Origin of the sequence: Leifsonia sp. Leaf336 (genome assembly GCF_001423695.1) — a bacterium.
In the GTDB taxonomy this organism is placed as follows: domain Bacteria; phylum Actinomycetota; class Actinomycetes; order Actinomycetales; family Microbacteriaceae; genus Leifsonia.
This window is the reverse complement of record NZ_LMOZ01000001.1, coordinates 1,691,994-1,748,231: the sequence shown is the minus strand read 5'-3', so window position 1 is coordinate 1,748,231 and position 56,238 is coordinate 1,691,994. Positions and strand designations below refer to the sequence as shown.

The window sequence follows — 56,238 nt, the reverse complement described above, 5'->3', positions numbered from 1 at the left end:
GCCGCCTCGCGGCAGCGCGCCCGGCAGCCGCTCCTCGAAACCTTCCGGACCGGGCTGCGGTTCGACCTCGACCCGTTCCAGCGTGAGGCGTGCGCGAGCCTCGAGAACGGGCGCAGCGTGCTGGTCGCGGCGCCGACCGGGGCCGGCAAGACGATCGTGGCCGAGTTCGCGGTGTTCCTCGCCATGCGCGAGGCGAACGCGAAAGTGTTCTACACGACCCCGATGAAGGCGCTGAGCAACCAGAAGTTCCAGGAGTTCGTGCAGCAGTACGGCGCGGAGTCGGTCGGCCTCCTCACCGGCGACACCAACATCAACTCGCACGCGCGCATCGTCGTGATGACGACCGAGGTGCTGCGCAACATGCTGTACGCGGACTCGGACCTGTTGGCCGATCTGGCCTACGTGGTGATGGACGAGGTGCACTACCTGGCCGACCGGTTCCGCGGCGCCGTCTGGGAGGAGGTCATCATTCACCTGCCGCCGGCGGTGCGGATGGTCTCGCTCAGCGCGACCGTGTCCAACGCGGAGGAGTTCGGCGACTGGCTCCAGGCGGTGCGCGGCGACACCGACGTGGTCGTCTCGGAGGAGCGGCCCGTGCCGCTGGAGCAGCACATCCTCATGCGCTCCAAACTCATCGATCTCTTCGACTCGTCGGGCCTCGCCGCGACCAACCGGGTGAACCCGGAGCTGGTGCAGATGGCGCGCTACGGCGGCCGCGTGCTGAGCAGCCGCCAGATGAAGGACGTGGGCCGCTACCACTCGCGCGGTGGCCGACCGGACACCTTCCGGATGAACCGCGCCGATCTCGTGCGCCTGCTCGGCGAGCACAACCTGCTGCCGGCGATCTTCTTCATCTTCAGCCGCAACGGCTGCGACGCGGCCGTCCGTCAGACCCTCCGCGAGGGAATCCGGCTGACCGAGGCGCGCGAACGCGAGGAGATCCGGGCGATCGTCGAGGAACGCTGTCGTACCCTCCTCGACGAGGACCTGGCGGTCCTCGGCTACTGGGAGTGGCTGGAGGGCCTCGAGCGCGGGGTCGCGGCCCATCATGCCGGACTGCTGCCGGCGTTCAAGGAGGTCGTGGAGGAGCTCTTCCGCCGCAAGCTCGTCAAGGTCGTGTTCGCGACCGAGACGCTTGCGCTCGGCATCAACATGCCCGCACGCACGGTCGTCCTCGAGAAGCTGGAGAAGTTCAACGGGGAGTCGCGCGTGCCGATCACGCCGGGGGAGTACACCCAGCTCACGGGGCGTGCGGGGCGCCGAGGGATCGACGTCGAGGGCCACTCCGTCATCCAATGGGAGGACGGCCTCGACCCGCAATCGGTCGCCTCGCTGGCCTCCCGCCGCAGCTACCCGCTGAACTCGAGCTTCCGGCCCACCTACAACATGGCGGTCAACCTCATCGATCAGTTCGGTCGTCCGCGCACGCGCGAGATCCTCGAGTCGTCGTTCGCGCAGTTCCAGGCCGACCGGGCCGTCGTCGACCTGGCTCGTAAGGTCAAGCAGCAGGAGGAGTCCCTCGCGGGCTACGAGAAGGCGATGCAGTGCCATCTCGGCGACTTCCGCGAGTACTCGCGCATTCGGCGCGAGCTCAGCGATCTGGAGAAGAAGGGTCAGCGTGTCGAGAACGCCTCCCGCTCGGATCGCGACAAGCGCCAGCGCCAGCTGGCCGCGCTTCGCAAGCGGCTGCGCGAGCACCCCTGCCATCGCTGCCCCGATCGCGAGCAGCACGCTCGCTGGTCCGAGCGCTGGTGGAAGCTGAAGCGCGAGACCGACCGTCTGAGCGCCCAGATCCAATCACGGACGGGAGCGGTCGCTAAGGTCTTCGACCGCGTCTCCGAGGTCCTGCTGGAGCTCGGCTACCTCGTGGAGGAGGACGGCGAGACCAGCCTGACCGTCCACGGACGGACCCTCAAGCGGATCTACGGAGAGCGGGACCTCCTGGTGGCCGAGTGCCTGCGCCGCGGGGTGTGGAAGGAGCTCGATGCGGCGAGCCTCGCCGCGATGGCCTGCGCCCTGGTGTTCGAGCCTCGGCGCGACGACGGACTCGCGCACGATCGGAACCTGCCGCGCGGCGCTTTCCGTCCCGCATTGGACCGCACGACGGATCTCTGGGCGCGACTCGACGACCTCGAACGCGAGAACCGGTTGCCCGGGAGCGACCCGATCTCCACCGCGCTCGCACTGGCGATGTACCAGTGGGCTCGCGGGGCGGCGCTCGACGTGGTGTTGCGGGAGGCCGACATGGCCGCCGGCGACTTCGTGCGCTGGTCCAAGCAGACGATCGACCTCCTCGATCAGCTCTCGCTCGTCGCCCAGGGCAACGTCGGGCGCACCGCGCGCCAGGCCCTGGAGTCCATCCGGCGGGGGATCGTGGCCTACTCGGCTGTGGCGTGACCGGCGCCCACGGTCAGCCTGTGCGGAGCACCGAGCGGAATGCCTTAGGCTCTCCCTTCGTGACCCGATCGCTGCGCGCCCGTCTGCCGCGCGCACCACTCCCGCTGTGGCTCGCAGTGCTGGTCGCTCTGGCAGCGGGGCCGGTGCTCGACGCGGGGTTCCCCGACCGCGACTGGTGGCCGCTCACGTTCGTCGGCATCGGGATGGTGCTGCTCGCTCAGCGCGGACGGCGCGCCGGTTCGGCGTTCCTGGTCGGCTGGCTGGCCGGCGAATCGTTCTACCTCGTCCACGTGTCGTGGACCGCGCTCTATCTCGGGCCGCTTCCGTGGGTCGCGCTGTCGACTCTCGAAGCACTGTTCTGGGGCGTCGGAGGCATCCTGATCACGCTGGCCTACCGCTGGGTGCCTCGCGCGTGGCCCAGCGTCGCGGGACGCCTGGGACTCGTCCCGGTGATCGTGGCAGGGCTCTGGGTGCTGCGGGAGTACGTGACAGGAAACTGGCCGTACGGCGGCTTCTCGTGGGGCCGAGTCGCCGAGTCGCAGTCGCAGAGCCCGTTCGCGCCGCTGACCGCTTGGCTGGGTATTTCCGGGGTGAGTTTCGTGATGGTGTGGCTGGTCGCGTTGATCGTCGAGGCGGTGTTCGCCATCGACGTGCGGCCATCCCTGCGGGCGGTCGTCGCCGCGGGGGCGATCGCGCTCGTACTCGCAGTACCCTCCTGGCCGGCCACGACGCACGGCACAACGCGCATCGCCGCCGTGCAGGGCAATGGGCCGGCAGGCTTCTTCGATCCGGACAACGTTCCGTACGCCGTCCTGAACGCGCAGCTCGAGGCGACCCGCGCCATCCCGATGCGTCAGGTGACCGGCGACCGCAAGGTCGACATGGTGGTGTGGCCGGAAGGCTCGGTCCTGCCCGACCCGACACGCGACCCGGCGAGCGCCACCGCGCTCGACGCGCTCGCGCGAAGGTTCGGCGCCCCGTTCATCGTCGGCACGATCACCTACCGCGATGGCAAGTACTTCAACACGTCGATGCAGTGGGAGGCCGGCTCGGGCGCAGTCGACTTCTACGACAAGAAGCACCCGGTGCCCTTCGGCGAGTACGTGCCCGACCGGTCGTTCTGGCGGCCGTTCGCGCCCTCACTGATCGATCTCATCTCCCGCGACTACACGCCGGGCACGCGCGACAACGTGTTCGACGTCGGCGGCGTGCGCACCGGGATCTCGATCTGCTTCGACATCGTCGACGATCAGCTGCTCACCGACATGATGCAGGGCGGCGCCCAGGTCATTCTCGCCCAGACGAACAACGCCGACTTCGGCAAGACCGACGAGAACCAGCAGCAGCTCGCCATCGCGCGGCTCCGGGCCATCGAGTCGGGCCGGTCACTGGTGAACATTTCCACGGTCGGTAGCAGCCAGATCATCGCGCCGGACGGCCGAACGATCAGCGAGATCCCGCCGTTCGAACCGGGTCACATGGTCGCGGACGTCCCGCTGGGCACGACGACAACGCCGGCGACGCTCCTCAGCCGGGGGATCGAGTACCTGGTCGCCGGCCTCGGCCTGTTCGGGCTGGTCGTCGCCGCGTTCGCCCGCCGCCGGCCGGACCCGCACAGCACGAAGCCCCTCCCACTGCGAGGGTGAGAGGGGCTCAGACGGGGTGCCGGGTCAGGCGGAGTACTTGTGCTCGCTCGTCCCGCGGCGCGCTCGCAGGTACTGCAGGCGCTCCTCGAGGAGTTCCTCGAGCTCGGCGCGAGTGCGACGTTCCAGGAGCATGTCCCAGTGGCTGCGGGGCGTCTTGACGTCCGAGTGGTCGATCTCGACAGGCTTGTCGTCGATCAGCAAGCGGGCCTCGTGGCCGCAGTGCTTGCACTCCCAGGCATCGGGAGCCTCTGCCTCGGCGGAGAAGACCATTTCGGTCTCCTTGCCGCAGTCGGGGCACAGGTAGGTGTAACGGGAACGCGGAGAGTAGACGACGCCTTCTTCGCTTTGTAAGCTCTGGGCGCCAAGTCTCATTCCGCGCAAACTGCGATCTGCCATCGTGTGGTCTCCTCTTCGCGCGAATCCTCACTTTTATAAACCAACAAGCTGGGGATTATCTTTCCGCGCGACCCCTCACTCTCAGTGGGCTCACAGCGTCGCGGCCGGGTGCAGCGTCAATTCCGTGCGCTGACCAGGTCTTTCAAGAGATCGCATCGGTTTGTGACGATACCGTCGACGCCGAGATCGAGCAGCCGGCTCATGGCCGCCAGGTCATCGACCGTCCAGACGTGCACTTCGGCTCCCGCGCGGTGCACCGCGCGGACCGTGCGCGCCGTCACGAGCCGGAGCGGCCCGCGCCGCTCCGGGATCTGTACGGCTGCGAACGGCCGTAGGGCACGTGACGTCAGCCGCCGGATTCCGAGCTTGGCACCGACGAGCGCGGGGACGAACTCCGAGACCGACGGCGAGACCGCGACGCCCGGAAGGGTGCTCGCGGCCGCCGCCCGCCTCGCGGCCGAGAAGCTCGTGAGGAGCACTCTGTCGGTGGCGCGCGCCGCGATGATCGCCTTTGCCGCGGGAGCCGCCGCACGCTCATCCTTGATGTCGATGTTGAAGCGGGCCTCCGGGAACGCGTCGAGGGCCTCCGCCAGCGACGGCAGGCTCTGGCCGTGCCCGAGCGGGATGCGCCGCAGTTCGGCCATGGTGAGGTGCTCGACACGCAGGTCGCGACCGGCGATCCGGGTGAGGTCCGGATCGTGGCTGATCACGGCGACTCCGTCGACGGAGCAGTGCACATCGGTCTCCAGATGCGTCGCGCCGGCGCTCAGCGCCTTCAGGAAGGCGAGGAGGGTGTTCTCCGGCGCGTCGAGCGCGAGGCCGCGGTGCGCGATGATGCGCGGCCGCGGCCCGTCGAGGAACGTCACGCCGGGGGAGCGGCCTGAGTCGAAGCCGGCACTATCGCCGGCCCGTCAGGAGAAGCGCCCGGCGCGCCCTTCGGCGCGAACGCCTGACCGATGCCCTTGAGTGCTTCCGTGAGTTCGCTCGGGATGACCCAGAGTTTGTTCGCAGAGCCCTCGGCGAGTTTCGGCAGGGTCTGCAGGTACTGGTAGGCCAGCAGCAGATTGTCGGGGTTGCCCTCGTGGATGGCGCTGAAGACCGTGGTGATCGCCTTCGCCTCGCCCTCCGCGCGAAGTACCGACGCCTTCGCGTCGCCCTCCGCCTTGAGGATCGCCGCCTGACGCATGCCCTCCGCGTTGAGGATCTCGGACTGTTTCGTTCCCTCGGCCGTCAGGATGAGCGCACGTCGGTCGCGCTCCGCGCGCATCTGCTTCTCCATCGAGTCCTGGATGGACACGGGCGGGTCGATCGCCTTCAGCTCGACGCGCGATACTCGGATGCCCCACTTGCCGGTGGCTTCGTCGAGGACCAGGCGCAGCTGGCCGTTGATGTTGTCGCGGCTGGTGAGCGCTGCCTCGAGGTTCAAGCCGCCGACGACGTTACGGAGCGTCGTGGTGGTGAGCTGTTCGACGGCGCCGAGGTAGTTGGCGATCTCATACGTCGCGGCGCGGGCGTCGGTGACCTGGAAGTAGACCACCGTGTCGATCGAGACGACGAGGTTGTCCTCGGTGATCACCGGCTGGGGAGGGAAAGAGACGACCTGCTCGCGCAGGTCGATGAGCGGGCGCACCTTGTCGATGAACGGGACGACCACGTTCAGACCAGGGGTGAGCGTCTTGTGATAGCGGCCGAGCCGCTCCACCACCCCTGCTCGCGCCTGCGGAATGATCCGGACGGCGCGGAACAACGTGACCAGCACGAAGATCGCGATCACCAGGATGATGATCGAGACCACGATGGTCACGACGAGCTGGGTGACTTCGGTCACGGGATGCTCCTCTCGGTGCGGCCGTCGGCTCCCGCCGACACAGGTGATGGGGCGACGACGGCGGTCGCGCCCTCGATGCTCAGGACGATGACGTGCTCGCCCGGAACGAGTTCGGCAGGGCCGCCCGACGCGGTCGCGAGGCGGGCGGTCCACGTCTCGCCGACGGCGAGCTTGACCAGCCCGGCGGTGCGCGAGACCGTCGAGACGACGACCGCGGACATCCCGATCAGCGCGTCCACATTGCTCTTGGTCGGGTCGCCTCCGCGCTTGAGCCGGTGCAGGAGGGGCGGCCGGATCCCGAAGAGCAGCACGACGGACAGGGCGGCGGCGATGATGAGCTGGAGCCACCACGGCGCGCCGAAGAGACCGGAGATCAGACCTCCGAGACTGCCGATCGCGATCATCAGGAAGACGAAGTCGAGCGTCAGCATCTCGATGATCACGAAGACCAGGATGAGGACCAGCCATGCGATCCAGGCGAACGATGTGATGTCCATCAGCGGCCCCCTCCCAGCATTCGCTTATGTCACTAACTTAATACGAAGCTAGCATCACAGCGCTCGGCCGCAGGGAACCCACTTGGTAGTCTCAGAAAGCCGTGTCGTCCAACGCTCTAGGAGTATCCGTGTCCAACCCGTCCGCGTCCGCCAGCCCGCTCGAGCCGGGCAGCCTCACCGGCAAGCGCGCCCTCGTCACCGGTTCGTCTCGAGGCATCGGCGCCGACACCGTGCAGTACCTCGCCGACGCCGGCGCGTCCGTCGCGATCAACTACCGCAACAAGGAGGCGCGCGCCGTCAAGCTGGCCGACGCCATCCGCGAGAAGGGCGGAACGGCGATCACCGTCGGCGCCGACCTGACCGACCCCGATTCGGTCGCGGCCCTGTTCCAGTCGGTGGCCGACGCGTGGGGCGGGCTCGACATCCTGGTGCTCAACGCCTCGGGCGGCATGGAGTCCGGGATGGCCGAGGACTATGCCATGCAGCTCAACCGCGACGCCCAGGTGAACGCTCTGAACGCCGCCGTGCCCCTGATGGGCCCCGGCTCCCGTGTGGTGTTCGTCACCAGCCACCAGGCGCACTTCATCCGCACGACGCCGACGATGCCTGAATACGAGGCGGTGGCCCTCAGCAAGCGGGCGGGCGAGGACGCCCTGCGCGCCCTCGTGCCCGGTCTCGCCGAGAAGGGCATCGAGTTCGTGGTGGTCTCGGGCGACATGATCGAGGGGACGATCACGGCGACGCTGCTCAACCGACTCAACCCGGGCGCCATCGACGCCCGCAAAGAGGCAGCCGGTCGGCTCTACAACGTCGGCGAGTTCGCCGCCGAAGTGGCCGCCGCCGCCGTCGAACCGGTCCCGGCCGACCGCACCCGCCTGGTGGGAGACGTGTCGAGCTTCGAGCCGGTCGCCGAATGAAGGCGGCCGATCTCGACCTCCTGACCGGCGTCTCGCGACCCACCGTGCACCCGGGCGGAGCCCGGGCGGTGGTCTCCGTGACGCACCCGTCGGTCACCGCCGACGCCGCCGTCGGGCAGCTCTGGAACATCCCGCTCTCCGGTCACGCGGCGCCGCGGCGACTCACGCGCGGCTTCCGCGACACCGCACCGCGGTTCTCGCCCGACGGACGCCTGATCGCCTTCCTGCGCTCGGCGCCGAAGGCACCGCCTCAGCTGTACGTCGTCGATGCCGCCGGAGGCGAGCCCGTCGTCGTCACGGACCGCACGCTCGGCGTGACGGAGTTCGCGTGGGCGCCGGACGGCCGCTCCCTGGCCTTCGTGAGCCGCGAGCCCGAGCAGGGCCGTTACGGAACGGTCGACGGCATCGCGCCCGACGCCGAGCGCCCTCGCCGCATCGACACAGTGAAATATCAGCAGAACGGGCTCGGCTACATCACCGACCGCCGCGCGCACGTCTACGTCGTGCCGGTGCCCGATGTCTGGGCCGCGCCCGCGATCTCACCCGTCGCGGAGCCGGACGGCTCGGTCGCGCCCGCCCCGACCCTCGCCGCGCCGCGTGCGCTCACCTCGGGGGACTGGGACGACACGACCATCGCCTTCTCGCCGGACGGCAGGACGCTGGCCTTCGTCTCGGCTCGTCACGAGAGCCGCGATCACGACCTCCGTTCGAGCGTCTTCCTGGTTCCGCTCGACGGCAGTGGCGACCCCGTCGATGCGACGGGCGAGCACGGCAGCTTCTCGATCGTCGCGGTGGCGTACGGGCTCAACGGCGTGCTCTACTTCAGCGCGCAGGACGTGGGGGAGAACGGCCGCGACTTCGTCGCCAGGAACACCGCGCTGTACGCGATCGATCGCCCGGGTTCGGCACCACGGCTGCTGACCGACCCGGAGGCGGTGGACCTGACCGAGTCGGAGATCGTCGCGTACCGCGACGACAGCGCGCTCGTGACCGATCGGAGCCGTGGGGCGTTGGTGCTCACGGAGATCAATGCGGACGGTTCCATGCGACGCCTCACCGACGCAGCGACCGTGGTCAACGGGGTCGGCACCGCGGGCGGAACGATAGTGGCCAGCATCGCGAACGCCGCGACCGCCGGGGATGTCGCGGTCGTCGACGACGACGGTGTGCGCACGCTCACGGACTTCTCGCGCGAACTGCGCGCGGCGGGCATCATCGCCCCGCGCGAGCTCACGGTGGAGGGCCGCGACGGTTACCCGATCCACGGCTGGGTCGTCGCCCCGCAGGACGCCGGCCCGCACCCGGTGCTGCTCAACATCCACGGCGGACCGTTCGCGGCCTACACCGGGGCGCTGTTCGACGAGGCCCAGGTGTACGCAGCCGCCGGCTACGCGGTCGTGATGTGCAACCCGCGCGGATCGGCCGGGTACGGCCAGAAGCACGGCCGCAGCATCCGGCAACGGATGGGGACGGTCGACCTCGACGACGTGCTCGACTTCCTCGACGGCGCCTGCGCCGACGTGGCCGGCCTCGACGCCGAGCGCGTCGGCATCATGGGAGGCTCCTACGGCGGCTACCTGACGGCGTGGACCATCGCGCACGACCACCGCTTCGCCGCCGCGATCGTGGAGCGCGGCTTCCTCGATCCGGCTGCGTTCATGGGCACGAGCGACATCGGCAGCTTCTTCAGCGACGAGTACACGGGCACCGACCCGGCCCTGATCGCCGCACAGAGCCCGCAGGCCGTCGTCGACCGGGTCGAGACGCCGACGCTTGTCATGCACTCGGCCAACGACCTTCGATGCCCGCTCGGCCAGGCGGAGCGCTATTACGCCGCTCTGCAGCGCAACGGAGTGGAGGCCGAACTCGTGATCTTCCCGGGCGAAGACCACGAGCTCAGCCGGAGCGGACGGCCCCGGCACCGTCGGGAGCGCTTCGAGATCATCCTCGATTGGTGGCAGCGCCACCTCCCGGTGCGGGCCGGCGGTCGCTAGCCGGCCGCCGGAGCGGCAGTGGTCGCCTTCAGCACGTCGCGGCCGAAGGTGAACGCGCGGACGATCCCGATGATCCCGAGCACGATCAGCGCGATCGCCGCGAAGAGGACGAGGAAGACCGCGGACGACGCGGGCAGGAAGAGCACGACGAGACCGGCGATGATGCTGAGGATCCCGTAGGCGATCGCCCACCCGGACGATGCAGCGCGCCCGGACTCGACCAGCGCCATGATGCCTTCGATGATCCAGCCGACGCCGATGAACGCCAGCGCGAAGATGACGAGCACGGTGGCGGCGGTCGACACGTTCTTGAGTGCCACGATGCCGGCGAACACGAGCAGGACGCCCAGGATGATGTTGAGCGTGCGGATGCCGCCTCCGATGCCGCGGGCGAAGATCCCGACACCGAGGCGCATGATCCCGGCGATCACGAAGTAGATACCGAGGAAGACGGCGAGCACGGCGATGGTCTTCGCCGGCCAGAAGAGCAGGACGACGCCGAGGATGACGGCGACGGCCCCGCTGATCCCGAGTACGGCGCGGATGCTGTTGATGGCCGAACGCGTCATCTGGGAGGCGTCGAGGGAGAGCTCGTGGACGGCGGACTGCAGTGGATCGGTGGAGGACATCGCGCACACCCTTTCAGAGTCTGCGGCCACGGCGTTCCCGGGCCGTGACCCAGACAATACTGAATATCGGCTGTGAGCGTCAGACCCCGTTCGGCGATTCGGCGGGCGCGGGGGAGAGGACGCGGTCGGAGGCACCTGCTTAGATCGAGGTGGAGACCGAGCGGACGGAGCACAGCGAATGACAACGGCCACCACAGCGACCACTTCGGCGATCGCCGCCTCGAGCGGCGAAGCGGCGGACGCCCACGACGTCATCCGAGTGCGCGGCGCGCGGGAGAACAACCTGAAGGACGTCAGCGTCGACCTCCCCAAGCGTCGTCTGACGGTGTTCACCGGCGTCTCCGGCTCGGGCAAGAGCTCGCTCGTCTTCGGCACGATCGCCGCCGAGTCGCAGCGGCTGATCAACGAGACCTACAGCGCGTTCGTGCAGGGGTTCATGCCGTCGCTCGCGCGTCCCGACGTCGATGTCCTCGAGGGCCTCACCACGGCGATCCTCGTCGATCAGGAGCGCATGGGCGCCAACGCGCGGTCGACCGTCGGCACCGTCACCGACGCGAATGCGATGTTGCGCATCCTGTTCAGCCGACTCGGGCAGCCGCACATCGGCTCGCCGCAGGCTTTCTCGTTCAACATCCCGACTGTGCGGGGGAGCGGCGCCATCACGATCGAGGGCAAGGAGGGGTCCACGGTCCGTCGGACGTTCGAGCAGACCGGAGGGATGTGCCCGCGCTGCGAGGGGATGGGCACGGCCTCCGAGATCGACCTCACCCAGCTCTACGACGAGACGAAATCGCTGAGCGGAGGCGCGATCACCGTGCCCGGCTATACGGCCGATGGCTGGTCCGTCCGCATGTTCAGCGAGTCGGGCTTCTTCGACGCCGACAAGCCGATCCGTGACTACTCGGAGACCGAGCTCCACGATTTCCTCTACAAGGAGCCGCTCAAGGTCAAGATCAACGGCATCAACCTCACCTACGAGGGACTCGTGCCGCGGGTGCAGAAGTCGATGCTGTCCAAGGACGTCGACGCGATGCAACCGCACATCCGGGCGTTCGTGGAGCGCGCGGTGACGTTCGCTCCGTGTCCCGAGTGTCACGGGACCCGGCTCAACGAAGGAGCGCGGTCGTCGCTGATCGGCGGCGTGAGCATCGCGGACGTCTGCGCGATGCAGCTCAGCGACCTCGCCGAGTGGGTCAGGCGGCTCGACGAGCCGACGGTCGCCCCGCTGCTCGCGAACCTCCAGAGCACGCTCGACTCCTTCGTCGACATCGGCCTCGGGTACCTCTCGCTCGACCGGCCCTCGGGCACTCTGTCGGGCGGGGAGGCCCAGCGGACCAAGATGATCCGTCACCTGGGGTCGTCGCTGACCGACATCACCTACGTCTTCGACGAGCCGTCGGTCGGGCTGCACCCGCACGACATGCAGCGGATGAACGGGCTGCTCGTGCAGCTGCGCGACAAGGGCAACACGGTGCTCGTGGTCGAGCACAAGCCCGAGATGATCGCGATCGCCGACCATGTCGTCGATCTGGGACCACGCGCGGGGACGGCCGGGGGAGAGATCGTCTACGAGGGGACGATCGAAGGATTGCGGGGGAGCAACACGCTCACTGGGCGTCACCTCGACGACCGCGCCTCGGTCAAGGACGCCGTCCGTGCGCGCACAGGCGTGCTGGAGGTACGCGAAGCTCGAGAGCACAACCTCCAGAACGTCGATGTGGACATCCCGCTCGGTGTCCTGGTGGTCATCACCGGTGTGGCGGGATCGGGAAAGAGCTCGCTCATCCACGGATCGGTCGGCACGCGTGACGACGTCGTCTCCATCGACCAGGCGGCGATCCGCGGCTCGCGGCGCAGCAACCCGGCGACCTACACGGGGCTGCTGGAACCGATCCGCAAGGCCTTCGCGAAGGCGAACGGCGTGAAACCCGCCCTGTTCAGCGCCAACTCGGAGGGCGCCTGCCCGAACTGCAACGGCGCCGGCGTCATCTACACCGATCTGGGCGTGATGGCCGGAGTCTCGACGATCTGCGAGGTGTGCGCGGGCAAGCGCTTCGACGCCTCGGTCCTGGAGTACCGGTTCGGTGGACTCGACATCAGCGAGGTCCTTGCGCTGTCGGTCGACGACGCGGAGTCGTTCTTCGCCGTCGGCGACGCCAAGCTCCCGGCGGCCCACGCCATCCTGCAGCGCCTTGCCGACGTCGGCCTCGGCTATCTGACCATCGGCCAGCCGCTCACGACTCTGTCCGGCGGCGAGCGCCAGCGCCTCAAGCTCGCGACGCACATGGCGGAGAAGGGTGGCGTGTACGTGCTCGACGAGCCGACGACGGGCCTGCACCTGGCCGACGTGGAGCAGCTGCTCGGCCTCCTGGATCGGCTCGTGGACTCCGGCAAGTCCGTCATCGTGATCGAGCACCACCAGGCCGTGATGGCGCACGCGGACTGGATCGTCGACCTCGGCCCCGGGGCCGGGCACGACGGCGGCCGGATCGTGTTCGAGGGCACCCCGGCCGAGCTCATCGCTACGCGCTCGACGCTGACGGGTCAGCACCTGGCGGAGTACGTCGGCGCCTGACGGGCGTCAGTGGGAGGCGACCGCACTCCCGGTCAATTCGTGACGCGAATACGTGTAGACGAAGCAGTAGTAGGAACGGTCTCCTGACGCCCACGAAGCTGCGGTGTCGGCGTAGCGCAGGTCGACCTGTACGTCCTCGTTCCAGACAGCGACCCAGTCCCAGTCGAGGTGTTGTTCGCAGAGGTCGCCGACCTGCGCGTCGAGCGCGTTCTTACCCGGGAAGGCCGCATCCGGTGACTGAGGGAGCTCGCCCTTCGACAGCAGTTGGGCGATGTGCGGCGACGCGCAGTCGATCACCGGGTACGCGACGGCGGTCTTCGAGGTGTAGGTCTGCACGCAGTCACCCGCCGTGAGGGTGCCGACCAACCGGAACGGCACTGTCGCGGCCGGCGGTGTCGAGGTCGGACGGGGCGGAAGGCCCAGGGGAGTGGGCGCAAGGTTCAGGTGCGCTGCGGCGTTCTGGGACGGCGACGGTGACGACTCGGTTGCGGGCGCGTGGCCGGACGTGGGCGCGAGAGCGAACGCGGCTACACCAGCGAAGACGACCGCCACGGCTGCGGTGACAGCCACGAGGACGATCCAGCCACGCCGCGACAGGCCGTCGGAGCTGCCGGCGGTTGCCGGCTCGTCGCGCGATGGGCTGCCTCTCACGGTTTCATCCTACGATCCGTGCACCGCCCGAGCTCGAGCTCGCCGAGCAGCGCCCAGCGTGCTGAAGGGCGGATACCCTTGATCCGTGCAACAACCCCTCGGATACGTGGAGACCGTACGTATTCAGGTCGGCGGGCTCACCCGCGCTCAGCTGCGGGCGTCACTGCTCTCGCGGGACGTTCATCTCAACGGGCATGCCGAGGCACTGCTCGAGCATCCCGTCTTCGACCTGCGAGACCGCGAAGAGATCGGTATCGTCGAATGCGAGGTCGGCGACTTCGACCTGCGGAAGGGCGGGACGTTGCCCGAGGTCTTCGCGGCGGCTCGCGACCGCGGGCTCGCACTGTGTCCGCCTGACACAGGTCCGTACCTCCGACTCGCGCTGACCTCGCAGGCGAACGCACCCGACTCGGTGCTGTCCGCGGGCAGATCGCCCGCAGGCGCGCTCAAAGTCGCCGCGGCACCCCTGAGCGACGACGTGGAGTTCCCGAAGGGTTTCTACCTCCGCGTGGTCGACGACCGGCAGTGGCTGCGCGGTTTCCGCTGCGACGACGAGTATCGGTTCGCACTCGAGGATCGATTCGCGTTCCGGCTGCCGGACCAGCGCATGAGCCAACCGGAGGTCGGCGACTCGCCGACGTCGATCACTCGTCGACGACCGTGAGCGACGCCACGATCCGCTTGAGGCCCCATCGCCAGGCGTGATCGACGTCGCCGCCGAGGCCGAACATCCCTCCGAGTTCCATCGTGATGAACCCGTTCGCCCACGCCGTGACGAGACGCGCGCCCGCCAATGCATGGTCGGGTCCGGTGAGTGCCGTCACGGCGTCGAGCAGAGGCGCGGCGCTGCGTGCCACTGCCACCGGCTCCGGCCTCGGTGTGCTGTGGCTGGCGAACACAAGGCCGAAGCCCACTGGATGGTCGTGAGCGAACCGGCGAAGAGCATCGGCCTGCGCCATGAGCCGTCGGGTGGGATCGGGTTGGTCGGACGTCGCCGCGAGACGATCGGTCAGGTCTTCGATCGTGGCAGCCACGACGAGCGCCAGCAGTTCGCGCCGATCGCGGACCCGTTTGTACAGCGACGGGGCGCGCACCCCGACGCGTTGCGCGACGGCCTGCATCGTCAGACCGTCCAGCCCGCCGTGCTCGATGAGCTCACGGCCCGCGGCCACGATCGCCGTGCGCGAGGTCTTCTCGGGAGTCGGCATGCTTGCATCTCCTCTCCATAGCTAACTAGCATAGCCATCATGGAACTCGCACCCGGTCTTCGTCGTATCGGCAGCGACATCGTCGCCGTCCATCTCGTCGTCACCGACGACGGAATGACCCTCATCGACACAGGGCTCCCAGGCCACTACAACGATCTGAAGAAGGAGCTCGCCGCCTTGGGCCGTCCGCTGGCGGACATCAAGGGCATCGTGCTGACGCATGGCGACAGCGATCACACCGGCTTCGCCGAGCGGCTGCGCGCAGAGCTCGGCATCCCCGTCTACGTGGGCGCCGCCGATGCAGCACGGGCGATGGGGGAGAAGCCACCGTCGCCGCCGAAGGATCGCCGCAAGCTCGGCCCAGTGCTCGGCTTCTTCGCGTACGCGATCCGCAAGGGTGGCGTGCGCATGCCGGCTGTCAAAGAGGTCGTGCCCGTCTCCGACGGCGATGTGCTCGAGCTGCCCGGCGCGCCCGTCATCATCGGAATGCCAGGCCATTCGCCCGGGAGCGTCGCGATCCATGTTCCCGCAGTGCGGGCCGTGTTCGTCGGCGACGAGCTCACCACGCGGAGCGTGCTGACCGGCGAGGCTGGACCGCAGCCCGCGCCGTTCACCGATGACCAAGCGGAATCGTCCGTCTCGCTGGAGAAGCTCGCACGCCTCGACGTCGACTTCGTGATCCCAGGCCACGGACCGGTGTGGACCCAGGGCGCACCTGCTCTGATCGCGGCTTACCGCGAAGCGGAGACGCGAGGCTAGGCGGCCTGGTCGGCTTCGCGGTCTGCCTGACTCCTGCGCAGTACGCTCACCTCATCGGTGGGAGGGACCCGCCGGGAGACTGGAGCAGAGCGATGTCACAGCCGTCTTCCTCTCACGGAACATCCGGATCCCCGAATCCGCGGGGAACCGCAGCCACCGTCAGCGCACGTGCTCCCGAGAGCCGGCGCCCGTTCCTCAGGCCCAGCCGCCTGCTCGCCAACGCCCCCCACGAGAAGCTGCACCCCGCCGTGCTCGCCGAAGCTCAACGCCGCGCTTCAAGCGTTCAGCTACGAATCGCCGACGCGATCACGGCGTTCGCCGGGTCGATGATGTTCGTCTATCTGCACATCGTGCTTTTCGCGGTGTGGATGCTCGTGATCGAGAAGAGCCCGTGGCCGACGCTGACACTCATCGTCTCGCTCGAGGCGATCTTCCTGTCGACGTTCGTCATGATCGGGCAGAACCGACAGGCCGCCTTCCAGCAGTCGAAAGCTGACCACGACTACATCGCCCAGCAGAAACTGCTCGAGGAGAACACCGAGCTCACTCGCACGATTCACACGCTGACCCAGGAAATGCATGCACGGATGCTCGGGAACGGGACTCCATCGGCCGGCACGTCTGACACACCTCGCTAGCGCGCCTCCGGCGTGGCTCTCGTCATGAGCCAACCGGCAGGAGGGGGAGTTGCCGAGGCGGGGCTGTCGACCTAACGGATGTGCGCCAGCCTTCGGGCAACGATCGCGCCTTGCGGGCGAGCGCCCGCCTCCACCCGCTCATAGGTCTCTGCAACCTCGAATCCGGCAGCCTCCACCTCCGAGGCGAGTCGGGCCACAGGCCAGCGGTATGCGTCGATCACGGCATGCGGGAAGCGCTCGAGAGTGGGCCAGGAGAAGAAGCCGATCAGGAGGCCCCCGCGGGGGCGCAGGACACGGCCGAACTCCTGCAGCGGTTTCTGGATGTCGTCCGGTTCACGGTGGATCAGCGAGTACCAGGAAAGCACCCCGGCCACCGAGGAGGATCAGGCGTCCAAGTCGTCGAGACGCCCGACATCGAAGCGGATCCCGGGATACTCTTTCCGCGCTCGCACGATGAACGCGGGAACCAGGTCCACACCGCGTGCATCATGTCCTCGTGAGACGAGGTGGTTCGTCCACTGTCCGGGCCCACAGCCGGCGTCGATCACGGGACCGGAGAGCCCGTCGGCCCACGTCGAGACCAGATGGAGGTCTGCGTGGTGCACCGGGGCCATCGAGCCGAACAACGTGATGTATTCCGCCGACCGGCGCGTGTAGGCATCCGCCACTCCACTAGACACAGGTTCAGCGTATGGACGGGCGGAAGCAGATCGATGGAGGCTCGCTCGCATGCGCTGATAATGCACATTATGTCAGCTTGTATCGGACGAATTGGCGAATCTGCAGACAGACCTCCCCAATGCCCCAGCCGGGATGTCCCCTATTTCGCTCAGAACGGTTGCATTCGCGTCGGAAGAACCAGTTTGAATCTCAAACAAGATGCAGGACTGCATACAAGAACGCGAGGGCCGAAGCGATCATCATCAGGATGCCTGTAACAAGAATTGCAATCGACGAGGGTGCAGACCAATTGCCACCTCGCATCCACCTAGGGAGATCCTCTTTGACGAGCTCCTCGGAACCTCTCCTCGCGTTCCTTGCCAATCTTCGCCGGAAGATGACACATATCAGCCCGATGACGAAGCCAAAGGGACCTGCTATCAGCGCGCGGTGGCGAAGACAGCGTCTCTGCAACGGCGAGAGACTGAGCGCTGGATACCGGAAGGTCCCATAACACGCTCTGCGTGCGCCATGCGACGAAGCTCAGTTGTCTCGCGTTGACCACGAGAGCGAATGCAGGCGGCAGGCGGGGTCCGCCTAAGGACCGTACTGCACGCGCCGTGGTTGGAAACCGAACTGCAAGTACCGCGGAGGCCGCCGGGAAACGAGCCATCAAATCGGTCACTCTCGGATCCTAGGGCCTCTCACCGGGCCGAATACGCCGCGGCTGAATACGCACCCTCACCACCCGAGGACGGCCCACTCCGAGGGACGTATCGTTTCGCGGCGAATGGCCATCATTAGTCGAGCTCCCATCCGCGAAGTTCCGCTTCGCGTCGAAGTTCATCTCGGGTTCGGCTCAGATCGATTTCCAGCTGTGCAAGTGCTTTGTGATTCACCCGCTCCCATCTCGGCCAAAGGTCCCAGAGTCTTCGGCCGAGAGGCGCGTCGTCGTCTAAAAGTTTGTGGCCGCCGAAGCGATATATCTCCTTGATGAGCGAGTCGGAGGGTTCGCCGAACGCCGTCCTCCCCCAGATCAAGACGTCGGTGCGCCAATGATCGTCGGGGCCGCCTGCTGCCATGGACTAACGATCTCACGGTGACTCTCCTCCGCGGGTCACGTGTCTACTACCTGACACGCCGCTCACGAATATGCACCCACACCACTCGTGGGCGGTGCGGTCTCGTTTCGATTCGGTCGCCTGACAGCAGACCGAGGGGCATAGTCTGCACTCATGGCCCTCGGCGTCCGCCGCGCTCCAACACCAGTGACCACTGAGGAGTGACCATGCCGATTGCAACGTTCGTCCCCCTTCCCGAGACGAGTCCCTTCGCTCCCGCGCTCGTCGCCGTCCCACCCGCGACCAGCATTCCCGCCTTCGTGCTGGCATGGACGGGGTCGGATGGACAGCACAAACTGAACATCAGCCGCTCCGACACGGGCGGGACGACCTGGGACAAGCAACTCCTGAGACCCAATGGTCCCTGGGAGGGCAGCAGCGCCGGTCCCGCCCTCGCGGTCCATCACGGTGTCGTGTTCGTGTGCTGGGCTGCGGCCGCCGATCAGCGACTGTGGTTCGCATCCTCCCCCGATTCGGGACGCACCTGGTCGACTAAGCAACCGGTAGCAGACGAGAGCAGCGACGGGGCGCCGGCCCTCGTGTCATACCTCGGCATGCTGGTCGTGGCGTGGAGGGGCACGGACGGAGCTGGCACACTCAATCTCGCGACCTCACCCGACGACGGCCGAACCTGGTCGAAAGTCGTCCTGCCGGAGTGGAGCATCGCCGGGCCGTCGCTCGCCCAGTATGCGAGCGGCGCTGGATTCTCCTACCTCTTCCTCGCGTTCACCGGCACCGACCATCAGATCCGCACGCGCTCATGCCAGCAAACCGATTTCGCCAGCTTCGGCCGACCAGTCGCGTCGGGCGAAGGCCAGACCCTTCACGAGACCAGTGATTCGGGCCCGGCGATCGCAGTCCTGGATGCGCACGAGGGCAAGGACGTCGTCGTCGCGGTCTCGTGGCGCGGGACTGGCGATGACCACATCCACGCCACGTACTCTTTGCAGGGTTTCTCACCCTACGGAAACAACACGAACGCCGCTGACACCCTCACCGAGACGAATCCTGCGATGATCACCTTCTCCCAATTCCCGGCGGAGGATGACCGGCTCGTCATGTCGTGGAGCGACCCCCGACAACGTCTGAACTTCGCCGCAGCGGATCGCATCATGTGACGGAGGCCAGCGATTGAGCCCAGCAGTCAGGTCGCACAGGATCAATCCCGCGACTCCAGCGCCTCGACGTAGCGGGCGACCTCTTGCCGCTCACCCGAAGCCGTCGCGGTTCACGGTCCTCGCGCCTGCTTGAGCGCGTCCCCGAGTGTGCGGGCCATTGACGCATGACCTCCACAATCAGTCGAGCGCCGACGAAATTCGACCTCCCGACGGGGCGATGGCATCAAGGACAGCTGACGCGTACCTGTCCGGCGCTTCCTCCCAGATGAAGTGGCCGCCGTCGATGAGCACGACGCGGCTGTTCGGGAGTCGCTCGTCCAAGTACTCCGCATTGGCCACAGGCACGACGCGGTCGCGGCTTCCGTTGATGATGGTCACCGGCACCGAGATACCCGGGAGCAGGTCGGCGAGCAGCGGCAGTTCCTCCGGGTAGCGGCGAACGTACCGCATGGACTCGACGAAGCGATCGCCGTCGTAACAAGCGAGGTAGTCGGCTCGGATGTTCTCCGGTATACCGCCGGCGACCGTGTCGGCGGCCGCATTGACGATCAGGTGAGGATCGATCGCGCGATATTTGTCGAGGTCGGGATCGAGTACCCACGACGCAAGCGGCTCGCCGAGCTGGATGGGAACGGCCGCACCGCCCGTACCGACGACTACCCCCGAGATCGACGACGGCTCCGATGCGGCCGCGAAGAGCGCGGCGGATGTGCCCACGTCCGGAGCGACGATGTACGGAGACTCCAGCTCAGCCTCATGGATGACGCGGAGGAGGAACTCCCCCATCGCGCGAGGCGACAGCAGGTCGTCTCGACGCTCAGACGCTCCGAACCCGGGTAGATCGATCGCGACCAGCCGCGCGCGCTCCGCCAACCGCTGCCAGACCCCGGTGAAAGCGAGAATGCTTTCCGGCCAGGGTGAGGTCAACAGGAGCGTCGGGCCCGTCGACCCCCGGGCTTCCGCAGTTCGTATGCGAAGCCCGTCCAGGGTGCGGAATCGCGTTTCCAGGCTGGCCGTGGTGGTCATCGCCATCCCCCTCTGGCTTCGGCTCAGTCGTCTTCCTCGTGCTTGACGGCCAGCAAATCGACCGTGTTCAGCTCAGGGTCCTTCGCCAGCAGACTCGGACCCACCTCGCCGAGAGCCGCCGGGATGGCGCCGTTCAGGTGCGCGTGCCGCGCATCCTCGTCGCCGAACGTGTCGAAGATGCCGAAATGCGTGTCGTCGATCTGAAAGGCGTACCACGTGCGGGTTCCCGGCTCCTGGTCGACCAGGGCTTTGCCCCCGATCAGGAATTCCTTCAGCTCCCCCGCTTTGTCGGGCTTCGCTTCGAGTAGCGCGAGTACGCCGACCTTGAGTTCCATGTGCTTCTCCCTGCCGGATCGGGACGTCCCGTCATCCGAAGGCGTCAGCCCGGACGATACCCCTCGGCCGGCGCACCTGCCATTCCTTGCTCGCGCATGGCTGCGCATAGGCTCCCTCGCGTGGCCCCCGTTTACGGCTCGCGAAATCGGGATCGGCTAGACTCCTCGTTCTAGTAGGTCGAACACACGCGGCCGCCTCCCGCGTCCAGCTCCGGCGTGACCTACCCTGAACCGGTAACCCCCAGATGATCGGATGCTCACTATGAGAATTGGCGCCCTTCTCGCCGGTGCGCTCGCGATCGCGCTCGTCAGTGCGGTTCCCGCGCAGGCGGCCACGGCCGACCCCTCGTCCACTCCCCTCTCCGCGACCGCTTCGCCCTCGCCGACATCGACTTCCCCGCAGTCGCCGAGCACCGAACCGGCACCGGCGCCGCTGGCCACGCCGACGCCGACGCCGACCGCGACGCCTGCTCCGACCGCCGGCACGACGACCTCCCCCGACGCCACGTCCGAACCCGACCCGAGTCTCGCCGAAATGAATGCGGCGAAGAACCACACGATGGGTTCGACGGTTGCCGCCGCGGAGGGCGGCGCGTCGCCTCAGACCCGGTCCTTCGCGGCGTCGCCGTCCGCGATAAGCGTCAGCGGTGTTTATGGGCAGGATGTCAGCGGCTGGCAGACGAACATCAATTGGGCTGCCCAGTGGGCAGCGGGTTCGCGTTTCGCTTATGTGAAGGCTTCAGAAGGCACCTACTACACGAGCAGCCAGTTCACCTCGCAATACAACGGCGCCTACAGCGCCGGAATGATCCGTGGCGCGTATCACTTCGCGACCCCGAACACCACCGACGGCGCCACCCAGGCGCGGTTCTTCTACCAGAACGGTGGCGGCTGGTCGCCCGACGGCCGCACGCTCCCGCCCCTGCTCGACATCGAATACGGCACCGACGGGACCGGCACGTGCTGGGGGATGTCTCAGGGGGCGATGGTCCAGTGGATCTCCGCCTTCGTGTCGACGTTGCGCTCGCTCACCGGAGTGAACCCGGTGATCTATTCGACGGCGAACTGGTGGAACACGTGCACCGGTTCCAACAGCACGTTCGGAGCCTATCCCCTGTTCGTTGCGCGCTACGGCACGACGACGCCCGGTGCTCTCGCCGCCGGCTGGTCGAACTGGACGATCTGGCAGTTCGCGGACGCCGGGGCGTTCGCCGGCGACCAGGACATCTTCAACGGAACGCAAGCGCAGCTCACGCAGCTGGCACTCGGCTCCCCGGGCCCGACCGCGATCGCTCAGAAGTACGCGGCGGTGGGCGGGGCTTCCGGAGCGCTCGGCCCAGCGATCAGCTCCGTGCTGTGGATCAACCAGAACGGGGGCGGTTTCGGGCAGGCGTTCGCGAATGGGTCCATCTACTGGAGCGCAGCCAGCGGCGCGCACGTCGTGCTCGCCGGGGCGCTCCGCGACTTCTACTTCGGCCAGAGCGGCGCAGCCGGCGTCTATGGATGGCCCCTCAGCGACACGGCTCCGCTCGCCTCCAATGGAGGCGGTTACCAGCAGGCCTTCAGCGTCGGGGCGATCTACTCCTCGCCTGCGGGAACCTATTTCGTGGGAGGGGCCACACGCGAGGGGTTCTTCTCGCGCGGCGGAGCAGCCGGAGACCTCGGATGGCCGACGGCCCCCCTGACGTGCCCGTTCGCCAACGGCGGCTGTTCGCAACCCTTCCAGTACGGCCTGATCTACAACACGGCGGGCGGAGTCTGGTACATCGTGCAGGGATCCCTCTACACGGCATGGACCGCGGCCGGTTCGTTCTCAGGGTGGGGCTACCCCACGAGCAATCTCGTCACGATGTCGACCGTGAGCGGCGCCGGCACCGGCCAAGCCTTCAGCATCGCCTCCGTCTATGCCAAGTCGGGCTCGAGCCTGTACGCCGTCTCCGGAGCCGTCCGCGACTTCTACTTCGCGAAGGGTGGCGCGAACGGAGACCTCGGCTGGCCGGCCGGCGCGCAGACCTGCAGCAGCGACAGCTCGTCGTGCTCCCAGCTGTTCACCGGCGGGACGGTTTCGTGGGCTGCGGCGCGCGGGGCGGCCGTGACCTCGCCGCAGATCGATGCCGCGTACGCGGCGGCGGGCGGTGCTACCGGCTCGCTCGGACCGGCGACCAGCGCGCTGATCTGGATTCCGCAGAACGGAGGAGGACTCGGCAAGGCGTATACGAACGGATCGATCTACTGGACGGTGAACACCGGCGCGTTCCCCGTCTCCGGCGGTATCCGCACCGCCTACTTCGGCGCTTCCGGCTCAGCCGGCCCGCTGGGGTGGCCGACTGCCGCTCCGGTCTGCACCTACCGAGGAAGCGGCTGTTCTCAAGCCTTCCAGAACTCCTCCTTGATCGCCGGCCGGGCGTCCTCGGGGTACTACACGGTGACGGGCGCATATGTGCCCGCACTGACTGCGGCGGGAGGGCTTTCGGGAGCTCTGGGACTGCCCACTACCTCCGTGCTGACCATCAGCGCCAACGGCGGTGGCACGGGCCAGGTCTTCGACGGCGGCTCGATCTACTCCAGCGCGAAAGGCGCCTTCGCGGTGAGTGGCGGGATCCGTGACTTCTACTTCACGAAGGGCGGCTCTGCAGGCGTGCTCAGTTGGCCGACTTCGGTCGGATCGTGCAGCGGCGGTACCTGCACTCAGAAGTTCGCAGGTGGGACGGTCTCCTGGACGGCAGCAGGCGGGGGTGTGATCCTCCCCTGACCCGAGCTCCCGGGCGAGCTGGCCCTGACCTCAATCGTCGTCGGAGGCCAGGAACGCCTCGTGGTGATAGCCGTCGTCGTTCAGGATCGCGACCGTGGACTCCTCGACCTCGACGAACGCACCCGGGATGTCGTTGAGCGGCTCCGACACCACGACTTTGGCCTTATCGCCGAACACCTCCAACCGTGCGGCATCGGGGTACATCTCGCGGAGCTCCGGGATGGCGACCGAGTGGTACAGACTCCGGCTGCGGTGCGCGGTCGAATAGCGGAACGCCCACAGCGTCGCACCATCGGACAGTGCCAGCGTTCCCTGCATCGGGAAGCGGATGCCCTTCGCCTTGCCGACCTCCTCGACACGGCGGACGGCCTTGCCCACCGCCCCGATCGGGTCGTCCTGGAGGCCCAAGGTCAGTGCCAGGTAGAAGAACACCTCCGAATCGGTGGTGCCGTGGATCAGCGGGAACAATGACTCGTCCACAGAGAACGCCAGGTCGCGCTTCATCTGGGTGAAGCCGTCGAGGAAGCCGTTGTGCATGAACATCCAGTTCTCGTACCGGAAGGGATGGCAGTTCGTCTGCTGGATCGGCGGGCCGCCTGCCGCCCGCACGTGACCGAAGAACAACGGGCTGGCGATCGAGTTCGTCAGCTCCCGCAGGTTCTCGTCGTGCCAGGCCGGCTCGATCGAATGGAACAGCGCGGGAACACTCCCCGCCTTCGAACCCTCGGGATACCAGCCGAACCCGAAGCCGTCGCCGTTCACGGTCTCCGCGCCCAGCGGCGAGTTCAGGGACTGGGCGACGAGTGAATGCTGAGCGTCCAGGATCAGGACGGCAGGCTTGAGCGCCTCCCCCGAGTATGCGAGCCATCGACACATGACGTCCACCTCTCCGGACCGATCGGCTCGATCCGCGAGCACCATAACCCCCGGACCACTCCCCTGGGAATGGCCGGCGCCGACGCTCGCCCAGGATTCACTCAAGGTGATATGTCACACTTGGAGTGCGGAATACCCGTTCCGCATCCCACCCCTCTCAAAACGAAACGAGGCCGGCCCGTGCTCCGATTCACACCCTTCGCTCACACGTTCACCGCGACCGGACTGGTCCTCGGGCTCGCGGCCACCTCAACGCTGATGGTCTCGGTGACGCCGGCCACGGGCCTGGAGCGCTCCGCTTCGATGACCACCGTGCCCATGGCCGCAGCGCAGGAGCTCACCGTGGGTGCGATCGCGGATGTGTCCATCTTCGGTGTCGCGCGCGACGAGTGGGGCGTCGTCGTCCCGCCCGTCGTCGTCTGGCCGGTGGCAGGCGCCGCCATCTCGGACGACTTCGGGCACCGGGAGGCCCCGACCGAGGGGGCGTCGACGGAGCATCCGGGCGTCGACTTCGCGGCCCACGAAGGCACTACGGTGCGCACCGCGGCGACCGGAGTCGTCAGCGCCGTTGTGGCGCAGGACCACGGAGGCTGCGGCGTGAACATCGCCATCGACCACGTCGTACGCGGCCAGCACGTCACCACGCACTACTGCCACCTGGCGGGAGGCTCGGTCCGGGTCAGCCCCGGCCAGGCCGTCGTCGTCGGCGAGGCGATCGCCGCAGTCGGCAGCACCGGGATCTCGACGGGCGCGCACCTCCACTTCGAGGTCCGACCCGGCGGCGGCGCGCCGATCGACCCGTTGACCTGGCTCGGCGCCCTCGTGGCCTGAGACCGGCATCGGCCACTGCATCACCGTGGCGGCGCGAGTCGATCCCCCGTGACGTCGTGCGTGGGGACGACGACCACCGGGCGCGCCTGGTCGTGGGTGAGATGCGCGGCGACAGACCCGCCGAGCCACTCCTCGAGCGCCCGCTCGACGCCCCTCCCCCGCGTTCCGACCACGAGGAGGCGGGCGTCGAGCTCGGCCGCCAACCTGTTGAGGGCCTTTCCCGGGTCGCCGGCGAGGATGCGAAGGATCCACGGAGACGGTGTTCCGTCGACGCCCGCCGACCCGAGCGCCGCTCCGATGGAGGCCGCCAGCTCGAGCGCGATGTTCTCCTCCTCGGACGCCACATCGACGGGATGCAGGGACGCGGCCTCGCGCACGTCGGCGCGATCCCATTCCGTGAGGTAGCTGTCCTCGGTCACATACGCGCAGACCAGGGGGCGCTCGAGCGCTGCGGCAAGCCGCGCCGCCTCCCGCACCACCGCCGCGGACTGATCGGGATGCACGCCGACGATCACGGCGCCGCGTGTCGCCTCATCGCTCATGACGGTCGGACCGCGCTCGGTCTCGGCGCCGGTCTCAGGCCGACGGTCCGGAACCGGCGATGTTCACCAGCCACTGCACACCGAAGCGGTCGACGAGCATGCCGAAGCTGTCGCCCCACGGGGCTTTGGCGAGCGGTTCGAGGACCGTTCCTCCATCGATGAGCTTCTCGTAGTAGCCCGAGAGCTGCGCCTCGTCGTCCCCGCTCAGCGAGATCGAGATCTGCGTTCCCTCCTTCAGCTCCATGTGGGCGGGAACGTCCGCCGCCATCAGCGTGAAGCCGGCGTCCGTCGTCAGCTGGGAGTGCATGATGAGGTCGGCGTCCGACGGGTCCTGGCTCATGCCGAACTCCGCGAACGTGCTCTGCTGCAGGGTGCCGCCGAAGACCGACTGGTAGAAGTCCATCGCCTCGCGGGCCTGAGAGCGGAAATTGATGTACGGGTTGAGGATCGATGCCATCGTGGGATCTCCTTCGTGCGGACGCGGAGCGCGTCGCTCACCCACAGGCTACCCAGCGGGCCGCTGGAGCGGGAGTGTCAGCCCGCCGATTCCGCCTCCAGCGCCGGCGTCTCGAGGAGGCCGCGGTCGGGTCCCCGGTGATGGCCGGGGTCGGGGATGACGAGCAACGGACGCAACTGATCGTGTGCGAGCCTGGTCGAAACCGAACCACTCGTGAAGTGTTCGAGCATGCGGTCGAACCCCCGCCTCCTGCCGCCGACGACGATGAGACGCGCCTCGGTCGCGTGCGCGAGCTCGGCGAGCTCGTCGGCGACGTCGCCGGACAGTACGCGGACCCTCCACTGCGGGCGCGGCTGGATGGCGTCCAGCGCCGCGCGGATCGCGTCGATCAGATCGGAGGCGAGATCCTTCTCGGACGAGCCGTCGTCGAAGTCCGCTGTCACTTCGAAGTGCTCCGGACGATCCCAGCCCGTCGCGACCACGTCGGCCGCGACGTACGCGCAGACGAGTTCCCGACCCAGCTCGACGGCGACCCGCGCGCTGTGCAGGAGGACGTCGATCGGCTGACCGAGGTGGACCCCGACGATCACGGGCCCGGAATCAGGGAGCGGCGGGTGCGTCGTATGCGTCGCGTCTGTCGAGGAATCGCGGTCACCGGTCGGCTCAGCGGGACGGGGATGGGACACAGGCCCTCCTGGGGATCGTGGAGCCGTCAGCGACGACGCCCGGGGTTCGATGCCGAAACAGTAGACCGCGGCGCCCCGGGTTGCGGCTCGCTGTCGCGCCGCGGCGGTCAGCGGCGGTAGGCGTCCACGATCAAATCACCCCTGATCTCCCCCAGCGCCGAAAGGAGGCGGTCGACGACCGCATCGGTGACGCTCGACGCCTCGACGTCGTAGGGACCGAGCAACAGCAGGGGGCGGCAGCGCACGCGCACGACCTCCCAGCCCACGGCGCGTAGCAGGCGGTCTTTGCGGCGATCGGAGGCCTCCCTCGGGCCGACGTGCTCGAGACCATGCCGGCCGATGGTGTCGTATTCGATCGCGACTCGCAGTTCGGGGATCACGATGTCGGGCCAGACCTCCAGCTGGTCGTGGAACGGCCGCGCCACCCGCACAGCGTTGCACTCGAGGTCGACCACGAGTCTCTCGGCGATCCGCCGGCGGAGCTCCGGCTCCGCGGCCGACGCCGGCCGTGGAGCCCGCTCGCTCCGGAACGCCTCGCCGACCGCGACCCGGGCTGCTCCCCCGCGGGCGTTGCGGCACACGGGACACCGCCGGCCCCCGAGGATGCTTTCGACCGTGGCCGTGTAGACGCGGTGGCCCTCCGGGCACTGCCACGAATAGCGGGTGGCGGTGCCGTTCTCGTGCGAGAGCGGTGCACGCGACGCCGGTGTCGCGAGGGCGATCAGTTGCTCCCGGTTCATCGACGTGCGGTCGAGCCGCCGGCACAAGTAGCAGCGGTCGTCGTCCGGGTCGTTCTCGATGCGCCGCGGATCGCGGGCGTGGCCGCACGGGTGGAGGCCCGCATCGGGCTCCGGGGAACGGACGCGCGACGGGACGGCGAGCTCGGCGCACCACGGACACCAGGCGGAGCGCCGCCGCGTGCCGCCCGGGCGCGACCGCTGCTCCTGCGGCGTGGCGATGAAGCGGTGTCCCGCGTCGCACTCCCACTGCACGTAGACGTCGGCCGCGGGCGGGATCTGGCTGAGGACGACACCGGCGTTCAACTCCGGATGGAACTGGCGCACGAGCGCGGGATAGCGCTGCCAGTCGGCCCGATAGGTGCCGACAGGGTATGGCACGGTCAGCGCCTTGGACCACTGGCGCCGCGCCCACCACTGTGCGACGTTCTCGGTCACCTCGCCCCGTCCTTCACCTCACCACCGTACGAGCGGCCGCCGACACCGCGCACCTCACAGGACGAACGGGATGAGCGCGCGGCGTTCGACCGGGTAGTCGGCGAACGTCTCGTGGTACCAGCGGTGGTTCGCCATCGCCCGCGGCGCCAGGTTCGCGGTCGTGTAGAGGGCGAACGCCAGTCCGGCGAGCGACCACGTGGCGATCGCCCAGCCGAACCACTCGACGATCTCGCCGAGGTAGTTGGGGCTCGAGACGAAACGGAAGCCGCCACCCCCGGGAACCCGGTACCCGGAGCCGCTGCGCCGGAGTCCGCGCAGGATGCGATCGGAGCCCAGATTGAGCGCGTATCCGGCCACGAACACGGCGACGCCGAGCCAGAACCGTGGATCGGCGAGCCAGCTCGTGTGGTAGTCGCCGTACTCCGAGACCCAGCGGGCGTTGACCCACGCGTTGAGCAGGTTGAACAGGATCGCGAGCAGCATCACCAGCACCGGCATCCGCGAGCCCGAGCGCATGAGGAAGGGATACACGAAGGCCCGCTGCACGTAGTGCGCCTGCCAGAGCAGCAGGAACAGCACGGGGACGAGCTCGGCGCGGTGCGAGCCGAGCAGATAGAAGGCCAGGAAGGCCAGGCTCGCCGGAGCCTCCATGACGATCCAGCCGACCCGTGCCGGAACAGTCGGCCCCCAGCCGGCGCGGCCGTGCCGGCCGCCGTACGGAGCCACGATGAACTGCAGTGCGACGAACGTGACGGCGGCCAGGGCGAACTCGGCGCCGACGAACCACCAGTACGCACCCTCCGACATGTGCGGGAGTCTAGTGCGGCGCCGGCGTCTCAGTATGAAGTGGGCCCTACCTCCGGCGCTCTATCGAACGAACGAAGCGGTATAGAAGTGGGCCCTACCGGGATCGAACCGATGACATCCACGGTGTAAACGTGGCGCTCTACCAGCTGAGCTAAAGGCCCGTGCGACTCCACCCTAGCGGGTGGGCAGGGCGACCGGCGCCCGGTCAGACGTGTGCGGGAAGCAGTTCCAGCGCGGCGCGGTACGCCTCGATCGAGCGGGCCTCCCCCGGCGCGGTGATGAACGACGCGCGGATGATGCCGGTCTCGTCGATCAGGAACGTCGCGCGGTTCGCGAGGCCCTTCTCCGGGAGGAAGACGCCGTACTCCTTGGCGGTCTCGCCGTGCGGCCAGAAGTCGGCCAGGAGGCTGAAGTCGTAGCCCTCCTGCTCGGCCCAGGCCCGCAGCGTGTACTTGGAGTCCACGGAGATCGCCAGCACCTCGACGCGGTGGTCCTGGAACATCGCCAGGTTGTCGCGCAGCGCGCACAGCTCGCCCGTGCACGTGCCCGAGAAGGCGAGCGGGAAGAAGACGAGCGCGACGGCCTTGGAGCCGCGGAAGTCGCTGAGCCGGACCGAGCGGCCGTGCTGGTCGAGCAGTTCGAAGTCGGGAGCCTGGGTGTCGTTCTCCAGAGCCATGACGGTGTCCTTTCACGCGCTCCGGGGACGATTCCACCCGGCCGGCGCACGAGCACACAGCATAGACCCGGTTACCGAAAGCGCCAACCCGCGGGCGGTCACCGGTGCTCCCGAGTTGCGGCTAGGCTGAACGATGGTGCCCGCGGATTTGTCGTGACCCGACAAGCGGATGCGCGCCTTCCACGATCCGTCCGACACAAGAAAGAGGTCGAGGGTGACTGTAAACGACCAGGACCCGTATTCGGTGAATAACATCGACTCGGACCCCGAGGAGACCGCCGAATGGCGCGAATCCCTCGATGCACTGGTTGCGGCACACGGCCATGAGCGCGCTCGCGAGATCATGCTGAGCCTGCTGAAGCGCTCGAAGGAGCTGCACCTCGGCGTGCCGATGGTGCCGACCACCGACTACATCAACACCATCTCCCCCGAGAACGAGCCGGAGTTCCCGGGCGACGAGGAGATCGAGCGCCGCTACCGGGCGTGGATCCGCTGGAACGCGGCCGTCCTCGTGCACCGCGCTCAGCGACCCGGCATCGCCGTCGGCGGCCACATCTCGACCTACGCGTCGAGCGCCGCCCTCTACGAGGTCGGCTTCAACCACTTCTTCCGCGGCCAGGACCACCCGGGCGGCGGCGACCAGATCTTCATCCAGGGCCACGCCTCCCCCGGCACCTACGCCCGCGCCTTCCTCGAGGGCCGGCTCAGCGCCGACCAGCTCGACGGCTTCCGTCAGGAGAAGTCGCACGCGGGCGGCGGCCTGTCGTCGTACCCGCACCCGCGGCTCATGCCCGAGTTCTGGCAGTTCCCGACGGTGTCGATGGGCCTCGGCCCGATCAACGCCATCTACCAGGCGCAGCTCAACAAGTACCTCACCAACCGCGGCATCAAGGACGCCTCCGACCAGCACGTCTGGGCCTTCCTCGGCGACGGCGAGATGGACGAGGTCGAGTCGCGCGGTCAGCTGCAGGTCGCGGCCAACGAGAAGCTCGACAACCTCACCTTCGTCATCAACGCGAACCTCCAGCGCCTCGACGGCCCGGTGCGCGGCAACGGCAAGATCATCCAGGAGCTGGAGAGCTACTTCCGGGGTGCCGGCTGGAACGTCATCAAGGTCATCTGGGGCCGCGAGTGGGACGACCTCCTCGCCCGCGATGCCGACGGCGCCCTGGTCAACCTGATGAACCAGACGCCCGACGGCGACTACCAGACCTACAAGACCGAGAACGGCGCCTACGTGCGCGAGAACTTCTTCGGTCGCGACCCGCGCACGCTCGAGCTGGTCAAGGACTACACCGACGACGAGGTCTGGAACCTCAAGCGCGGCGGCCACGACTACCGCAAGGTCTACGCGGCCTTCAAGGCGGCCGTGGAGCACAAGGGCCAGCCCACCGTCATCATCGCGAAGACCATCAAGGGCTACGGCCTCGGTCCGTCGTTCGAGGGCCGCAACGCGACCCACCAGATGAAGAAGATGACGCTGGACAACCTCAAGACGTTCCGCGACGCGATGCGCATCCCGATCACGGACGCGCAGCTCGAAGAGAACCCGTACCTGCCGCCCTACTACAACCCGGGGCCGCAGGACGAGGCGATCGAGTACCTCCACGAGCGCCGTGCGGCGCTGGGCGGTTACGTGCCGGAGCGCCGCGTCAAGTACACGCAGCTGAACCTGCCGGACGACTCGGCCTACGCCATCGCCAAGAAGGGCTCCGGCACGCAGGAGATCGCCACCACGATGGCGTTCGTCCGCCTGTTGAAGGACCTCCTGCGCGCGAAGGACTTCGGTCACCGCATCGTCCCGATCATCCCGGACGAGGCCCGAACCTTCGGTATGGATGCGTTCTTCCCGAACGCGAAGATCTACAACCCGAACGGCCAGCACTACACGTCGGTCGACCGCGAGCTCCTCCTGGCCTACAAGGAGAGCCCTCAGGGCCAGATCATCCACGTCGGCATCAACGAGGCGGGCGCCCTCGCGGCGTTCACCAACGTCGGAACGTCGTACTCGACGCAGGGCGAGCCGCTCATCCCGGTCTACGTCTTCTACTCGATGTTCGGCTTCCAGCGCACGGGCGACGCCATGTGGGCCGCCGGCGACCAGATGGCGCGCGGATTCATGATCGGCGCGACCGCCGGCCGCACCACGCTGACCGGTGAGGGCCTGCAGCACGCCGACGGCCACTCGCTCGTGCTCTCGAACACGAACCCGGCCGTCGTCTCGTACGACCCGGCCTACGGCTACGAGATCGGGCACATCGTGCGCTCCGGCCTCGAGCGGATGTACGGCGACAGCCACCCCGACCCCAACGTCATGTACTACCTGACCGTCTACAACGAGCCGATCGTGCAGCCCGCCGAGCCGGAGGGCGTGGACGTGGACGGCATCGTCCGCGGCATCTACAAGCTCCGCGACGGTCAGGCCGAGGGGCCCAAGGCCCAGCTGCTCGCCTCGGGCGTCTCGGTGCCGTGGGCGCTCGAAGCGCAGCACCTGCTCGCGCAGGACTGGGGCGTGTCCGCCGACGTCTGGAGCGTCACCTCGTGGGGCGAGCTGCGCCGCGACGGCCTCAAGGCGGAGGAGCACAACTTCCTCTACCCGCAGCAGGAGAAGCAGGTGCCGTACGTCACCCGCAAGCTGCAGGGCGCCGAGGGCCCGTTCGTCGCCGTGACCGACTACATGCACGCCGTTCCCGACCAGATCCGCCAGTTCGTCCCGGGCGAGTACGCCACGCTCGGCGCCGACGACTTCGGTTTCTCGGACACCCGCGCGGCTGCACGCCGGTTCTTCAAGATCGACGGCCCGTCGATGGTCGTCCGCACTCTGGAGCTGCTCGCGGCCCAGGGCAAGGTCGACCCGAACGCGCCGGCCTGGGCGATCGAGAAGTACCTGCTGCACGACGTGAACGCCGGCACCACCGGCACCGCGGGCGGCGAGTCGTAGACCGCGGGCCCGTGCCGACGACACCGGAGAGGACGAAGTCCGAGACGCTTGCGTGGCTGCGCAAGATCTCGGGCGAACTCGCCACGACCACGCTGAAGCGGCTGGAGGACACGCTCCCCTGGTACCGGGACATGCCCCCCGGCCGCCGCAGCGCGGTCGGTCTGGTCGCCCAGGCGGGCATCTCGTCGTTCATCTCCTGGTTCGACGACCCGCGCTCGACGCCCTGGATCGCTGCCGACGTCTTCGGGGCGGCTCCTCGTGAGCTGCTCCGGAGCGTCAGCCTGCAGCAGACCCTCCAGCTCATCAAGATCACCGTGGAGGTGGTCGAGGAGCGGGTGAAGAGCGGCGGCAACGAGGCGCTCAAGGAGGCCATCCTCCTCTACTCGCGCGAGATCGCCTTCGCCGCGGCCGACGTGTACGCGCGCGCCGCCGAGGCGCGCGGCCTGTGGGACGCACGTCTGGAGGCGCTGGTCGTCGACAGCATCCTCACCGGCGAGTACGACGACGAGCTGCCGAGCCGGATCGCCGCGCTCGGCTGGCACGGCCACGGCGAGGTCAGCGTCCTGGTCGGCACCGCGCCCAAGATGCTCGACGTCGACCAACTGCGCCGTACCGCGCGGCACATGTCGGCCGACGTGCTGATCGGCGTGCAGGGCAGCAGGCTCGTGCTCGTGATCGGTCGCGCCATCCCGAGCGACAGCGCCCCGGAGGACGCGATCGGCACGGCGCCGATGATCAGCTTCCTCGAGATCGCACAGCAGCTCGAGCCGGGTTTCGGCCCCGGCCACCTGGTGCTCGGCCACGAGGTCGCGAGCCTGGTGGACGCCTCCAAGAGCGCCAAGGCCGCTCTGGCCGGGTTCGCGGTGGCCAAGGCGTGGCGCAACTGCCCGCGTCCCGTGCACGCCGACGACCTGCTGCCCGAGCGGGCGCTCGCGGGCGACGGCCTCGCGCGGGCCACGCTGATCAGCCGCATCTACCGGCCGCTGCAGGGCTACTCCACCGAGCTGCTCACGACACTGTGGTGCTACCTCGACAACGGTCGGTCGCTGGAGGCCACGGCACGCGAGCTGTTCGTGCACCCCAACACCGTGCGGTACCGCCTCAAGCGCGTGTCCGAGGTGATCGGCTGGGACGCGACCGGCGCCCGGGAGGCTCTCATCCTCCAGGCGGCCCTGATCGTCGGCTCGATCAACGAGCCGGACGCCCCGCGCCGGCACTGACGTGCACCGCGCTGTAGACATTCACAAAGCATCCGAGAATAGTTCGTACCTATCCGACACATCCGCTCGGCGGAAGATTGGCAGACTTGAACCCGTGATCGTCATCGTGTGCCCGGGACAGGGCTCCCAGACCCCCGGCTTCCTCGACCCGTGGCTCACCGAACCGTCGTTCCGCGAGCAGTTGACCGGCATCTCCGACGCCGTCGGCATGGACCTCGTCGCCCACGGCACCGTGAGCGACGCCGACACCATCCGCGACACCGCGGTGGCCCAGCCGCTCATCGTCTCGGCGGGTCTGCTGACGCTGTCCGCCCTCCTCGCCGACGGCCGTCGCGAGAAGATCGGCGGCATCGCCGGACACTCGGTCGGCGAGCTGACGGCCGCGGCCGGCGCCGGTGTGCTCTCCGAGACCGACGCCGTCGCCTTCGTGCGCGAGCGCGGGGCGGCGATGGCCCGTGCAGCCGCGGAGGCCCGCACCGGCATGAGCGCCGTCATCGGCGCCGACGAGGCCGAGCTCCTCGCGACGCTGGACTCGCTGGGGCTCTCCCCCGCCAACTACAACGGCGGCGGCCAGATCGTCGTCGCGGGCGACCTCGACGCCCTCGCAGCACTGGCGGAGCAGCCCCCCGCACGCGCCAGGGTCATCCCGCTCCAGGTGGCCGGGGCCTTCCACACGCGCTACATGGCGTCGGCTGTTCCCCCGCTCGAGGCCTTCGCCGCCACGCTGAGCACGAACGACCCGACACTCCGGCTCTGGACGAACAAGGACGGCTCGGAGGTCACCGACGGCGCCGAGTTCCTCCGCCTCCTCGTCGGCCAGGTCTCGTCGCCGGTCCGCTGGGACCTCGACATGCAAGCCTTCCAGGACGCCGGCGTGACCGGCATCATCGAGGTCGCCCCGGCCGGCGCGCTGGTGGGCCTCGCCAAGCGCGGCCTGAAGGGTGTTCCCGCCGTCGCGGTCAAGACGCCCGACGACCTGCCCGCCGCATTCGACCTCATCGACCAGGCCGCCTAGGAGAGAATCCGATGACCCACCCCACTCTGCAGCAGTCCCACGGTCCGCAGTACACCCGCATCCTCTCGATCGGCGCCGCGCGCGGCGACCTGATCGTGCCGAACGACGACCTCGTCGGCCCGATCGACTCGTCCGACGAGTGGATCCGTCAGCGCACCGGCATCATCACCCGCACGCGTGCCAGCCACGACATCGGCGCCGTCGACCTCGCTACCGAGGCGTCGAAGGAGGCCATCGCGAAGTCGGGCGTCGACCCGAAGCTGATCGACGCGGTCATCGTCGCGACGATCTCGAACCCGCGGCAGACCCCGTCGCTGGCCGCCGTGCTCGCCGACAACGTCGGCGCCAACCCGGCCGCGGCCTACGACATGAACGCGGCCTGCGCCGGATACGCCTACGCAGTGGCCCAGGCGGACGCGCTCATCCGCACCGGCCAGGCGCACTACGCCCTGGTCGTCGGCGCAGAGAAGCTCTCGGACGTCGTCGACCCGACCGACCGCACCATCTCCTTCCTGCTCGGCGACGGCGCGGGCGCCGTGGTGATCGGCCCGAGCGAGTACCCCGGCATCGCCAAGACCGTCTGGGGCTCCGACGGCTCCAAGGCCGGCGCGGTCGGGATGGGCAGCACGCTCACCGAGTTCCGCGACGGCGAGGCCCCGTGGCCCACGCTGCGCCAAGACGGCCAGACGGTCTTCCGCTGGGCGGTCTGGGAGATGGCCAAGGTCGCCAAGCAGGCGCTGGACGCCGCCGGCGTCACGCCTGACCAGCTCGCGGCCTTCATCCCGCACCAGGCGAACATGCGCATCGTCGACGAGTTCGCCAAGCAGCTGAAGCTGCCGGAGACCGTCGCGATCGCCCGCGACATCGAGACGACGGGCAACACGTCCGCGGCCTCCATCCCGCTGGCGACGCACCGGCTCCTCCAGGAGCACCCCGAACTGTCCGGCGGCCTCGCGCTCCAGATCGGCTTCGGCGCCGGTCTGGTCTTCGGCGCGCAGGTCGTCGTGCTCCCCTAGGGCCTGCCCTAGACTGATCAACGGTCAAAACGACACCCCTCAAGGAGAAAACACCATGGCATTGTCCACCGAAGAAGTTCTTGCCGGCCTGGCCGAGCTCATCAACGACGAGACCGGCATCGCGACCGACACGGTTGAGCTGGACAAGTCGTTCACCGACGACCTCGACATCGACTCGATCTCGATGATGACCATCGTGGTCAACGCCGAGGACAAGTTCGACGTCAAGATCCCGGACGAAGAGGTCAAGAACCTCAAGACCGTCGGCGACGCCGTCGAGTTCATCGTCAAGGCGCAGGACGCCTAAGCACCGCAAGAAACTTCCTCCGCGCGGGCGGTCCTCCCCCGGGGTTCCGCCCGCGTCGGCGGCAGCGTCGTGCGCGCTTAGCCGTCATCCCTACTACCCGGAGTTGCCGTTATGACCAAGAAGATCGTCGTCACCGGCGTGGGCGCATCCTCCCCGCTCGGTGGCACCGCCCCGGAGAGCTGGGCCGGCCTGCTGGCCGGAACGTCCGGCGCTCGCAGCCTCACTCACGACTGGGTGGCAGAGCTCGAGCTGCCCGTCACGTTCGCCGCGGAGGCGCTCGTGCGCCCCGACACCGTCCTCGAGCGACCGGTCGCGAAGCGTCTCGACCCGTCCAGCCAGTTCGCGCTGGTCTCCGCGATGGAGGCCTGGGCCGACGCCGGCTCGCCGGAGGTCGCCCCCGAGCGCCTCGGCGTCGACTATGCGACCGGCATCGGCGGTGTCTGGACCCTCCTCGACGCGTGGGACACCCTGCGCGAGCGCGGCCCGCGTCGCGTCCTGCCGATGACGGTCCCGATGCTCATGCCCAACGCGGCCTCCGCCGCCGTGTCGATGCACTTCGAGGCCCGCGCGTTCGCGCGCACCGTGGCCTCCGCGTGCGCGTCGAGCACCGAGTCGCTCGTCAACGCCTACGAGCATCTCCAGGCCGGTCTGGCCGACGTCGTGATCGCCGGAGGCACCGAGTCGGCGATCCACCCGATCACCATCGCGTCGTTCGCGTCGATGCAGGCGCTGTCGCGCCGCAACGACGACCCGGCAACGGCCTCCCGCCCCTACAGCGTCGACCGCGACGGTTTCGTGATGGGCGAAGGCGCCGCCAGCCTCGTCCTCGAGACCGAGGAGCACGCGCTCGCGCGCGGCGCCCACATCTACGCCGAGATCGTGGGCGGAGGCGTGACGGCCGACTCGTACCACATCACCGCCAACGACCCGGAGGGCCGCGGCGCCAGCCGTGCCGTCCGGCTCGCCCTCGAGCAGGCCGGCGCCTCGCCCGACGAGGTCACGCACATCAACGCGCACGCCACCAGCACGCCCGTCGGCGACCCCTCGGAGTACGTCGCTCTGCGCGAGGTCTTCGGCGAAAGGGTGCACGACATCCCCGTGTCGGCGACGAAGGCGTCGACCGGCCACCTGCTCGGTGGCACGGGCGCCCTGGAGGCTGTGTTCACCATCTTCGCGCTGCGCGACCGCATCGCGCCGCCGACGATCAACATCACCGAGATGGATCCGGCGATCCCGCTCAAGGTGTCCGGCGAGCCGCAGCCGCTCGGCGACGCGCCCCAGCTCGCGATCAGCAACTCGTTCGGGTTCGGCGGGCACAACGCCGTCGTTGCGATCCGCTCCGTCTGAGGCGCACCCGCACAGCGAGAAGGAGGGCCCCGGTCGATCGACCGGGGCCCTCCTTCGTTCACCGCGTGCGGGCGGCAGAGCCAGGCCCGCCGCGGGAGTCGTCGTCAGCCGACCTTGTGCAGCCAGATGACGGAGGTGTCGTCGTGGGCGCGCCGGAACGGCTCCAGCTCGTCGTCCCACGCCTGCCCGAGCGCCAGCCGCAGTTCGCGGTGGAGTTCGAGCGGGTTCGGGCCCGCGACCTCCATCGCGTAGCGGATGCGGTCCTCGGGCACGACAGTGTTGCCGGCCGTGTCGGTCTGCACGAAGAAGATGCCGAGATCGGGCGTGTGCATCCAGCGGCCGCCGTCGGTGCCGAGACCGGCGTCCTCGGTGACCTCATAGCGCAGGTGCTCCCACCCGCGGAGCGCCGTCGCGAGACGTGCGCCTGTGCCCTGGGGCCCGTCCCAGAAGAACTCGGTGCGCTGAGCGCCCCTGAGCACCGGCTGCGTCTCCCACGTGAAGTTGACGGCGCGACCGAGAGCGCGTCCTGCCGCCCACTCGATGTGAGGGCAGAGCGCGCTAGGAGAGGAGTGCACGTAAAGCACTCCTCGGGCTGCGTGAGCCGTCATGGTTTCCTCCGTTCATCGGTACGTCTTCCCCTACGACCGCGAACGTGATCCATGACATCTATGAAGTTGGCTACGGCGATTATGCCCGACAACGCGCCCGAGTTACAAGATTGTGATTCGGCGATTCCTCCGCGCCAACGGGCGATGAGCGGAATAGCATACCGAGTATGTCGGTCCAGTATGGTTTCCTCGCGGTGCTGACCCAGGGCCCCGCCTACGGCTCGCAGCTCCAGAACGAGTTCCTCCTGCGTGCGGCGAACCGCCGCCAGCTCAATGCCGGGCAGGTGTATTCCACCCTCGATCGGATGAGCGAGCAGGGCCTGATCGAGTCGGCGGGCGAGACCGACGACGGCCTCCCGCTCTACCGTCTCACCGAGTCAGGGGCGCGGGAGGCGAGGACCTGGCTCACGGCCGGCCCCGCCGACGCGCGACCGGATTGGGACGAGATGCAGGACCAGGTGCTCGTCGCCGCGTCGATCGACGGCGCCGATGCTCCGGCGGTGGTGGCCGACTATCGTGCCGCGTTCGCCGAGCGGATCCGCGAACTCACCCATGATGCGGATTCGCGTGCCGTGCTCGCCGCGAACCGCGCCGCCGAACTCGGAGCGCGGGCCGCCATCGAATGGCTCGATGAGGTCGCGGCCGCGCTCTCCGCGCATCCCGGAGCCCTTGCGCAGCCACGCTGCCCCGAGCGCCCGCGCCGCGGGCGCAAGCCCGCCGCGGTCGACTGAATCGACCGCAGGGAGGTCAGTGGAGGAGCGTGCCGTCCGCGGCCAGCACGTTCTTCTCCCCGGCCTCGATCGGCACCGTGAAGCGGTTCTGGGCCGGCGGCAGCGGGCAGTTGAAGTTGTAGCTGAACGCGCACGGCGGCAGCACGGCGAGGTTGAAGTCGAGCGTGACCGTGCCGTCCTCGTTCGGGACGACGAACAGGAAGCGGCCGACGGAGTAGGTGCTCTCGCCGTTGGTGGAGTCGGCGAAGACCAGCTGCAGCGCGCGCCCGGCCTTGAATGCGGCGAGGTTGTAGTCGACGCCGTCCTTCGTGAACGTGATCTCGCCCGGGATGACCATGTCGCGGGTGGCGCCGTCGTCTTTGAGGTGCTCGAAGCCGACCGTCTTGCCGCCCTCGATCGCCGTGAACTTCGCGGTGATGATCCACTCGGGGTTGAACGGGAACGCGTCGATCGAACCGAAGCGCTGGATGTCGTCCGACTGCGCGTCCCACACGCGGAGGGCGTAGTCGCCCTGTTCGCTGGCGATCACGAAACCGGTGACGGTGTCGCTGAAGCGCACCGCCGACGGGTTCGGGTCGTCTTTGCCGCGGACGATCGCGGAGCCGTCGACCAGCACTTCGTCGACGAAGATGTTGTCGGTGGCGGCGGCCGTCACCCGGAGGCCGGACTCGCCGGCGGGAAGCGGAGACCAGAGACCGGGGATTCCCCAGACGGGCTGCTCGGAGGCCGGGTCGCCCGTGATCCATTGCGTGTTGACCAGCGCCAGGTTGCCCTGCGGGGCGGTGACGGCCTGCTCGCGGCGTGCGTGGTAGCGGGCGAGGACCGCGTCGGGATCGGCGGGGGCTGCGGTGTCGGTCATGGTCTCCATCCTCTGTCAGATCGGTAGCGACAACCAAGCGCGACACTCCCCCATTCCCGGCCGACCTCCGTCGTCGTCACTTCGCCTCGCCGTAGCTGTCGACGATCGCTGCCGTCACCGGGAAATCGACAGGGAAGCCTCCGAAGAGCAGCCGGCCGGCCAGGGCCGCCGACTCGGTGACGGCCGCCGCGACGGCGTCGGCCGATTCGGCGGGTGCGTGCACGATGACCTCGTCGTGCAGGAAGTAGACGAGGTGCGGCCCCGCCGTCAGCGACTCGCCCGCAGGGGTCAGTTCGGCGAGCCGATTCCTCAGCTCGGCCATCCAGCACAGCGCCCATTCCGCGGCGCTCGCCTGCACCACGAAGTTGCGCGTGAACCGGCCCCAGTCGCGCGCCTGGGACCGCGCGCGGCGCTCGTCCGCGGGTGTCGACTCCGCCCCGGAGGCCGCCGACTGCGAGTTCCTCCAGCCGGCCCCGGGAGGCGGCGAGCTGCGGCCGAGCCGCGAGGTGACGACGCCGCCGTTCTCCCCGGTGCGCGCGGCGTCCTCCACCAGGCGCACGGCGCGCGGGAAGGCGCGAGCGAGCCGGGGCATCAGCCGGCCGCTGTCGCCCGTCGTCGCGCCGTACATCGCTCCCAGCATGGCGACCTTGGCCTGAGCGCGCTCGGCGACGGCGCCGGTGGCGACGATGCCCGCGTAGAGATCGCGGCCCCGCCCGGCCGCCGCCATGGCGGTGTCGCCGGCCAAGCCGGTCAGGATGCGCGGCTCGAGCTGAGCGGCGTCCGCCACGACGAGTTTCCAGCCCGGGTCTGCCACCACCGCGCCGCGCACCTCCTTGGGAAGCTGCAGGGCACCGCCGCCGCGTGTGGCCCAGCGGCCGGTGACGACTCCGCCCGGGAGGTAGTCGGGGCGGAACCGCCCGTCGGCCACCCAGGTGTCGAGCCAGACCCAGCCGTTCGCCGAGTACAAGCGCGACAGCTTCTTGTAGCGCAGCAGCGGAGGGATGGCGGGGTGATCGAGCTCGCGCAGCTCCCACGACCGCGTGGAGGTCGCCATCAGCCCGGCGCGCTGGAGGGCTTTGAGCACCTCCGGCGGGCTGTCCGGATTCAGGCCGGGCGTCTCGAGCAGGTCGCGTAGCCGCGTCACCAGCTCCTCCATGATCGCGGGCCGGCCGTACCGCGGGCGCGGGCCGAGCAGCTGCGTGAGCAGCGCGTCGTGCCGCTCGACGCTGTACGGGAGGCCGGCGTGCCGCATCTCGGCGGCGATCAGCGCACCGGCCGACTCCGCAGCCAGCAGCAGGCGGAGGCGCCCGGGCTCGGTGCTCGTGGCCGCGGCGTCCTGCTGGGCGGCGAACTCCGCGGCCGCCGACGGCAGGGCCGCCGTCTGCGCGCGGGTCGTCGTCGAATCGGCGGCGTCGAGGTCGAACAGCGTCGCCGACGTCGGCACCGGCGCCTCCTCGAGGTGGGCGGCGTCATCCCACGACCCTGGAGGCGCGAGCGCCAGGCCCGAGCGCGCACTCAGCGTCGACGCGCGCAGGATCGCGTGGCTGAGCCGGAGGTCGACGCAGCGTTCGACGCGCACGCCGGCGCGCAGCAGCGGCGGGTACCAGGTGCGGGTGTCGCTCCAGACCCACCGCGGACGCGCTGCGACCTCCTCGGCGCGGACGAGCTCGGGAAGCTCGGCCTCCTCGATCTCGACAGCGTCGCGGTCGTGCCGGATCACGGCGACCCGGCCGGGCGCGGCTCGCTCGAGGAGGATGTGCACCCTCCGATTCTCGCCGCAGCCGGCGACACTCTCCGAATCGGCGGAGGAGCGCTATAGTGAGCAACACTCATTTCGTGACGATGCCGACCCGAAAGGCGATTCGCGATGACCGAATACCTGCACGACTCCCAGGGCGTCTGGATCGCTTTCCGGACCGGACCGCGGGCGCGCTACCTGTTCAATCCGGACGGCGATTGGATCGGCTGGTTCCCCTGGGGCGACGATGACGCCGTGACACCCGGCGGAGCCTATCTCGGCACCGTGCACGGCGACCGTCTGTTCACCGACGCCGGCCACCCGTACCGCGGCGACCCGGGCTACCCAGGAGCGCCCGGCTATCCGGGAGCCGCACCGTACCCGGGCGCGGGGACGTACTCCGGCCTGCCCTCGGCGTGCGACGACGTGCCGAGCAACCTCCTCTGGCCGCGCATCGCGTCCTGAGGGCCTCGGCCGGCCGGTAGCGTCACCCGGTTACCATCACCCGGCCAGCGCCGTCAGCCGCGAGCGCAGCTCCGGCCACGCAGCGCCGAACCCCGGGTGCAGCGGGAGGCCGGTGACATCGGGCACGGCCACCCAGCGCAGTTCGATGCTCTCGACATCGGCCATGTGCGGCTCGAAGGTCCGCACCGCCTGGGCGACCACGGTCGTGTACGACCAGAATCCGAGGTCGAGCACGCTCGTGAAGAGCACCTCCACGGCGTCCGCCGGCACTGCGGCCTCCTCGGCCGCCTCGCGCAGAGCGCCCTCGACGGCGGTCTCGCCCTCGTGGCGGGCGCCGCCCGGGAGGCCCCAGGTGCCCCCGAAGTGGCTCCAGTCGGCACGGTGCTGAAGCAGCACGCCGCGACGCAGATCGTGCACGAGCAGCCCCGCGGCGCCGAAGCGGCCCCAGAACCGTTCGCCGTTCGGACCTTCCACCCATGCGTCGCCGGAGTTCACGTCTCCACGTTAGCCGCCCGTCCGGGGTGCTGACGCCGTGTGTCGGTCCTAATGTGTTGCAATGACACTCGAACGTTGGCGCCACCTCACCGAGTGGCCGCTCACCGCCGCTGCAGCGGTGTTCCTCGTCGCCTACGCCTGGGAGGTCATCGCCAACCTCCACGGCACCCAGCTCATCGTCGCCGAGACCATCATCTGGGTGACCTGGTGCGTGTTCCTGCTCGACTACGCCGTCTGCCTCGCGCTGGCCCCGCACCGGTGGCGCTGGTTCTACACCCATCTGTTCGACCTCGCGATCGTCGTGCTGCCCATGCTGCGGCCGCTTCGTCTGCTGCGCCTGGTGACGATCCTGGCGATCCTCCAGCGCAGCGCGGGCACGGCGTTCCGCGGCCGGGTGCTCGTGTACGTCGCCGGCGCGGGCAGCCTCCTGGTCTTCACGGCGGCGCTCGCTGCGCTCGACGCGGAGCGCGGCGTCCCGCACTCGCACATCGAGACGTTCCCCCAAGCGGTCTGGTGGGCCTTCGAAACGATCTCGACGGTCGGCTACGGCGACTACACGCCGGTCACCGACGTCGGTCGGCTGGTGGCGGTCGGCCTCATGATCGGAGGGATCGCGACGCTCGGCATTGTGACCGCGACCCTCGCCTCCTGGATCGTCGACCGGGTCGCCCAGACCGAGATCGACACCCGGTCGGCGACCCGCGGTCAGATCCGCGAGCTGTCGGCCCAGGTCGCCGAGCTCAAGGCGCTGCTCGAGAAGAAGTCGGCCTGATGCCGCAGCGCAGCGCGGCGGTGCTCCTGCACCGCGACACCGGGAACGGCCGCGAGGTGTGGATCGCGCACATGGGAGGCCCGTTCTGGGCGCGCAAGGAGGAAGGCGCGTGGACGCTGCCCAAGGGACTCGTGGAGGCGGACGACACCGACGAGCTCGCGGCGGCCCGGCGCGAGTTCGCCGAGGAGATGGGCACGCCCTCCCCCATGGCCGACTACATCGGGCTGGGCGAGTTCCGCGCCTCGTCGAAGACGTTCGTCGTGTTCGCCGCAGAAACGGACTTCGGGCCGATCGAACTGGCCAGCAACACGTTCGAGCTGGAGTGGCCGCCGCGCTCGGGGACGATGAAGGAGTTCCCCGAGGTGGACGCCGCCGGCTGGTACCCGATCGAGGACGCGCGCACGAAGCTGGCGAAAGGACAGCGGCCCATTCTGGACGCACTGCTCCGCCACCTCCACCCGATCGAAGATCGGTAGCGCGCAGCGGGCACCTCCGGACGTATCGTTGGCTGCACGTGCGGGACGAAGGAGGAGCAGGTGGCGAAGAAGAAGGCAGAGAAGGACGCCGAGAAGGCGCTGATCGCCGCGCGGGCCGCGGTCGACGAGGCCCAGCGCCTGGTCAAGAAGCTCGACAAGAAGACCCGCAAAGAGGCGGACGAACTGGCTGCGGCGCTGGAGCAGGCCGCGAAGGACGCCAAGAAGGCCGCTCAGCGCGCTCGCAAGACGGCCGAGCATGCGGCGAAGGACGCCAAGGAGAAGGCGCAGACCGCCCGGGAGAGGGCGCGCACCGCCGCCTCCGTGCCCGCTGCGAGCACCGGTATCCCGACGTTCCGCGACCTGCGCGACCGGGCCAAGTCGCAAGGCATCCAGGGCTACTCGCGGATGAACAAGGCGCAGCTCCTCCATGCGCTCGGCGAAGGGTAGGACGTGACGCCCGACGACGCGCTGTTCACCGGCCGGTAACCAGCCGCTCCTACGGTTGCGGCCGTGACAGACACCTCCGCGCGGCCGGCGATCCTCTCCGCCCTGGCCGCCGCGCCTGCGCCGCGAACCCTGATCGACATCCTCCGTGAGCAGGCCGCACGGAACCCGCAGGGCTCGGCGATCGAGGACGCCAGGGGCGCGCTCAGCTACCGGGAGCTCCTGGCCCGCGTCGTCGTGACCGCGGCGCGGCTGCACGAGGCCGGAGTGCGCAGGGGCGACCGGATCGGCGTGCGGATGGCGTCGGGAAGCCGCGAGCTCTACCTCGCGATCCTCGGGGTGCTCGCCGCCGGCGCCGCCTATGTGCCCGTCGACGCCGACGACCCGCAGGAGCGCGCAGACCTGGTCTTCGGCGAGGCCGACGTGCGCGGGGTGATCACCGACGACGGCTATGTGCCCACCGCCTCCGCCGATGCGATCACGGTCGACGCTGTGCGCGTCGGCGCCGTGCAGGCCGGCGAGCCACACCCGAGCACCTCCGGCCTCCCGCTCATCGAGCCGCCGACACCGGAGGACGACGCCTGGATCATCTTCACCTCCGGTTCGACGGGGACCCCCAAGGGCGTCGCGGTGCGCCACCGCTCGGCGGCCGCGTTCGTCGACGCCGAGGCGCGACTGTTCCTGCAGAGCGAACCCATCGGGCCCGGCGACCGGGTGCTGGCCGGGCTGTCCGTCGCGTTCGACGCCTCCTGCGAGGAGATGTGGCTCGCCTGGGGCCACGGCGCGTGCCTGGTGCCCGCTCCGCGGTCGCTCGTGCGAACCGGCATGGACCTCGGCCCCTGGCTCGCGGCCCGCCGCATCACCGTCGTGTCGACCGTCCCGACGCTCGCCGCGCTCTGGCCGACGGACGCGCTCGACACCGTCCGGCTGCTCATCTTCGGCGGGGAGGCCTGCCCGCCCGAGCTCGTGAACCGGTTGGCGGTGGAGGGCAGGGAGGTCTGGAACACCTACGGCCCCACCGAAGCGACCGTCGTCGCCTGCGCGAGCCTCCTGACCGCGGGCGAGCCCGTGCGCATCGGGCTGCCGCTCGACGGCTGGGACCTGGCGGTGGTGGGACCTGACGGCTCCCCCGTGGCCGACGGCGAGAGCGGCGAGCTGATCATCGGAGGCGTCGGGCTCGCCCGCTACCTCGACCCGGCGAAGGACGCCGAGAAGTACGCGCCGCTCCCCTCGCTCGGCTGGGAGCGCGCGTACCGCAGCGGCGACCTGGTGCGCTTCGACCCGGCCGGCCTGTTCTACCTGGGCCGCGCCGACGACCAGGTGAAGGTGGGCGGCCGCCGCATCGAGCTCGGCGAGGTGGAGGCCGCCCTGCAGCAGCTGCCCGGCGTCTCCGGCGCTGCCGCGGCAGTGCGGCGCAGCGCCGCGGGAAACGACGTGCTGGTCGGCTACCTCGCCGTTCCTGACCGCGCAATCTTCGACCGCCGTATCGCCCTCGAGGAGCTGCGCGCCGAGCTGCCCGCCGCTTTGGTGCCGTTGCTGGCCGTGGTGGACGACCTCCCCGTCCGGACCTCCGGGAAGGTCGACAGGGCGGCATTGCCGTGGCCGCTCGAGGAGGCCGACGACGACGCCCCCGACCTCGACCCGGTCTCCGAGGCGCTCGCCGGCGACTGGCGGAGCGTGCTGGGCCTGCCGGTGAGCGGCCTCGACGACAACTTCTTCGACCTCGGCGGAGGCTCGCTGGCCGCCGCGCAGCTCGTCTCGTTGGTGCGCAGACGACACCCGGACATCACGGTCGCCGACATCTACGCCCATCCCCGCTTCGGCTCGCTCGCAGCGGCGCTCGCCGAGAGCTCGCCGTCGGCGTCGGCCGCCTCCACCCACGTCGTGCCGCCGACTCCCCTGCGCATGCAGGTGCTGCAGACCCTGCTCGGCGTCCCGCTGTTCATCCTCAACGGCATCCGCTGGCTGCTCTACCTGCTGACGGCGGCCGCCGTCCTCCGGCCGTTCGGCGGCTTCGGGCTCCTGCCGGAGGTGAACCTGGTCTGGCTCGTCGTCGGGCTCGTCGTCTTCGTCACGCCGTGGGGACGGATGGCGATCGCGGTGGTCGCCGCGCGCCTGCTGCTGCTCGGCGTCACGGCGGGCGACTATCCGCGCGGCGGCGGCGTGCACCTGCGGCTGTGGCTCGCCGAGCAGGTCGCGCACCAGATCGGCGCGGCCAGCCTCGCCGGGGCGCCGTGGATCAGCTACTACGCTCGCGCGCTCGGCGCGACCGTCGACCGCGGGGTCGACCTGCACGCTCTGCCTCCGGTGACGGGGATGCTGCGGATCGGAGCAGGCGCCTCCGTCGAGCCGGAGGTCGACCTGGCCGGCTATTGGATCGACGGCGACCTCGTGCGCATCGGCGAGATCCGGATCGGCGCCGGCAGCTCGGTCGGCACGCGCAGCTCGCTGATGCCGGGCGCCAAGATCGGCCGCGATGCGACGGTCGCTCCGGGGTCCGCGGTGTTCGGCCGGGTGCCTGCCGGGCAGAACTGGGCCGGCTCCCCCGCCGTCCGGGTGGGCAAGGCGCGCGAGTGGTGGCCGGCCGAGCGACCGCAGCGGCGCACCAGGTGGGTCGCGGCGTACGCCGTCGCCTCCCTCGTGGTCTCGCTCGTCCCGGTGATCTCGCTCGCGGTGGGCGGTCTCGTGGTGGCGGCATTCACCCGCGGGGCTGCCAGCCTGGCCGACGCCGTCCCCGGCGCGCTCGCGGCGGTCGTGCCGGCCACGCTCGCCTCCGGCGTGGTCCTCGCCGGTCTGGTCGTGGTCCTGGTCCGGCTGCTCGGTCTCGGGCTCGACGAAGGCGTGTACCCGGTGCGCAGCAGGATCGGCTGGCAGGTCTGGTCGACCGAGCGCCTGCTCGATACGGCGCGCACGCTGCTCTTCCCGCTGTATTCGAGCCTGTTCACCCCGGTCTGGTTGCGGATGCTGGGCGCGCGCGTCGGCCGTGATGTGGAGGCCTCCACGGTGCTGCTGCTGCCGGCGATGACGAAGATCCGCGACGGCGCGTTCCTGGCCGACGACACTCTCGTGGCCTCCTACGAGCTCGGTGGAGGCTATGTGCGGGTGGCGGAGGCCGAGATCGGCACGCGCGCCTTCCTCGGCAACTCCGGCATGGCCGGCGGCGGCAACCGGGTTCCGCGGGACGGCCTGGTCGCCGTGCTCTCCGTCGCGCCGCGCAAGGCGAAGGCCGGGTCGTCGTGGCTCGGCTCGCCGCCGGTCAAGCTGCGCCGGCGGGCCCAGGACGCCGATCTCTCGCGGACGTTCGAGCCGCCGACGGCCCTCCGCGTCGCGCGCACGGCGTGGGAGCTGCTGCGCATCGTCCCGGTGTTCGTCACCTGCGCGATCGGCCTCGCGGTGCTGCTCACGCTGGGTGCGCTCACGGAGAGCCTCGGCATCGTCTGGGGGATCGTCCTCAGCGGTCCTGTGCTCCTGGTCGCCGGGGCGGTCGCCGCGGTCGTGAGCACTGCCGCCAAATGGGTGCTGCTCGGGAGGCTGAAGCCCGGCGAGCATCCCCTCTGGTCGTCGTTCATCTGGCGCAGCGAGGTCTCCGACACGTTCACCGAGATGGTCGCGGCGCCGTGGTTCGCCTGGTCGGCGGCCGGGACCCCCGCGCTGGTCTGGTGGCTGCGGAGCCTGGGCGCCCGCATCGGCAGCGGTGTGTGGATCGACAGCTACTGGCTCCCGGAGGCCGATCTGGTCGAACTGGGCGATGCCTCCACCGTCAACCGGGGCTGCGTCGTGCAGACCCACCTGTTCCATGATCGAATCATGAGTATGGACGAGGTGATCATCGAGCGCGGAGGCACGCTGGGGCCGCACAGCGTCATCCTGCCGGCGGCGGCGATCGGTTCCAACGCGACCGTCGGACCCGCCTCCCTCGTGATGCGCGGCGAGACCGTTCCCGAGCGCAGCCGGTGGAGCGGCAACCCGATCGGGCCGTGGCGTGACGTGACCGTGCGAGAGTACCGTGCAGTGCGATGACCACGGCTCCCACCAGCGCTGACGCCGCTCCCACCGCGTCCCACTCGTACCTCCCGCGCTCCGGCACCGACGACTTCTCCGTGCTCTCGTACGACCTCGATCTGAGCTACAAGGTCACGACCAACCGGCTCGACGCCACCGCCGTGATCCGGGGACGCGCCAACGTCCCGCTCGCGGCCATCTCCCTCGACCTGGTGCACCTGCGCGCCAAGCGCGTCCGGCTCGACGGGGACAAGCGCACCCGATTCACGCAGTCCCCCACGCACGTGCGGGTGAAGGCCGCCAGACCGATCGCGGCGGGGGACGAATTCACGGTCGAGATCGCCTACGACGGCTCCCCCATCCCCCGCCGTACGCGGTGGGGAACCCTGGGATGGGAGGAGCTGAGCGACGGCGTCATCGTCGCGTCGCAGCCGTCGGGCGCGCCGACCTGGTTCCCCTGCAACGACCGGCCGTCCGACAAGGCGGCGTACCGCATCACGATCACGACCGAGCAGCCGTACACGGTGCTGGCCACCGGCGAGCTCGCGCAGCACACCGTGAGTGGAGGTCGCGGGACCTGGACGTTCGAGCGCACCGAGCCGACGGCCAGCTACCTCGCCGCCGTGCACATCGGCCGCTATGTGCTCGAGCCCCGCCGCACCGACGGTGTCGAGTGGGTGATCGCCTACCCGCCGGCTCTCGCCCGTCGGGTGCTGGCAGACTTCGCCCCCGTCGGCCGCATGATCGAGTGCTTCCAGGAGCGCTTCGGCCCGTACCCGTTCCCGTCGTACACCGTCGTCGTCACCGAGGACCCGCTGGAGATCCCCCTGGAGTCGCAGGGCATGGCGACGTTCGGCTCCTCGCACGTCGACGGCCGAGGAGGCTCCGAGCGGCTGATCGCCCACGAGCTCGCCCACCAGTGGTTCGGCAACAGCGTCGGCGTGGCCTCCTGGAGCGACATCTGGCTCAACGAGGGCTTCGCCTGCTACGCCGAATGGATCTGGTCCGAGTGCTCCGGAGGCCCGTCGGCGAACACGCTGGCGCGCACCCACCACGCGGGGCTGCGTCTCAAGCCCAAAGACCTCGTGCTGGGCGACCCCGGTGTCGACAGCATGTTCGACGACCGGGTCTACAAGCGCGGCGCGTGCCTCCTGCACGCCCTGCGCCGCCGCCTGGGCGACGAGACGTTCTTCGACCTGTTGCGCGGCTGGTCCGCCGCACGCCGTTTCGGAACGGCGTCGTCGCGCGACTTCGAAGCGTTCGCGGCCGGGTTCTCGGACGAGCCGCTCGACGCGTTCTTCGACGCCTGGCTCCGGGAGACGCGGCTGCCGTCGTTGAGCGAGTGAGGGCTGAGCGACCCGGCGGGTGAGCGCCGGGCGACGCTGGTCGCCCGGCGCTGTCCGTTAGACCTGGCGATCCTCCGGCCGGCGCTCCTCGCCTGTGATCCCGTCGATGCGCGGCGCGGTATGCGTGGGCGCGTCGGCACGGCGGGGCGGGAGGTCCTCCTCGCGGGCGGCGCGGTCGGTCGGCGCCGCCTCCGCGGCGGCTCCGCCGGTCTCCACACGGTTGCCGTGCCGGTCCGTCTGCACGTCCGGGTCGACGCTGTCGGCGTGCTGGAGCTTCTTCTCCTGCTCGGCGCGGGCCTCTGCCGCTGCCCGCTCCCGCTCGTCGGCCTCCCGCCGCAGTCGCTCGGCGTCGACTTCGGCCTGCTTGGCGTCGGCAGCGGCGCGGGCGGAGTTCGCCTCCCGCTCGCGTGCGGCCAGCTCGTCGCGTGCGGCTGCCTCCCTGAGTTCTCCGGCGCGGCGCCGGTCGGCCTCCTGCTTGCGGCGACGCCCCACGGTGGAGGCGATGATGATGATCGCGACGACGACCACCACGATGACGACGATCAGAACGATCCATCCGGTTGTGTTCATGCCGGGCCACGGTACGCCGCCGCGCGCGAGAAGACAGGCCTTGCGCTCGCGGCGAGACGGTGCCGTGGCCTTCCGATCGCTCCCGGTGTAGAGAGAAGACATGCAGTATCGCACTCTCGGCCGCACCGGCATCCAGGTGACTCCCTACGCGCTCGGCGCGATGATGCTCGGCTCGCTGGGCAACCCCGACCGGCAGGAGGGCATCCGCATCATCCACCGCGCGCTCGACGCCGGTATCAACTTCGTCGACACCGCCGACCGCTACGGCGATTCGGAGGAGGTCGTCGGCGAGGCGCTCGCGGGTCGCCGTGACGACGTCGTGCTCGCGACCAAGTTCTGGGGTCCGGTCGACGATGACGTGAATCACCGCGGGGCCTCCCGCCGCTGGATCATGCAGGCGGTCGAGCGGTCGCTCCGGAGGCTGCGGACCGACCACATCGACCTCTACCAGCTGCACCGCCCCGACCCGGCGACCGACATCGACGAGACCCTCTCGGCACTGACCGACCTGGTGCGCCAGGGCAAGGTCCGTGCGATCGGGTCGTCGTCCATGCGCGGGTCCGAGATCGTCGAAGCCCAGTGGATGTCCGAGCGGCGCGGCTTCGAACGGTTCCGCACCGAACAGCCCAACTACTCTCTGCTCGACCGCGAGATCGAGCGCGAGATCCTCCCCGTCACCCAGCGCTACGGGATGGGGACGCTGGTCTACAGCCCGCTCGCCGGCGGCACGCTCACCGGCGCTACCGGGCCGGAGGCGCCAACGACAACTTCCGCTCGACCCGGACCGGCATGCGCCACTTCCGCGACGAGCGGCGTCTCGCCGCGGTGGAGGAACTGCTCGCGCTCTCCGAGGAGGTCGGCATTCCGCTCACCCACCTCGCCATGGCGTTCGTGATCGCGCACCCGGGTGTGACCTCCGCCATCGCGGGGCCGCGCACGATGGAGCAGTTGGAGGACACCCTCGCCGGCGTCGAGGTCGCACTCTCCGACGAGGTGCTCGACCGCATCGACACGATCGTCGCCCCTGGCGAGAGCATCGGGGCGATGGACATGGTCTACCGCGGGCCGGAGGTCGCCGATCCGGGGCTGCGGAGGCGTCCGATCGCGGAGCGGGCAGCCTCCTGACCCGCGCGGAGGTCGTGGTAGGGCGAGCGGGACTTGAACCCGCGACCAACGGATTATGAGTCCGCAGCTCTAACCGGCTGAGCTATCGCCCCGTGCGCTCTCCCCGGATCACTCCGGGGTCGGCACGCCGGGGGCCGCCGCCGTCTCCGGGTCGGCCACCGGCTCTCCACGATACAGGCTCTCGAAGGTGCTGATCGTGGTCTGGATGTCGTGCGTCGCGACGATGTGCAGTGACGCGTTCTTGAGCACGTCGAGCTCGTCCTGAGGGAGGGTCAGGACGCTCTCGAGCTTGTTGGCCAGGTCCTGCGCGTCGCCGGGGCGGAACAGGTAGCCGTTCTCGCCGTCGTGCACCAGGTGCGGCAGAGCCATGGCATCGGCCGCGACCACGGGCAGGGCGGAGGCCATGGCCTCCATCGTCGCGATCGACTGCAGCTCGGCGATCGACGGCATCGCGAAGACGGTCGCGCGGGTGTAGGCCTCGCGCAGCTCCTCGTCGGTCACATACCCCAGGAAGTTCACCCGGTCGGCGATGCCGAGGGTCTCCGCCAGGTTCTGGAGGTTCTTGAACTGGTCGCCGCCGCCGACGATGTCGAGCTTCGCGTCCAGCTCCTTCGGCAGCAGCTTGACGGCGTTCAGGAGCACGTCGATCTGCTTCTCGCCGGTGATCCGGCCGACGAACAGGATGCGGTTGCCCGTTCGCGGGGAGAAGTCGGGGGTGTAGTTGTGCGCGTCGATGCCGCAGGAGATCGCGTGCACGTTGCGCAGACCGGTGGCGGATTCGAGGAACTCCGCCGCCCGCCGGGTCGGGGTCGTGATCGCCTCGGCGCGGTCGAAGCTCTTGCGGGCGTCCCTCCACGCGAGCGACACGAAGGTGTGGTGCAGGAACTTCGGCAGGCGCGTGAACTCGATGATGTTCTCGGGCATGACGTGGTTGGTCGCGATGATGCGGATGCCACGCTTGTGCGCTTCGTACGCGAGGCCGCGGCCCACGACGATGTGCGACTGGAAGTGCACGACATCGGGCTTCACCTCGTCGAGCACGCGGCGTGCGTTCGCCTTGCTCATCCACGGGAGGGCGAACCGCAGCCAATCGTGCGGGTACCAGCGCCAGCTACGCAGCCGGTGCGCGGTCATCTTCTGGCCTTCGTGCTCCTCGATCCAGGTGCCGTGCCGGCGGCTGGCGGAGGGCGCGACGATGTGCATGTCGTGGCCACGCTCGACGAGGCCCGCGGCGAGGCGCTCGGCGAACCGGGCCGCTCCGTTCACGTCGGGCGGGAAGGTGTCGCAGCCCATGAGGATGGTCATCGGCCTGTGCTCGGCCGGGGCGGGCGGGATGTTGTGCGTTCCGCTCGTATCAGGCACGTGGTGAGTCCCTCACGGTCGTTGGCCGGGATGATCGCCCCGGCGACGGTCTGAGTGCGCCGGACTGGTCGGACCGGCGATTCATCGGCCTAGTCTAGGCCGGATTCCCGGACGGAGTCCGCAAGCCGCTCGGCGACCGGCGCGTCGGTGTGCGACTGCGGGTGGTGTTTCGCGAGCTGGAAGACGCCGAGGATGGCCACGGCGCCGGTGAGGGCGAAGCCCACCATCGCCCACCACGGGGCGCCCGCCGCCTCGTTGAGGACCACGATGCCGATGGTCACCGCGACGAGCGGGTCGATCACGGTGAGGCCGGCGATGACGAGGTCGGGAGGCCCGGACGAGTACGCGTTCTGGACGAAGTAGGCGCCGAGCCCGGCCGCGGCGAGCAGCGCCACGATGCACAGCACGAGCAGCCAGTCCCACTCCTGGTTGGAGATCCGGTCGATGACGACCTTGGCGAGCGTGGCGACGAAACCGTAGAGCACGCCGGCGCCGACGATGTAGATGATCGCCTTGAACTTGTGGCGGAGGAACCAGAACGTCAGCCCGAAGATGATGAGCACCACGGCGAGGATGATCAGGATGACGACGAGCGCGCGGGTCGTCACCGGTTCGTCGCGCGCGAAGATGGCCGCGATCACCACGAACGCGCCGACCCCGCCGACGCACAGGCAGACGGCGATCACCGACTGCCGGTTGAGCTTGACGCCGCTCACCCGCGCGTTGAGCACGCTGGTGATCACGAGTCCCACGACGCCGAGCGGCTGCACCAGGATGATCGGCGACAGCTTGAGGCTCACGAGCTGGAACACGATGGCGAGACCGAGCAGCAGCGTGCCGATGACCCAGGAGGGCCGCGCGAGCAGGAGTCCGAGCTGGCGCGGGTTCAGTCCGCCCTTCGCGTCCTGGGTCTGCGCTTCGACCTTGGCGACGCCGTGATGCTGCAGCTGTGCGCCGATCGACAGGAACACCGCACCGACGAGTGCGACCGGGATGCCCAGGAGCTGACTGGGCTGATAGGCCAGCTCGAGCGCATCCATCAGTTCCGTACCCACGCCACGACCCTACCGAACATGATCCCGATAGTCTTGCCGAATGGCCGTCCTTCCGATCCGGATCACCGGAGAACCCGTCCTGCACACCCGCGCCGCGGAGGTCACGGAGTTCGACGACGAGCTGCGAACGCTCGTCGACGACATGTTCGAGACGATGGACGAAGCTCCCGGTGTCGGTCTCGCCGGTCCGCAGGTCGGCGTGCCGCTGCGGCTCTTCGTCTACGGGTGGACGGACGACGACGACGTCGAGCACCGCGGGGTCGCGATCAACCCGGTCCTCTGGCTCAGCCCGCTGGAGGTCGGCGAGCCCGACGAGGACGCCGAGTCGGAAGGCTGCCTGTCGTTCCCGGGCGAGCGTTTCCCGCTCCGCCGCGCTGCACGGGTGATCCTGGAGGCCGTCGATCTGGAGGGCACGCCGTTCACCGTGCGCGCCGACGGATGGCTCGCGCGGATCTTCCAGCACGAGTACGACCACCTCGACGGAGTGCTCTACATCGACAGGCTGGGTCACCCGTACGGCAAGCAGGCGCTCAAGGCGCAGCGCAAGAACTCCTGGGGAGTCCCGGGTCTCAGCTGGCTGCCGGGCCGCGACCACCTCGAGGACTAGCCCGGCGGCAGACGCCGGTCGTCAGCGCAACGGCACCCCGTGGACGCCGTTGTGATGGCGGAGCGCGGGGAACACCACCGACAGCGAGAAGCCGACTCCTGGAACGCTCCTGGCGTTTAGCACGCCGCCGTACAACGCGACGCGGTCGCGCAACTCGTTGAGATCGGGACCCTCGACGAACTCGGTGACGGCACGCAGGTCGTCCTCGGCGCTGTAGGCGGTCGCCTTGTCGACACCGTCGCGATCGAGCCCTGCGCGACGGGCGGCGGCGCGGATCCCGTCGTCTTCGACCGTGACGTGGAGGCCATCGGCCGTCCACGCGAACCCCACCGTCGCGCGGGTTCCAGGGCCACCGTGGTCCAGTGCATTGCCGAGGCTCGTCTGCAGGATCCGGAACACGACGAGCTCGGCGCCCTGGCGCAGGTCGTACCGCTCCCCCGTCTCGGTGGAAGTCACCTCCAGCCCCGCCTCCCGCATCACCCGGAACAGGTCGCCGGCCGAGTGGAGGCTGGGCGCCGGCGCGGAATCGCGCTCGCCTTCGGCGGCGGCGTTCTGGAGCCGGCGCAGATCGGCGAGAGCATCGCGTGCCGTCGTCTCGAGCGCTGCGGCCGAGCGCGTCGCCGCCTCCGGGTCGGAGCTGGCCGCGTAACGCATCCCCTCGGCCTGTGACACCACGCGCGACACCGAAGCGACGGCGACATCGCCCAGTTCGCCGATGATGCGGAACCGGCCGGCCTGCTCGGCGACTTCGAGCTCGCGGTCGATCCGGTCCCACTCACGCTCTTCGCGGGCCTCCTGGACGCGCTGACGGCGGGCGCGCTCCACGAGCCAGAGCACAGCGAACACGACGGCCGCCGTGAGGAGCACGGCGGCGACGGCGATCGCGAGCGGGGTCATCCTGGTCCTTCCGGGGGCCGACGAGCGCGGCCCGGACGATCATATCCGGGCCGCGCTCCGCCGCGACCTGCGGTCAGCCGTGGTCGCCGCGGTTCGCGCGCAGCACCTCGAGCCGGGCGCGGTACTCCTTCTCGTCGATGTCGCCGTTGGCGTAGCGCTCGGCGAGCGTCTGCTCGGCGGCGCGGGTGCCGGACGTCTGGCCCCAGCCGTAGCCTCCGCGCGCGGCGGCGGCACGGCGCCAGCGGCGACCGGCGAGACCGAAGATCAGGAAGAAGATCCCGATCCAGAACAGCGGGATCAGGAACCACCACCAGCCGAACCAGGGGCCGCCTCCCCAGGCGACGACGGCGCAGGGTGCCGCGGCGACGGCGAGTGTACTGAACATGGTGCATCCAATCGGTGAGCTGTCCGCGGCCTTCGCGGAACCACTCTCAGCCTCGCCGGATCCCCTCTTCGGCGAATCCGCCGGCGGGAGACACCTTCGTTACTCCCCCGGGAGCACGAGTCGATGCGGCAGCGCGCTCACTGCCGACCGGGCTGCACCAGCCCGGTCTCGTACGCCACCACGACGAGGTGCACGCGGTCCCTGGCGCCCAGCTTGGTCATGATCCGGGAGACGTGCGTCTTGGCGGTCAGCGGGCTGAGGAACAGCCGCTCCCCGATCTCGGCGTTGGTGAGGCCGTGACCGACGAGCGCCAGCACTTCGCGCTCGCGGTCGGTGAGGTCGCGCAGCGCCTCCGGATCGGGTGCGGGGCGGAGGCCGCCCGCCACCCTCTCGATGAGCCGGCGGGTGGCGCCGGGCGACAGCAGCGCGTCCCCGGCGGCGACCACGCGGACGGCGCGCAAGAGCTCGACCGGCTCGGTGTCCTTGACCAGGAAGCCGCTCGCGCCGGAGACGATCGCCTGAGCGACGTAATCGTCGAGCTCGAACGTCGTCACCATGACGATCCGCGTTCCCGACAGCTCCGGGTCGGAGGCGAGCTCGCCGGTCGCCCACAGGCCGTCGCCGTCGGGCATCCGGATGTCCATCAGCACGACATCGGGTCGGGTCCGCCGGGCGAGCTCCACGGCTTCGCGGCCGGTCGCGGCCTCTCCGACGACCTCGAGATCGTCCTCGGCCTCCAGCAGGGCGCGGAAGCCCGCCCGGACCAGATGCTGATCGTCGGCCAGCAGCACCCGGATCATGCGCGCTCCGCCCGCAGGCGAGGGATCCGCGCCTCGATCGTGAGGCCGCCGCCCTCGGTCTCGCGCGTGGTGAACCGCCCGCCGAGGAGTTCCGCGCGCTCGCGCATCCCGACCATCCCCTTGCCGCCGTCGACCGATGTGCGGGCGCTGTCGGCGCCCGGTACGCCGCGGCCGTCGTCGGCGACCGTGAGCACGTACTCGTCACCGACCTCCCGCAGCGTGATGATGACTGTCGTGGCCTGCGCGTGCCGCCCGATGTTGGTGAGCGACTCCTGCACGATCCGGTAGAGCGCGAGTTGGGCCGCCGCCGAGGGCACCGAGGCGAGGCCGTCGTCGTACCGCACGTCGAGTCCCGCGCGCCGATAGGTGTCGACCAGCACGGGGACGCGTGCGAGATCGGGCTCCGGGGCGCGCGCGGCCGGGTAGCCCTCGGTTCGTAGGAAGCCGAGCACGCCGCG

56 protein-coding genes and 2 tRNA genes (2 of these 58 running past the window's edge) are annotated in these 56,238 nt (G+C 69.4%); 27 read left to right on the top strand and 31 right to left on the bottom strand.

Features of this window, described 5'->3' with window-relative positions; genetic code table 11:
• Positions 1-2,397, top strand: partial view of a DEAD/DEAH box helicase gene (locus ASF88_RS08375; RefSeq protein WP_055916294.1) — the 3' portion only. Its footprint begins 39 nt before the window's first position; 2,397 of the gene's 2,436 nt are visible here — the last part of the coding sequence; the start codon falls outside the window, past its left edge; the stop codon is at positions 2,395-2,397.
• A gap of 59 nt (positions 2,398-2,456) precedes the next feature.
• Positions 2,457-4,043 (top strand): apolipoprotein N-acyltransferase, encoded by a 1,587-nt coding sequence (gene lnt / locus ASF88_RS08370; protein ID WP_235493338.1) that lies wholly within the window; start codon positions 2,457-2,459, stop codon positions 4,041-4,043.
• A 24-nt stretch (positions 4,044-4,067) separates the two neighbouring features.
• Here the strand turns inward: lnt and ASF88_RS08365 are convergent, their stop codons facing one another.
• The 4 genes from ASF88_RS08365 to ASF88_RS08350 form a co-directional block, all read right to left on the bottom strand.
• Positions 4,068-4,439: an RNA polymerase-binding protein RbpA gene (locus ASF88_RS08365; protein WP_055916293.1), complete on the bottom strand. Its 372-nt coding sequence runs from the start codon at positions 4,437-4,439 to the stop codon at positions 4,068-4,070.
• Positions 4,440-4,555: 116 nt separating this feature from the next.
• Complete coding sequence (locus ASF88_RS08360; RefSeq protein ID WP_055916291.1) at positions 4,556-5,305, bottom strand: glycerophosphodiester phosphodiesterase family protein; 750 nt, start codon at positions 5,303-5,305, stop codon at positions 4,556-4,558.
• Positions 5,302-6,267, bottom strand: coding sequence for an SPFH domain-containing protein (locus tag ASF88_RS08355; protein ID WP_055916289.1), 966 nt, complete (start codon positions 6,265-6,267; stop codon positions 5,302-5,304). Before ASF88_RS08355 ends, ASF88_RS08360 begins: the two co-directional genes overlap by 4 nt.
• Positions 6,264-6,764: an NfeD family protein gene (locus ASF88_RS08350; RefSeq protein ID WP_055916287.1), complete on the bottom strand. Its 501-nt coding sequence runs from the start codon at positions 6,762-6,764 to the stop codon at positions 6,264-6,266. Before ASF88_RS08350 ends, ASF88_RS08355 begins: the two co-directional genes overlap by 4 nt.
• A gap of 128 nt (positions 6,765-6,892) precedes the next feature.
• Between ASF88_RS08350 and ASF88_RS08345 the strand changes: the two genes are divergently transcribed.
• A complete protein-coding gene (locus tag ASF88_RS08345) occupies positions 6,893-7,681 on the top strand; it encodes an SDR family oxidoreductase (protein ID WP_055916285.1) in 789 nt (262 codons plus the stop codon).
• Positions 7,678-9,675, top strand: a complete 1,998-nt coding sequence (locus ASF88_RS08340; protein ID WP_055916284.1) for a S9 family peptidase — start codon at positions 7,678-7,680, stop codon at positions 9,673-9,675. The genes ASF88_RS08345 and ASF88_RS08340 overlap by 4 nt, the downstream gene beginning before the upstream one ends.
• On the opposite strand, the gene ASF88_RS08335 is transcribed toward ASF88_RS08340, so the two are convergent.
• Positions 9,672-10,304 (bottom strand): HdeD family acid-resistance protein, encoded by a 633-nt coding sequence (locus ASF88_RS08335; RefSeq protein WP_055916281.1) that lies wholly within the window; start codon positions 10,302-10,304, stop codon positions 9,672-9,674. The genes ASF88_RS08340 and ASF88_RS08335 overlap by 4 nt on opposite strands.
• A 178-nt stretch (positions 10,305-10,482) precedes the next feature.
• Between ASF88_RS08335 and ASF88_RS08330 the strand changes: the two genes are divergently transcribed.
• On the top strand, positions 10,483-12,879 hold the full coding sequence (locus ASF88_RS08330) for an ATP-binding cassette domain-containing protein (protein WP_055916279.1): 2,397 nt from the start codon (positions 10,483-10,485) through the stop codon (positions 12,877-12,879).
• A gap of 6 nt (positions 12,880-12,885) precedes the next feature.
• Here ASF88_RS08330 and ASF88_RS08325 read toward each other — a convergent pair whose 3' ends face one another.
• Complete coding sequence (locus ASF88_RS08325) at positions 12,886-13,530, bottom strand: septum formation family protein (RefSeq protein WP_055916277.1); 645 nt, start codon at positions 13,528-13,530, stop codon at positions 12,886-12,888.
• An 85-nt stretch (positions 13,531-13,615) separates the two neighbouring features.
• Here ASF88_RS08325 and ASF88_RS08320 point away from each other — a divergent pair, with 85 nt between their 5' ends.
• A complete protein-coding gene (locus ASF88_RS08320) occupies positions 13,616-14,194 on the top strand; it encodes a hypothetical protein (RefSeq protein WP_200935243.1) in 579 nt (192 codons plus the stop codon).
• Here ASF88_RS08320 and ASF88_RS08315 read toward each other — a convergent pair.
• Entirely contained in the window at positions 14,175-14,738 is a 564-nt protein-coding gene (locus ASF88_RS08315) for a TetR/AcrR family transcriptional regulator (protein ID WP_055916275.1), read from the bottom strand. The genes ASF88_RS08320 and ASF88_RS08315 overlap by 20 nt on opposite strands.
• Before the next feature lie 39 nt (positions 14,739-14,777).
• On the opposite strand from ASF88_RS08315, the gene ASF88_RS08310 reads away from it, so the two are divergent.
• Together ASF88_RS08310 and ASF88_RS08305 are read left to right on the top strand one after the other, a co-directional pair.
• Positions 14,778-15,497, top strand: coding sequence for an MBL fold metallo-hydrolase (locus ASF88_RS08310; protein ID WP_055916273.1), 720 nt, complete (start codon positions 14,778-14,780; stop codon positions 15,495-15,497).
• A 248-nt stretch (positions 15,498-15,745) separates the two neighbouring features.
• Positions 15,746-16,135, top strand: coding sequence for a DUF1003 domain-containing protein (locus tag ASF88_RS08305; protein WP_235493337.1), 390 nt, complete (start codon positions 15,746-15,748; stop codon positions 16,133-16,135).
• A gap of 71 nt (positions 16,136-16,206) precedes the next feature.
• On the opposite strand, the gene ASF88_RS21115 is transcribed toward ASF88_RS08305, so the two are convergent.
• Both ASF88_RS21115 and ASF88_RS21110 read right to left on the bottom strand, forming a co-directional pair.
• Complete coding sequence (locus ASF88_RS21115; RefSeq protein WP_327063235.1) at positions 16,207-16,509, bottom strand: hypothetical protein; 303 nt, start codon at positions 16,507-16,509, stop codon at positions 16,207-16,209.
• A 9-nt stretch (positions 16,510-16,518) separates the two neighbouring features.
• Positions 16,519-16,815 (bottom strand): class I SAM-dependent methyltransferase, encoded by a 297-nt coding sequence (locus ASF88_RS21110; protein WP_327063234.1) that lies wholly within the window; start codon positions 16,813-16,815, stop codon positions 16,519-16,521.
• Between the two features lie 1,268 nt (positions 16,816-18,083).
• Here ASF88_RS21110 and ASF88_RS08295 point away from each other — a divergent pair.
• A complete protein-coding gene (locus ASF88_RS08295) occupies positions 18,084-19,034 on the top strand; it encodes a sialidase family protein (RefSeq protein ID WP_055916271.1) in 951 nt (316 codons plus the stop codon).
• Between the two features lie 177 nt (positions 19,035-19,211).
• Here the strand turns inward: ASF88_RS08295 and ASF88_RS08290 are convergent, their stop codons facing one another.
• Positions 19,212-20,060 (bottom strand): alpha/beta fold hydrolase, encoded by an 849-nt coding sequence (locus ASF88_RS08290; protein WP_235493336.1) that lies wholly within the window; start codon positions 20,058-20,060, stop codon positions 19,212-19,214.
• A gap of 23 nt (positions 20,061-20,083) precedes the next feature.
• Complete coding sequence (locus ASF88_RS08285; RefSeq protein ID WP_055916268.1) at positions 20,084-20,395, bottom strand: putative quinol monooxygenase; 312 nt, start codon at positions 20,393-20,395, stop codon at positions 20,084-20,086.
• A 262-nt stretch (positions 20,396-20,657) separates the two neighbouring features.
• Between ASF88_RS08285 and ASF88_RS08280 the strand changes: the two genes are divergently transcribed.
• Positions 20,658-23,147: a GH25 family lysozyme gene (locus ASF88_RS08280; RefSeq protein WP_055916266.1), complete on the top strand. Its 2,490-nt coding sequence runs from the start codon at positions 20,658-20,660 to the stop codon at positions 23,145-23,147.
• A 30-nt stretch (positions 23,148-23,177) separates the two neighbouring features.
• On the opposite strand, the gene ASF88_RS08275 is transcribed toward ASF88_RS08280, so the two are convergent.
• Entirely contained in the window at positions 23,178-24,023 is an 846-nt protein-coding gene (locus tag ASF88_RS08275; protein WP_157498255.1) for a class II glutamine amidotransferase, read from the bottom strand.
• Between the two features lie 180 nt (positions 24,024-24,203).
• Here ASF88_RS08275 and ASF88_RS08270 point away from each other — a divergent pair, with 180 nt between their 5' ends.
• Positions 24,204-24,854, top strand: a complete 651-nt coding sequence (locus tag ASF88_RS08270; RefSeq protein WP_055916262.1) for a M23 family metallopeptidase — start codon at positions 24,204-24,206, stop codon at positions 24,852-24,854.
• Between the two features lie 20 nt (positions 24,855-24,874).
• Here the strand turns inward: ASF88_RS08270 and ASF88_RS08265 are convergent, their stop codons facing one another.
• The 7 genes from ASF88_RS08265 to ASF88_RS08235 all read right to left on the bottom strand — a co-directional run bounded on the left by ASF88_RS08265 (position 24,875) and on the right by ASF88_RS08235 (position 29,197).
• Complete coding sequence (locus ASF88_RS08265; RefSeq protein WP_055916260.1) at positions 24,875-25,396, bottom strand: universal stress protein; 522 nt, start codon at positions 25,394-25,396, stop codon at positions 24,875-24,877.
• A gap of 34 nt (positions 25,397-25,430) precedes the next feature.
• Positions 25,431-25,853: a VOC family protein gene (locus tag ASF88_RS08260; protein WP_055916258.1), complete on the bottom strand. Its 423-nt coding sequence runs from the start codon at positions 25,851-25,853 to the stop codon at positions 25,431-25,433.
• Between the two features lie 77 nt (positions 25,854-25,930).
• The gene (locus tag ASF88_RS08255) at positions 25,931-26,443 is read right to left on the bottom strand and encodes a universal stress protein (protein ID WP_055916256.1); all 513 of its coding nucleotides are present in this window, start codon (positions 26,441-26,443) and stop codon (positions 25,931-25,933) included.
• Between the two features lie 203 nt (positions 26,444-26,646).
• Positions 26,647-27,714, bottom strand: a complete 1,068-nt coding sequence (locus ASF88_RS08250) for a zinc-ribbon domain-containing protein (protein WP_055916254.1) — start codon at positions 27,712-27,714, stop codon at positions 26,647-26,649.
• Between the two features lie 54 nt (positions 27,715-27,768).
• Positions 27,769-28,521, bottom strand: coding sequence for a 3-oxo-5-alpha-steroid 4-dehydrogenase (locus ASF88_RS08245; RefSeq protein WP_055916252.1), 753 nt, complete (start codon positions 28,519-28,521; stop codon positions 27,769-27,771).
• 88 nt (positions 28,522-28,609) lie between these two features.
• Positions 28,610-28,682: transfer RNA gene (locus tag ASF88_RS08240), tRNA-Val, on the bottom strand.
• 44 nt (positions 28,683-28,726) lie between these two features.
• Complete coding sequence (locus ASF88_RS08235) at positions 28,727-29,197, bottom strand: peroxiredoxin (RefSeq protein ID WP_055916250.1); 471 nt, start codon at positions 29,195-29,197, stop codon at positions 28,727-28,729.
• A 214-nt stretch (positions 29,198-29,411) separates the two neighbouring features.
• Here ASF88_RS08235 and aceE point away from each other — a divergent pair, with 214 nt between their 5' ends.
• From aceE to ASF88_RS08205, 6 genes are all read left to right on the top strand, one after another.
• Positions 29,412-32,138, top strand: a complete 2,727-nt coding sequence (gene aceE / locus ASF88_RS08230; RefSeq protein WP_055916248.1) for a pyruvate dehydrogenase (acetyl-transferring), homodimeric type — start codon at positions 29,412-29,414, stop codon at positions 32,136-32,138.
• Between the two features lie 11 nt (positions 32,139-32,149).
• Positions 32,150-33,358: a PucR family transcriptional regulator gene (locus ASF88_RS08225; protein WP_055916246.1), complete on the top strand. Its 1,209-nt coding sequence runs from the start codon at positions 32,150-32,152 to the stop codon at positions 33,356-33,358.
• A gap of 94 nt (positions 33,359-33,452) precedes the next feature.
• Positions 33,453-34,373 (top strand): ACP S-malonyltransferase, encoded by a 921-nt coding sequence (locus ASF88_RS08220; protein ID WP_055916244.1) that lies wholly within the window; start codon positions 33,453-33,455, stop codon positions 34,371-34,373.
• Positions 34,374-34,384: 11 nt separating this feature from the next.
• Positions 34,385-35,389 (top strand): beta-ketoacyl-ACP synthase III, encoded by a 1,005-nt coding sequence (locus tag ASF88_RS08215; RefSeq protein WP_055916242.1) that lies wholly within the window; start codon positions 34,385-34,387, stop codon positions 35,387-35,389.
• Positions 35,390-35,444: 55 nt separating this feature from the next.
• Positions 35,445-35,696 carry an acyl carrier protein gene (locus ASF88_RS08210; protein WP_021765217.1) on the top strand — a complete coding sequence of 84 codons (252 nt, stop codon included), beginning with the start codon at positions 35,445-35,447 and terminating at the stop codon, positions 35,694-35,696.
• A 111-nt stretch (positions 35,697-35,807) separates the two neighbouring features.
• Positions 35,808-37,043: a beta-ketoacyl-[acyl-carrier-protein] synthase family protein gene (locus ASF88_RS08205; protein ID WP_055916240.1), complete on the top strand. Its 1,236-nt coding sequence runs from the start codon at positions 35,808-35,810 to the stop codon at positions 37,041-37,043.
• Positions 37,044-37,147: 104 nt separating this feature from the next.
• Here ASF88_RS08205 and ASF88_RS08200 read toward each other — a convergent pair whose 3' ends face one another.
• A complete protein-coding gene (locus ASF88_RS08200) occupies positions 37,148-37,651 on the bottom strand; it encodes a DUF3145 domain-containing protein (protein WP_055916238.1) in 504 nt (167 codons plus the stop codon).
• A 167-nt stretch (positions 37,652-37,818) separates the two neighbouring features.
• On the opposite strand from ASF88_RS08200, the gene ASF88_RS08195 reads away from it, so the two are divergent.
• Entirely contained in the window at positions 37,819-38,382 is a 564-nt protein-coding gene (locus tag ASF88_RS08195; RefSeq protein ID WP_055916236.1) for a PadR family transcriptional regulator, read from the top strand.
• A gap of 16 nt (positions 38,383-38,398) precedes the next feature.
• On the opposite strand, the gene ASF88_RS08190 is transcribed toward ASF88_RS08195, so the two are convergent.
• Both ASF88_RS08190 and ASF88_RS08185 read right to left on the bottom strand, forming a co-directional pair.
• Complete coding sequence (locus ASF88_RS08190; protein WP_055916927.1) at positions 38,399-39,241, bottom strand: DUF1684 domain-containing protein; 843 nt, start codon at positions 39,239-39,241, stop codon at positions 38,399-38,401.
• 76 nt (positions 39,242-39,317) lie between these two features.
• Positions 39,318-41,003, bottom strand: a complete 1,686-nt coding sequence (locus ASF88_RS08185) for a bifunctional 3'-5' exonuclease/DNA polymerase (RefSeq protein WP_055916235.1) — start codon at positions 41,001-41,003, stop codon at positions 39,318-39,320.
• A gap of 105 nt (positions 41,004-41,108) precedes the next feature.
• Here ASF88_RS08185 and ASF88_RS08180 point away from each other — a divergent pair, with 105 nt between their 5' ends.
• On the top strand, positions 41,109-41,444 hold the full coding sequence (locus ASF88_RS08180) for a hypothetical protein (protein ID WP_055916233.1): 336 nt from the start codon (positions 41,109-41,111) through the stop codon (positions 41,442-41,444).
• 36 nt (positions 41,445-41,480) lie between these two features.
• Here ASF88_RS08180 and ASF88_RS08175 read toward each other — a convergent pair whose 3' ends face one another.
• Positions 41,481-41,939, bottom strand: a complete 459-nt coding sequence (locus tag ASF88_RS08175; protein WP_055916231.1) for an NUDIX domain-containing protein — start codon at positions 41,937-41,939, stop codon at positions 41,481-41,483.
• 61 nt (positions 41,940-42,000) lie between these two features.
• Here ASF88_RS08175 and ASF88_RS08170 point away from each other — a divergent pair, with 61 nt between their 5' ends.
• From ASF88_RS08170 to ASF88_RS08150, 5 genes are all read left to right on the top strand, one after another.
• Positions 42,001-42,711 (top strand): potassium channel family protein, encoded by a 711-nt coding sequence (locus ASF88_RS08170; protein WP_055916229.1) that lies wholly within the window; start codon positions 42,001-42,003, stop codon positions 42,709-42,711.
• Positions 42,711-43,187 (top strand): NUDIX domain-containing protein, encoded by a 477-nt coding sequence (locus ASF88_RS08165; protein ID WP_055916227.1) that lies wholly within the window; start codon positions 42,711-42,713, stop codon positions 43,185-43,187. The genes ASF88_RS08170 and ASF88_RS08165 overlap by 1 nt, the downstream gene beginning before the upstream one ends.
• 60 nt (positions 43,188-43,247) lie before the next feature.
• The gene (locus tag ASF88_RS08160; RefSeq protein ID WP_055916225.1) at positions 43,248-43,634 is read left to right on the top strand and encodes a hypothetical protein; all 387 of its coding nucleotides are present in this window, start codon (positions 43,248-43,250) and stop codon (positions 43,632-43,634) included.
• A gap of 63 nt (positions 43,635-43,697) precedes the next feature.
• Positions 43,698-47,651, top strand: coding sequence for a Pls/PosA family non-ribosomal peptide synthetase (locus ASF88_RS08155; protein ID WP_055916223.1), 3,954 nt, complete (start codon positions 43,698-43,700; stop codon positions 47,649-47,651).
• The gene (locus tag ASF88_RS08150) at positions 47,648-48,979 is read left to right on the top strand and encodes a M1 family metallopeptidase (protein WP_055916221.1); all 1,332 of its coding nucleotides are present in this window, start codon (positions 47,648-47,650) and stop codon (positions 48,977-48,979) included. The genes ASF88_RS08155 and ASF88_RS08150 overlap by 4 nt, the downstream gene beginning before the upstream one ends.
• 57 nt (positions 48,980-49,036) lie before the next feature.
• On the opposite strand, the gene ASF88_RS08145 is transcribed toward ASF88_RS08150, so the two are convergent.
• Positions 49,037-49,549: a hypothetical protein gene (locus tag ASF88_RS08145; RefSeq protein WP_082518804.1), complete on the bottom strand. Its 513-nt coding sequence runs from the start codon at positions 49,547-49,549 to the stop codon at positions 49,037-49,039.
• Between the two features lie 100 nt (positions 49,550-49,649).
• Here ASF88_RS08145 and ASF88_RS08140 point away from each other — a divergent pair, with 100 nt between their 5' ends.
• Entirely contained in the window at positions 49,650-50,444 is a 795-nt protein-coding gene (locus ASF88_RS08140; RefSeq protein ID WP_327063233.1) for an aldo/keto reductase, read from the top strand.
• Entirely contained in the window at positions 50,339-50,674 is a 336-nt protein-coding gene (locus ASF88_RS21105) for an aldo/keto reductase (RefSeq protein ID WP_327063232.1), read from the top strand. Before ASF88_RS08140 ends, ASF88_RS21105 begins: the two co-directional genes overlap by 106 nt.
• Positions 50,675-50,689: 15 nt before the next feature.
• On the opposite strand, the gene ASF88_RS08135 is transcribed toward ASF88_RS21105, so the two are convergent.
• The 3 genes from ASF88_RS08135 to ASF88_RS08125 form a co-directional block, all read right to left on the bottom strand.
• Positions 50,690-50,766, bottom strand: a tRNA-Ile gene (locus ASF88_RS08135).
• A 16-nt stretch (positions 50,767-50,782) separates the two neighbouring features.
• A complete protein-coding gene (locus ASF88_RS08130) occupies positions 50,783-52,036 on the bottom strand; it encodes a glycosyltransferase (protein ID WP_055916220.1) in 1,254 nt (417 codons plus the stop codon).
• Between the two features lie 89 nt (positions 52,037-52,125).
• Positions 52,126-53,091: a DMT family transporter gene (locus tag ASF88_RS08125; protein WP_055916218.1), complete on the bottom strand. Its 966-nt coding sequence runs from the start codon at positions 53,089-53,091 to the stop codon at positions 52,126-52,128.
• A gap of 40 nt (positions 53,092-53,131) precedes the next feature.
• Here ASF88_RS08125 and def point away from each other — a divergent pair, with 40 nt between their 5' ends.
• Complete coding sequence (gene def / locus ASF88_RS08120) at positions 53,132-53,698, top strand: peptide deformylase (RefSeq protein WP_055916216.1); 567 nt, start codon at positions 53,132-53,134, stop codon at positions 53,696-53,698.
• A gap of 21 nt (positions 53,699-53,719) precedes the next feature.
• Here def and ASF88_RS08115 read toward each other — a convergent pair whose 3' ends face one another.
• The 4 genes from ASF88_RS08115 to ASF88_RS08100 all read right to left on the bottom strand — a co-directional run.
• Entirely contained in the window at positions 53,720-54,595 is an 876-nt protein-coding gene (locus ASF88_RS08115; RefSeq protein WP_055916214.1) for a sensor histidine kinase, read from the bottom strand.
• Positions 54,596-54,668: 73 nt separating this feature from the next.
• Positions 54,669-54,980, bottom strand: coding sequence for an SHOCT domain-containing protein (locus ASF88_RS08110; protein ID WP_055916212.1), 312 nt, complete (start codon positions 54,978-54,980; stop codon positions 54,669-54,671).
• A gap of 137 nt (positions 54,981-55,117) precedes the next feature.
• Positions 55,118-55,780 carry a response regulator gene (locus ASF88_RS08105; protein WP_055916211.1) on the bottom strand — a complete coding sequence of 221 codons (663 nt, stop codon included), beginning with the start codon at positions 55,778-55,780 and terminating at the stop codon, positions 55,118-55,120.
• Positions 55,777-56,238, bottom strand: the end of a protein-coding gene (locus tag ASF88_RS08100) for a sensor histidine kinase (protein WP_055916209.1). It continues 762 nt past the right edge of the window; 462 of the gene's 1,224 nt are visible here — the last part of the coding sequence; its start codon lies off the right edge, out of view; it ends in the stop codon at positions 55,777-55,779. The genes ASF88_RS08105 and ASF88_RS08100 overlap by 4 nt, the downstream gene beginning before the upstream one ends.

What these genes read in the sequence shown, in the direction of transcription:
- ASF88_RS08210 (WP_021765217.1), top strand. Translation starts at nt 35,445, where the DNA reads ATGGCATTGTCCACCGAAGAAGTTCTTGCCGGCCTGGCCGAGCTCATC.
- ASF88_RS08330 (WP_055916279.1), top strand. Translation starts at nt 10,483, where the DNA reads ATGACAACGGCCACCACAGCGACCACTTCGGCGATCGCCGCCTCGAGC.
- ASF88_RS08315 (WP_055916275.1), bottom strand. Translation starts at nt 14,738, where the DNA reads ATGCCGACTCCCGAGAAGACCTCGCGCACGGCGATCGTGGCCGCGGGC.
- ASF88_RS08205 (WP_055916240.1), top strand. Translation starts at nt 35,808, where the DNA reads ATGACCAAGAAGATCGTCGTCACCGGCGTGGGCGCATCCTCCCCGCTC.
- ASF88_RS08140 (WP_327063233.1), top strand. Translation starts at nt 49,650, where the DNA reads ATGCAGTATCGCACTCTCGGCCGCACCGGCATCCAGGTGACTCCCTAC.
- ASF88_RS08235 (WP_055916250.1), bottom strand. Translation starts at nt 29,197, where the DNA reads ATGGCTCTGGAGAACGACACCCAGGCTCCCGACTTCGAACTGCTCGAC.
- ASF88_RS08215 (WP_055916242.1), top strand. Translation starts at nt 34,385, where the DNA reads ATGACCCACCCCACTCTGCAGCAGTCCCACGGTCCGCAGTACACCCGC.
- ASF88_RS08195 (WP_055916236.1), top strand. Translation starts at nt 37,819, where the DNA reads ATGTCGGTCCAGTATGGTTTCCTCGCGGTGCTGACCCAGGGCCCCGCC.
- ASF88_RS08335 (WP_055916281.1), bottom strand. Translation starts at nt 10,304, where the DNA reads ATGTCCTCCACCGATCCACTGCAGTCCGCCGTCCACGAGCTCTCCCTC.
- ASF88_RS08260 (WP_055916258.1), bottom strand. Translation starts at nt 25,853, where the DNA reads ATGGCATCGATCCTCAACCCGTACATCAATTTCCGCTCTCAGGCCCGC.
- ASF88_RS08105 (WP_055916211.1), bottom strand. Translation starts at nt 55,780, where the DNA reads ATGATCCGGGTGCTGCTGGCCGACGATCAGCATCTGGTCCGGGCGGGC.
- ASF88_RS08165 (WP_055916227.1), top strand. Translation starts at nt 42,711, where the DNA reads ATGCCGCAGCGCAGCGCGGCGGTGCTCCTGCACCGCGACACCGGGAAC.
- ASF88_RS08190 (WP_055916927.1), bottom strand. Translation starts at nt 39,241, where the DNA reads ATGACCGACACCGCAGCCCCCGCCGATCCCGACGCGGTCCTCGCCCGC.
- ASF88_RS08110 (WP_055916212.1), bottom strand. Translation starts at nt 54,980, where the DNA reads ATGTTCAGTACACTCGCCGTCGCCGCGGCACCCTGCGCCGTCGTCGCC.
- ASF88_RS08365 (WP_055916293.1), bottom strand. Translation starts at nt 4,439, where the DNA reads ATGGCAGATCGCAGTTTGCGCGGAATGAGACTTGGCGCCCAGAGCTTA.
- ASF88_RS08350 (WP_055916287.1), bottom strand. Translation starts at nt 6,764, where the DNA reads ATGGACATCACATCGTTCGCCTGGATCGCATGGCTGGTCCTCATCCTG.
- ASF88_RS08170 (WP_055916229.1), top strand. Translation starts at nt 42,001, where the DNA reads ATGACACTCGAACGTTGGCGCCACCTCACCGAGTGGCCGCTCACCGCC.
- ASF88_RS08180 (WP_055916233.1), top strand. Translation starts at nt 41,109, where the DNA reads ATGACCGAATACCTGCACGACTCCCAGGGCGTCTGGATCGCTTTCCGG.
- ASF88_RS08150 (WP_055916221.1), top strand. Translation starts at nt 47,648, where the DNA reads ATGACCACGGCTCCCACCAGCGCTGACGCCGCTCCCACCGCGTCCCAC.
- ASF88_RS08280 (WP_055916266.1), top strand. Translation starts at nt 20,658, where the DNA reads ATGAGAATTGGCGCCCTTCTCGCCGGTGCGCTCGCGATCGCGCTCGTC.
- ASF88_RS08310 (WP_055916273.1), top strand. Translation starts at nt 14,778, where the DNA reads ATGGAACTCGCACCCGGTCTTCGTCGTATCGGCAGCGACATCGTCGCC.
- ASF88_RS08115 (WP_055916214.1), bottom strand. Translation starts at nt 54,595, where the DNA reads ATGACCCCGCTCGCGATCGCCGTCGCCGCCGTGCTCCTCACGGCGGCC.
- ASF88_RS08245 (WP_055916252.1), bottom strand. Translation starts at nt 28,521, where the DNA reads ATGTCGGAGGGTGCGTACTGGTGGTTCGTCGGCGCCGAGTTCGCCCTG.
- ASF88_RS08290 (WP_235493336.1), bottom strand. Translation starts at nt 20,060, where the DNA reads ATGACCACCACGGCCAGCCTGGAAACGCGATTCCGCACCCTGGACGGG.
- ASF88_RS08340 (WP_055916284.1), top strand. Translation starts at nt 7,678, where the DNA reads ATGAAGGCGGCCGATCTCGACCTCCTGACCGGCGTCTCGCGACCCACC.
- ASF88_RS08285 (WP_055916268.1), bottom strand. Translation starts at nt 20,395, where the DNA reads ATGGAACTCAAGGTCGGCGTACTCGCGCTACTCGAAGCGAAGCCCGAC.
- ASF88_RS08200 (WP_055916238.1), bottom strand. Translation starts at nt 37,651, where the DNA reads ATGACGGCTCACGCAGCCCGAGGAGTGCTTTACGTGCACTCCTCTCCT.
- ASF88_RS08295 (WP_055916271.1), top strand. Translation starts at nt 18,084, where the DNA reads ATGCCGATTGCAACGTTCGTCCCCCTTCCCGAGACGAGTCCCTTCGCT.
- ASF88_RS08145 (WP_082518804.1), bottom strand. Translation starts at nt 49,549, where the DNA reads ATGAACACAACCGGATGGATCGTTCTGATCGTCGTCATCGTGGTGGTC.
- def (WP_055916216.1), top strand. Translation starts at nt 53,132, where the DNA reads ATGGCCGTCCTTCCGATCCGGATCACCGGAGAACCCGTCCTGCACACC.
- ASF88_RS08275 (WP_157498255.1), bottom strand. Translation starts at nt 24,023, where the DNA reads ATGTGTCGATGGCTCGCATACTCGGGGGAGGCGCTCAAGCCTGCCGTC.
- ASF88_RS21105 (WP_327063232.1), top strand. Translation starts at nt 50,339, where the DNA reads ATGCGCCACTTCCGCGACGAGCGGCGTCTCGCCGCGGTGGAGGAACTG.
- ASF88_RS08265 (WP_055916260.1), bottom strand. Translation starts at nt 25,396, where the DNA reads ATGAGCGATGAGGCGACACGCGGCGCCGTGATCGTCGGCGTGCATCCC.